Source organism: Aquirufa ecclesiirivi (assembly GCF_011250515.1).
GTDB classification, from domain to species: Bacteria; Bacteroidota; Bacteroidia; order Cytophagales; family Spirosomataceae; genus Aquirufa; species Aquirufa ecclesiirivi.
On sequence record NZ_JAANOP010000002.1, the window covers coordinates 346,029 to 403,699 of the forward strand.

51 protein-coding genes, 1 tRNA gene and 1 other RNA gene (2 of these 53 cut by a window edge) are annotated in these 57,671 nt (G+C 37.1%); 30 read left to right on the forward strand and 23 right to left on the reverse strand.

All coding sequences use genetic code 11. The features are described 5' to 3' along the window. Window positions 1-339, reverse strand: partial view of a ParA family protein gene (locus G9H65_RS04835; protein ID WP_166374204.1) — the 5' end (the start) only. It extends 441 nt beyond the left edge of the window; only the first 339 of its 780 coding nucleotides appear in the window; its start codon is at window positions 337-339; its stop codon lies off the left edge, out of view. A 164-nt stretch (window positions 340-503) separates the two neighbouring features. On the opposite strand from G9H65_RS04835, the gene G9H65_RS04840 reads away from it, so the two are divergent. Then, window positions 504-2,093, forward strand: a complete 1,590-nt coding sequence (locus tag G9H65_RS04840) for a peptide MFS transporter (RefSeq protein WP_166374205.1) — start codon at window positions 504-506, stop codon at window positions 2,091-2,093. A gap of 4 nt (window positions 2,094-2,097) precedes the next feature. Next, window positions 2,098-2,799, forward strand: a complete 702-nt coding sequence (locus tag G9H65_RS04845) for a VIT1/CCC1 transporter family protein (protein ID WP_166374206.1) — start codon at window positions 2,098-2,100, stop codon at window positions 2,797-2,799. Here G9H65_RS04845 and ggt read toward each other — a convergent pair. Then, complete coding sequence (ggt, locus tag G9H65_RS04850; protein WP_166374207.1) at window positions 2,788-4,479, reverse strand: gamma-glutamyltransferase; 1,692 nt, start codon at window positions 4,477-4,479, stop codon at window positions 2,788-2,790. The genes G9H65_RS04845 and ggt overlap by 12 nt on opposite strands. A 122-nt stretch (window positions 4,480-4,601) precedes the next feature. On the opposite strand from ggt, the gene G9H65_RS04855 reads away from it, so the two are divergent. Together G9H65_RS04855 and G9H65_RS04860 are read left to right on the forward strand one after the other, a co-directional pair. Beyond that, complete coding sequence (locus tag G9H65_RS04855) at window positions 4,602-5,855, forward strand: aminotransferase class I/II-fold pyridoxal phosphate-dependent enzyme (protein WP_166374208.1); 1,254 nt, start codon at window positions 4,602-4,604, stop codon at window positions 5,853-5,855. Between the two features lie 156 nt (window positions 5,856-6,011). Then, window positions 6,012-6,191 (forward strand): histone H1, encoded by a 180-nt coding sequence (locus tag G9H65_RS04860; protein ID WP_109322819.1) that lies wholly within the window; start codon window positions 6,012-6,014, stop codon window positions 6,189-6,191. 56 nt (window positions 6,192-6,247) lie between these two features. Here G9H65_RS04860 and G9H65_RS04865 read toward each other — a convergent pair whose 3' ends face one another. Beyond that, entirely contained in the window at window positions 6,248-6,652 is a 405-nt protein-coding gene (locus G9H65_RS04865) for a MaoC family dehydratase (RefSeq protein WP_166374209.1), read from the reverse strand. A 63-nt stretch (window positions 6,653-6,715) separates the two neighbouring features. Between G9H65_RS04865 and G9H65_RS04870 the strand changes: the two genes are divergently transcribed. Further along, entirely contained in the window at window positions 6,716-7,567 is an 852-nt protein-coding gene (locus G9H65_RS04870) for a diacylglycerol/lipid kinase family protein (protein ID WP_166374210.1), read from the forward strand. A gap of 430 nt (window positions 7,568-7,997) precedes the next feature. Beyond that, window positions 7,998-9,416: a chromosomal replication initiator protein DnaA gene (gene dnaA / locus G9H65_RS04875; protein WP_166374211.1), complete on the forward strand. Its 1,419-nt coding sequence runs from the start codon at window positions 7,998-8,000 to the stop codon at window positions 9,414-9,416. Window positions 9,417-9,467: 51 nt separating this feature from the next. On the opposite strand, the gene recA is transcribed toward dnaA, so the two are convergent. Further along, window positions 9,468-10,529, reverse strand: coding sequence for a recombinase RecA (gene recA / locus G9H65_RS04880; RefSeq protein ID WP_166374212.1), 1,062 nt, complete (start codon window positions 10,527-10,529; stop codon window positions 9,468-9,470). A gap of 162 nt (window positions 10,530-10,691) precedes the next feature. Here recA and G9H65_RS04885 point away from each other — a divergent pair, with 162 nt between their 5' ends. Next, window positions 10,692-11,480: a DUF3108 domain-containing protein gene (locus G9H65_RS04885; protein WP_166374213.1), complete on the forward strand. Its 789-nt coding sequence runs from the start codon at window positions 10,692-10,694 to the stop codon at window positions 11,478-11,480. Here the strand turns inward: G9H65_RS04885 and G9H65_RS04890 are convergent. After that, window positions 11,472-12,767 carry a cryptochrome/photolyase family protein gene (locus tag G9H65_RS04890; RefSeq protein WP_166374214.1) on the reverse strand — a complete coding sequence of 432 codons (1,296 nt, stop codon included), beginning with the start codon at window positions 12,765-12,767 and terminating at the stop codon, window positions 11,472-11,474. The two genes, G9H65_RS04885 and G9H65_RS04890, sit on opposite strands and share 9 nt — an antisense overlap. A 182-nt stretch (window positions 12,768-12,949) precedes the next feature. On the opposite strand from G9H65_RS04890, the gene queA reads away from it, so the two are divergent. The 6 genes from queA to G9H65_RS04920 all read left to right on the forward strand — a co-directional run bounded on the left by queA (window position 12,950) and on the right by G9H65_RS04920 (window position 21,692). After that, on the forward strand, window positions 12,950-14,002 hold the full coding sequence (gene queA, locus G9H65_RS04895) for a tRNA preQ1(34) S-adenosylmethionine ribosyltransferase-isomerase QueA (RefSeq protein WP_166374215.1): 1,053 nt from the start codon (window positions 12,950-12,952) through the stop codon (window positions 14,000-14,002). A gap of 18 nt (window positions 14,003-14,020) precedes the next feature. Continuing rightward, window positions 14,021-14,716, forward strand: a complete 696-nt coding sequence (locus G9H65_RS04900; protein WP_205753245.1) for a 2-C-methyl-D-erythritol 4-phosphate cytidylyltransferase — start codon at window positions 14,021-14,023, stop codon at window positions 14,714-14,716. After that, window positions 14,713-17,085 (forward strand): efflux RND transporter permease subunit, encoded by a 2,373-nt coding sequence (locus G9H65_RS04905; protein ID WP_166374216.1) that lies wholly within the window; start codon window positions 14,713-14,715, stop codon window positions 17,083-17,085. Before G9H65_RS04900 ends, G9H65_RS04905 begins: the two co-directional genes overlap by 4 nt. A 1-nt stretch (window position 17,086) precedes the next feature. Further along, window positions 17,087-18,271, forward strand: a complete 1,185-nt coding sequence (locus tag G9H65_RS04910) for an MFS transporter (protein ID WP_166374217.1) — start codon at window positions 17,087-17,089, stop codon at window positions 18,269-18,271. A 298-nt stretch (window positions 18,272-18,569) separates the two neighbouring features. Beyond that, window positions 18,570-20,192, forward strand: a complete 1,623-nt coding sequence (locus G9H65_RS04915; protein WP_166374218.1) for an NADP-dependent glyceraldehyde-3-phosphate dehydrogenase — start codon at window positions 18,570-18,572, stop codon at window positions 20,190-20,192. 108 nt (window positions 20,193-20,300) lie between these two features. Then, complete coding sequence (locus tag G9H65_RS04920; RefSeq protein ID WP_166374219.1) at window positions 20,301-21,692, forward strand: Gfo/Idh/MocA family protein; 1,392 nt, start codon at window positions 20,301-20,303, stop codon at window positions 21,690-21,692. A gap of 123 nt (window positions 21,693-21,815) precedes the next feature. Here G9H65_RS04920 and G9H65_RS04925 read toward each other — a convergent pair whose 3' ends face one another. Beyond that, entirely contained in the window at window positions 21,816-23,429 is a 1,614-nt protein-coding gene (locus tag G9H65_RS04925; RefSeq protein WP_166374316.1) for an ABC-F family ATP-binding cassette domain-containing protein, read from the reverse strand. 118 nt (window positions 23,430-23,547) lie between these two features. Between G9H65_RS04925 and G9H65_RS04930 the strand changes: the two genes are divergently transcribed. Next, complete coding sequence (locus G9H65_RS04930; RefSeq protein ID WP_166374220.1) at window positions 23,548-24,258, forward strand: DUF3822 family protein; 711 nt, start codon at window positions 23,548-23,550, stop codon at window positions 24,256-24,258. Continuing rightward, on the forward strand, window positions 24,248-24,718 hold the full coding sequence (coaD, locus tag G9H65_RS04935) for a pantetheine-phosphate adenylyltransferase (RefSeq protein WP_166374221.1): 471 nt from the start codon (window positions 24,248-24,250) through the stop codon (window positions 24,716-24,718). Before G9H65_RS04930 ends, coaD begins: the two co-directional genes overlap by 11 nt. On the opposite strand, the gene G9H65_RS04940 is transcribed toward coaD, so the two are convergent. After that, complete coding sequence (locus G9H65_RS04940) at window positions 24,688-25,383, reverse strand: NUDIX hydrolase (protein ID WP_166374222.1); 696 nt, start codon at window positions 25,381-25,383, stop codon at window positions 24,688-24,690. The genes coaD and G9H65_RS04940 overlap by 31 nt on opposite strands. A 100-nt stretch (window positions 25,384-25,483) precedes the next feature. On the opposite strand from G9H65_RS04940, the gene pyrE reads away from it, so the two are divergent. After that, window positions 25,484-26,122 carry an orotate phosphoribosyltransferase gene (gene pyrE, locus G9H65_RS04945; protein WP_166374317.1) on the forward strand — a complete coding sequence of 213 codons (639 nt, stop codon included), beginning with the start codon at window positions 25,484-25,486 and terminating at the stop codon, window positions 26,120-26,122. Between the two features lies 1 nt (window position 26,123). Here pyrE and dprA read toward each other — a convergent pair whose 3' ends face one another. Then, on the reverse strand, window positions 26,124-27,224 hold the full coding sequence (gene dprA / locus G9H65_RS04950; protein ID WP_166374223.1) for a DNA-processing protein DprA: 1,101 nt from the start codon (window positions 27,222-27,224) through the stop codon (window positions 26,124-26,126). A 36-nt stretch (window positions 27,225-27,260) separates the two neighbouring features. After that, a complete protein-coding gene (locus G9H65_RS04955) occupies window positions 27,261-27,590 on the reverse strand; it encodes a MerR family transcriptional regulator (protein WP_166374224.1) in 330 nt (109 codons plus the stop codon). 125 nt (window positions 27,591-27,715) lie between these two features. Between G9H65_RS04955 and alaS the strand changes: the two genes are divergently transcribed. From alaS to G9H65_RS04975, 4 genes are read left to right on the forward strand one after another with little or no spacing between them, the layout of a single operon-like run. Next, window positions 27,716-30,352 (forward strand): alanine--tRNA ligase, encoded by a 2,637-nt coding sequence (alaS, locus tag G9H65_RS04960; protein WP_166374225.1) that lies wholly within the window; start codon window positions 27,716-27,718, stop codon window positions 30,350-30,352. A 7-nt stretch (window positions 30,353-30,359) separates the two neighbouring features. Then, window positions 30,360-31,334 carry an aminodeoxychorismate synthase component I gene (locus tag G9H65_RS04965; RefSeq protein ID WP_166374226.1) on the forward strand — a complete coding sequence of 325 codons (975 nt, stop codon included), beginning with the start codon at window positions 30,360-30,362 and terminating at the stop codon, window positions 31,332-31,334. Between the two features lie 3 nt (window positions 31,335-31,337). Further along, window positions 31,338-31,937: an aminotransferase class IV gene (locus tag G9H65_RS04970; RefSeq protein WP_166374227.1), complete on the forward strand. Its 600-nt coding sequence runs from the start codon at window positions 31,338-31,340 to the stop codon at window positions 31,935-31,937. A 19-nt stretch (window positions 31,938-31,956) separates the two neighbouring features. Continuing rightward, on the forward strand, window positions 31,957-33,390 hold the full coding sequence (locus G9H65_RS04975) for an ATP-dependent DNA helicase (RefSeq protein WP_166374228.1): 1,434 nt from the start codon (window positions 31,957-31,959) through the stop codon (window positions 33,388-33,390). A 1-nt stretch (window position 33,391) separates the two neighbouring features. Here the strand turns inward: G9H65_RS04975 and G9H65_RS04980 are convergent, their stop codons facing one another. Further along, window positions 33,392-33,892 carry a MarR family winged helix-turn-helix transcriptional regulator gene (locus G9H65_RS04980; protein ID WP_166374229.1) on the reverse strand — a complete coding sequence of 167 codons (501 nt, stop codon included), beginning with the start codon at window positions 33,890-33,892 and terminating at the stop codon, window positions 33,392-33,394. Between the two features lie 104 nt (window positions 33,893-33,996). On the opposite strand from G9H65_RS04980, the gene G9H65_RS04985 reads away from it, so the two are divergent. From G9H65_RS04985 to G9H65_RS04995, 3 genes are read left to right on the forward strand one after another with little or no spacing between them, the layout of a single operon-like run. After that, entirely contained in the window at window positions 33,997-35,034 is a 1,038-nt protein-coding gene (locus tag G9H65_RS04985) for an HlyD family secretion protein (protein WP_166374230.1), read from the forward strand. 4 nt (window positions 35,035-35,038) lie between these two features. Beyond that, window positions 35,039-36,622 (forward strand): DHA2 family efflux MFS transporter permease subunit, encoded by a 1,584-nt coding sequence (locus tag G9H65_RS04990; protein WP_166374231.1) that lies wholly within the window; start codon window positions 35,039-35,041, stop codon window positions 36,620-36,622. A 4-nt stretch (window positions 36,623-36,626) separates the two neighbouring features. Beyond that, complete coding sequence (locus G9H65_RS04995; RefSeq protein WP_166374232.1) at window positions 36,627-37,928, forward strand: TolC family protein; 1,302 nt, start codon at window positions 36,627-36,629, stop codon at window positions 37,926-37,928. Here the strand turns inward: G9H65_RS04995 and ald are convergent, their stop codons facing one another. Beyond that, a complete protein-coding gene (ald, locus tag G9H65_RS05000) occupies window positions 37,929-39,014 on the reverse strand; it encodes an alanine dehydrogenase (protein ID WP_166374233.1) in 1,086 nt (361 codons plus the stop codon). It lies immediately after the preceding gene. Between the two features lie 215 nt (window positions 39,015-39,229). Here ald and G9H65_RS05005 point away from each other — a divergent pair, with 215 nt between their 5' ends. The 4 genes from G9H65_RS05005 to G9H65_RS05020 all read left to right on the forward strand — a co-directional run bounded on the left by G9H65_RS05005 (window position 39,230) and on the right by G9H65_RS05020 (window position 43,192). Then, window positions 39,230-39,703 (forward strand): Lrp/AsnC family transcriptional regulator, encoded by a 474-nt coding sequence (locus tag G9H65_RS05005; protein WP_166374234.1) that lies wholly within the window; start codon window positions 39,230-39,232, stop codon window positions 39,701-39,703. A gap of 40 nt (window positions 39,704-39,743) precedes the next feature. Next, window positions 39,744-40,115, forward strand: a transfer-messenger RNA (tmRNA) gene (gene ssrA / locus G9H65_RS05010). Window positions 40,116-40,472: 357 nt separating this feature from the next. Next, window positions 40,473-42,008, forward strand: a complete 1,536-nt coding sequence (locus G9H65_RS05015; protein ID WP_166374235.1) for a S10 family peptidase — start codon at window positions 40,473-40,475, stop codon at window positions 42,006-42,008. 230 nt (window positions 42,009-42,238) lie between these two features. Continuing rightward, entirely contained in the window at window positions 42,239-43,192 is a 954-nt protein-coding gene (locus tag G9H65_RS05020; RefSeq protein WP_166374236.1) for a 3-keto-disaccharide hydrolase, read from the forward strand. A 72-nt stretch (window positions 43,193-43,264) separates the two neighbouring features. Here G9H65_RS05020 and G9H65_RS05025 read toward each other — a convergent pair whose 3' ends face one another. The 9 genes from G9H65_RS05025 to G9H65_RS05065 form a co-directional block, all read right to left on the reverse strand. After that, a complete protein-coding gene (locus tag G9H65_RS05025; RefSeq protein ID WP_166374237.1) occupies window positions 43,265-43,816 on the reverse strand; it encodes a hypothetical protein in 552 nt (183 codons plus the stop codon). Window positions 43,817-43,870: 54 nt separating this feature from the next. After that, on the reverse strand, window positions 43,871-44,995 hold the full coding sequence (locus tag G9H65_RS05030) for a glycoside hydrolase family 88/105 protein (RefSeq protein ID WP_166374238.1): 1,125 nt from the start codon (window positions 44,993-44,995) through the stop codon (window positions 43,871-43,873). A gap of 10 nt (window positions 44,996-45,005) precedes the next feature. Continuing rightward, entirely contained in the window at window positions 45,006-45,320 is a 315-nt protein-coding gene (gene rhaM / locus G9H65_RS05035; RefSeq protein ID WP_166374239.1) for an L-rhamnose mutarotase, read from the reverse strand. An 86-nt stretch (window positions 45,321-45,406) separates the two neighbouring features. Further along, window positions 45,407-46,423 carry a threonine aldolase family protein gene (locus G9H65_RS05040; protein ID WP_166374240.1) on the reverse strand — a complete coding sequence of 339 codons (1,017 nt, stop codon included), beginning with the start codon at window positions 46,421-46,423 and terminating at the stop codon, window positions 45,407-45,409. A 5-nt stretch (window positions 46,424-46,428) separates the two neighbouring features. Beyond that, entirely contained in the window at window positions 46,429-47,577 is a 1,149-nt protein-coding gene (locus G9H65_RS05045; RefSeq protein ID WP_166374241.1) for an Lnb N-terminal periplasmic domain-containing protein, read from the reverse strand. A 6-nt stretch (window positions 47,578-47,583) separates the two neighbouring features. Beyond that, window positions 47,584-48,255: a 16S rRNA (cytidine(1402)-2'-O)-methyltransferase gene (gene rsmI / locus G9H65_RS05050; protein ID WP_166374242.1), complete on the reverse strand. Its 672-nt coding sequence runs from the start codon at window positions 48,253-48,255 to the stop codon at window positions 47,584-47,586. 176 nt (window positions 48,256-48,431) lie between these two features. Continuing rightward, a tRNA-Ser gene (locus G9H65_RS05055) sits at window positions 48,432-48,519 on the reverse strand. Between the two features lie 21 nt (window positions 48,520-48,540). Further along, window positions 48,541-49,347: a tRNA (adenosine(37)-N6)-dimethylallyltransferase gene (locus G9H65_RS05060; RefSeq protein WP_166374243.1), complete on the reverse strand. Its 807-nt coding sequence runs from the start codon at window positions 49,345-49,347 to the stop codon at window positions 48,541-48,543. Between the two features lie 50 nt (window positions 49,348-49,397). Further along, window positions 49,398-50,309 (reverse strand): hypothetical protein, encoded by a 912-nt coding sequence (locus tag G9H65_RS05065; RefSeq protein WP_166374244.1) that lies wholly within the window; start codon window positions 50,307-50,309, stop codon window positions 49,398-49,400. Window positions 50,310-50,335: 26 nt separating this feature from the next. Here G9H65_RS05065 and kduI point away from each other — a divergent pair, with 26 nt between their 5' ends. Then, window positions 50,336-51,166, forward strand: a complete 831-nt coding sequence (gene kduI / locus G9H65_RS05070) for a 5-dehydro-4-deoxy-D-glucuronate isomerase (protein ID WP_166374245.1) — start codon at window positions 50,336-50,338, stop codon at window positions 51,164-51,166. A gap of 2 nt (window positions 51,167-51,168) precedes the next feature. Next, entirely contained in the window at window positions 51,169-53,064 is a 1,896-nt protein-coding gene (locus tag G9H65_RS05075) for a glycoside hydrolase family 88 protein (protein WP_235927466.1), read from the forward strand. On the opposite strand, the gene G9H65_RS05080 is transcribed toward G9H65_RS05075, so the two are convergent. From G9H65_RS05080 to G9H65_RS05090, 3 genes are read right to left on the reverse strand one after another with little or no spacing between them, the layout of a single operon-like run. Next, window positions 53,061-53,714 carry a DNA/RNA non-specific endonuclease gene (locus G9H65_RS05080; RefSeq protein WP_166374246.1) on the reverse strand — a complete coding sequence of 218 codons (654 nt, stop codon included), beginning with the start codon at window positions 53,712-53,714 and terminating at the stop codon, window positions 53,061-53,063. The two genes, G9H65_RS05075 and G9H65_RS05080, sit on opposite strands and share 4 nt — an antisense overlap. 10 nt (window positions 53,715-53,724) lie before the next feature. Further along, entirely contained in the window at window positions 53,725-54,501 is a 777-nt protein-coding gene (locus G9H65_RS05085) for a carboxylesterase family protein (protein WP_166374247.1), read from the reverse strand. Window positions 54,502-54,505: 4 nt separating this feature from the next. After that, complete coding sequence (locus tag G9H65_RS05090; protein ID WP_235927467.1) at window positions 54,506-56,374, reverse strand: beta-N-acetylhexosaminidase; 1,869 nt, start codon at window positions 56,372-56,374, stop codon at window positions 54,506-54,508. 176 nt (window positions 56,375-56,550) lie between these two features. Here G9H65_RS05090 and G9H65_RS05095 point away from each other — a divergent pair, with 176 nt between their 5' ends. Then, window positions 56,551-57,671, forward strand: partial view of an ammonium transporter gene (locus G9H65_RS05095; RefSeq protein ID WP_166374249.1) — the 5' portion only. The gene runs 121 nt beyond the window's last position; only the first 1,121 of its 1,242 coding nucleotides appear in the window; it begins with the start codon at window positions 56,551-56,553; the stop codon falls past the right edge of the window.

The following is a 57,671-nucleotide window of genomic DNA, read 5'->3' on the forward strand; positions in this document are numbered from 1 at the left end:
TGCTAACGCGTCTCGCATTCTCGCTTCTCGATTATTCAAATTGATCATCTCAATTTCTGCTCCTACTAAATCAATATGAGAAGGAATAATGTCTAAAAAATCAAGTTCCGTAGATACAATGCTTTCTTTTACTTTAGCCAAACCCACCATGCACTCATAAATACTTTGCGTGATGTCTTTTGGGTTTAAACCTAACCCAGAAGTTGAATTTGCCTGGGGATCAGCATCTATGATCAATGTCTTAAATTCTAAAGCTGCTAAGGAGGCAGCTAAATTAATAGCTGTGGTCGTTTTACCAACTCCACCTTTTTGATTAGCGATAGCAATGATCTTACCCATGATTAAAAATCTGAAGAATTATACGGACAAATGAAGGACAATATTACAAAATATGTTTCACATCTGAGTTCATTTTTTTATGTGCGGTTTCAAGATTAAATCAATTATGGAGTATCAATTTTTGCAACATTCTTGTAACTTGGTATTTGTATTCATCAACCAATATGTCCGAAAACACAAGCAGTCATCCGAAAGGCCTTTATGTTTTGTATTCCACTGAAATGTGGGAACGATTCAATTTTTATGGGATGAGAGCCTTGCTCTCTCTATTCTTAGTAAACGCCCTAGCTTTCAAACAAACTGACGCATCCATCCTTTACGGTGGATTTTTAGGTTTAAGCTATTTGACTACCATGGCAGGTGGATATATATCAGACCGTTACCTAGGGAATCGAAATTGTATCCTTATAGGTGGATTTATCATGGCCATTGGTCAAATATTCATGTTCTCATCAGCCAGTACGTTTGAAATGGATATTAGTCTAGCTCAAAATTTAATGTGGGGAGGATTGTTCTTTTTAATCATTGGAAATGGTTTTTTCAAACCTAATATATCTTCCATGGTAGGGCAATTGTACCGCAAAGGGGATAATCGACTAGATGCAGCTTTTACCATATTTTACATGGGTATTAATACGGGGGCATTATTAGGCATGCTTATTTGTCCTTTTTTAGGTGATGTCAAAGTGGATGGAATTCGTGTATTGGATGCTTTTAAATGGGGTTTCTTGGCAGCAGGAACAGCTATGTTAATTGGGACTGTTTCCTTTTATTTTCTCAAAAACAAATTTATTGTTGATCCCGATGGCCTTCCAGTAGGAGAAAAACCATTTTCGAATCAAAAGGCTATTTCGATCGATGGGGAAACAGAAAAAGCAGAGTTTAGCTCTAAATCCATTTTTACTGCTGTTATTTTATTTATCATTCTGATTTTTACTTTCCATTATTTATTCATCACAGAAGAACCTAATATCATCAAAGATTGGATTTATCCAGTCATTTATTCATCAGGACTAAGTTTGGCATTTTTGATAATTACCGATAAAACCATAACTAATATTGAAAGAAACAGGATCTTAGTCATGTACATCATTTCCTTTTTTGTCATCTTCTTTTGGGCTTCTTTCGAACAAGCTGGTTCTTCACTAACCTTCATTGCAGATCAACAAACTGATTTACATTTCCTAGGGATTGAACTTCCTCCTAGTTCGGTTCAAAATGCCAATTCATTTTTCATTATATTACTTGCCTTCCCTTTTTCATGGCTTTGGATTTGGCTCAATAAACGAGGATTAGAACCCAATTCCCCTGCGAAACAAGCCATTGGATTATTATTGCTTTCCATGGGATACTTCATTATAGCTTCACAAATCAAAGATTTAGGAAATAACAAATTAGGGGTCATTTGGCTGATTGTCATGTACTTATTTCATACCATGGGTGAATTATGCTTATCTCCTATCGGCTTATCACTTGTTTCTAAATTAGCTCCAAAGCGCTTTTCTTCTTTGCTAATGGGAGTTTGGTTTTTAGCTAATGCAGCAGGATATGCGCTGGCAGGAACTTTAGGGGCCTTATTGCCTCCAGCCGAAGCAGTTGTTGGACAAATGAACTTTCCTAGTTTTTTAGGATTTGAAATTCATAACTTATACGAATTCTTTATGCTATTTGTCACCTTAACGGGCATAGCAGCTATTATACTTTATATGTTAGCCATTGGACCTTTAAAACGTATGATGCACGGCATCCGATAATTCTATGCATGGACCAGATCACCACCTTCACGAAAAACATTTAAAAAGTTCCGATTTTCTGACCGATGTAGTCATTGGCATGTCGGACGGCTTAACGGTACCCTTTGCTCTAGCAGCTGGACTTTCTGGCGCTGTTTCCAGCAATGATATTGTTACTACAGCTGGTGTAGCTGAAATTGTAGCTGGGTCTATCGCTATGGGATTAGGAGGCTATTTAGCTGGGATGACTGAAAAAGAACATTATGAAGCCGAATTAGCTCGAGAATATGACGAGGTAGAAAGAGTGCCAGATCGAGAAAAAGAAGAAATTAGGGAAGTCTTTGAGGATTATGGTTTAAGCCCTGAGGCTCAGGAAATGGTGGTTAATTGCATTGCTAGCGACAAAGACAAATGGGTGGACTTTATGATGCGATTTGAATTGGGCTTAGAAAAACCCAATCCCAATCGTGCCAGAAATTCAGCATTAACCATTGGCATTTCCTATGCCATTGGTGGTTTAATTCCATTGATCCCCTATTTTTATTTAGAAAAACCTGAAGATGGATTAATCTATTCGGCCATTATCACCTTGTTCGCCTTATTTGTCTTTGGTTTTTTCAAAAGCAAAATGACAGGCCAACAACCTTTCATAGGAGCTCTCAAAGTGATGTCCATTGGGGCAGCCGCAGCCGGAGCAGCCTTTATGGTAGCTAAATTAATAGGCTGATACCGTATCATCTCCTCTGGAATCTGCTCCTCCTTGCAGTTTTCCAGAGGGTAATACTAAAATACCTTCTACTAATCCCAATCCATTGAATGGCATCATTTTGTATTTCTTTTCGTTCAAACGATTCAATTGCTCAGAACCAAAACGATTTTTTTCAAACAATACTTGATCGGGTAACCATTGATGGTGAAAACGAGGATACTCAACAGCTTGTTGCATATTCATTCCCATTTCTAGCGTATTCAAAATCACTTGAAAAACCGAAGTAATAATGGTCGAACCACCTGGCGTTCCAACCACCATTTTCAATTTCCCATTTTCTTCAACGATTGTTGGTGTCATACTAGAGAGCATCCGTTTCCCCGGTTGAATCTCATTAGCTTTTGACCCAATTAAACCAAACATATTGGGTGAACCAGCTTTTGCAGAAAAATCATCCATTTCATCATTTAAAAGAAATCCAGCTCCCCCTACAAATACCTTACTTCCATAACTATTATTCAACGTAGTCGTAATAGATACGGCATTCCCTTCTTCGTCTACAATGGAATAATGGGTGGTTTCTGTACTTTCATATCCTGGAAATTGACCTGCTGAAATGGACGTACTTAAGGATGCTTGACCAAAACTAAAATCCTTCATTCGCTGTTGAATGTAAGATGGATTCACTAATTCAGTCTGCGGAACTTTCACAAAATCAGGATCTCCTAACCATTTAGATCGATCTGCATAAACCCGTCTTTCCGCCTCTACCATCACTTGAATCGTAGAATCAGACTGTGGGCCCCATTGGGAAATCGGGAATGGTTCTACCATTTTCATCAGTTGGTTCAATGCGATGCCACCACTTGAAGGAGGAGGCATACTGATGATTTTCTTTCCTTTGTAGTCAAAATTAACCGTATTTCTCCAAGCCGCTTGATACGATTTCAAATCTTTCTTTGTCATGATTCCTCCTTGACGCTTCATTTCCTTAACTAAAAGTCTGGCCGTTTTACCCCGATAAAAACCTTTTGATTTTCTTTTAGCAATACGTTCCAATGATTGTGCCAAATCTTCTTGAACCAGTAAATCTCCTTTTTCCCATTTTTGATCTTGGGATTTAATCATATAATTTTTACCCACATTAAATTTCTGAAAATCAAGCTTTTGACTATTCAATCCTCTAGCTTCTTTTTCCGTCAAGATAACACCATTTCTGGCTAAATCGATAGCCGGTTTGACAAGCTCATACCACGGTAATTTTCCGAATTTCTGATGCATCGCTTCCATGCCAGCAACTGCACCTGGTACTCCAACTGAAAATATACCAGCCAGACTTTTACCCGGAATAATAGCCCCATTTTCATCTAAATACATATCTCTAAATGCTTTCAAAGGAGCTTTTTCTCTAAAATCCAATGCATAGGATTGAGCTTGTTTATCTCGATAGACCAAAAATCCTCCTCCACCAATATTTCCGGCTGCAGGGTGACAAACAGCTAAGGCAAAATTGACAGCCACAGCTGCATCAATGGCATTACCTCCTTTTTTCAGAATGGCTAAACCTATTTCACTGGAAGCAGGATGCGTAGATACCACCATTCCTTTGGAAGATTCCACTAAAGGTTTACTAGTTTGTGCAAAAGTAGCATTGCCCATAAATAAGGCAATAAGAAGAATAAGCTTAGGTTGTTGCATGATGTTGAATTAAAATTGAAAACATTCAAGTAGTAAAAGCTCTTGCGGAGCGTTGTCATAACAAAAATATAATTTAACTTTGTGAATATTTTAAGTTTTTTTAATTAAAACAGATACTTACAGTGGATATTTTCGAGAAAGTTGTTAAAAACATGGGGCCAATCGGTGCTCATGCGCATTACTCCCACCATTATTTTTCATTTCCAAAGTTAACTGGAGAACTTGGCCCAAGAATGACTTTCATGGGAAAAGAGATGCTCAACTGGTCATTAAATAATTATTTAGGTCTAGCTAACCATCCTGAAGTAAGAAAAGCAGATGCTGATGCTGCAGCTAAATATGGTTTAGCCTACCCGATGGGTGCTCGAATGATGTCTGGTAATACGGACGAACATGAAGAATTTGAAAGACAATTAGCAGAATTCGTCGGAAAAGAAGATTGCTTCCTTCTAAACTATGGATACCAAGGTGTTATGTCCATCATTGAATGTATGGTAGATCACCGTGATATCATTGTATATGATGCTGAGTCACATGCTTGTTTGATTGATGGTATCCGTCTACATAAAGCTAAAATGGGCGATTATTATAAGTTCAACCACAATGACATGGATTCATTGCGTAAGAATTTAGAACGTGCTACGAAAAAGACTCAAGAAACTGGAGGTGGAATTTTAGTGATTACGGAAGGAGTTTTTGGTATGTCAGGAAAAGTGGGATCATTGGATAAAATTGTGGAGATGAAGAAAGACTTTAATTTCCGTTTATTAGTGGATGATGCACATGGATTTGGAACAATGGGTGCTCATGGTAAAGGAGTAGGTGAATTTTTAAATTGTACGGACGGTATTGATTTATATTTTTCAACATTTGCAAAATCCATGGCTGCCATTGGAGCATTTGTAGCTGCACCTAAGGACATCATCATGTACTTAAAATACAACATGCGTTCTCAAACCTATGCCAAGGCTTTACCTATGCCATTTGTGATTGGAGGGATGAAGCGCTTAGAATTAATTAAAAAACACCCTGAATTAAGAGAACGTTTATGGGAAAACGTACGCTCCTTACAAAAAGGATTAAAGGAAAAAGGATTTGATATCGGTGAAACCCAATCACCTGTTACACCTGTATTCTTACATGGTGAATATGATATTGCAGCCGTTACTTCTTTGGTTAGAGATTTACGTGAAAACATGGGTATTTTCTGCAGTATTGTGGTATACCCTGTTGTTCCTAAGGGACAGATTATGTTGAGAATTATCCCAACATCTTCACATACACAAGCCGATATTGAATATACGACGGATTGTTTTGCTGAAGTTCAAAAAAGATTAAAAGACGGTTATTATAAGGTTTTAAATGCTGCAAAATAAGATTTATGAACCATTTTTAACTTTTTTAACTTTTTTTTGGGTTTTTTCGTAGAAATAGTTTGTATGGATTAAGTTTTTTGTTAAATTTCGCCTTATAAGCGCTTCAAACAGCGAAATAAGACAATCTATTTTTACAACCTACAAAATCAAATTATTATGAGCAGATTTGCACAAGTGAAAGACCTCGTTTTGTCATTAGAATCAGATTTCGAAAAATTCTACGATAAAGGAAACCAAGCAGCAGGAACACGCGTTAGAGGTGGCTTACAGCAACTAAAAACTTTAGCTCAAGAAATTCGTACTGAAGTTCAGAATCAAAAGAACTCAGGAAAATAATTAGTTTAATTTCTTGATTAAAAAAAGCCCGTTACTAAGTATCGGGCTTTTTTATGTTAAAACTTTTCAGCGTTCATCGCTTTAGCTATGCCATCAACCATTAATTTGCCTCTTTCTTTGTCGAACACTTGGGTTTGAATTTCAGCTGTGTGCTTTACAGGATCAATGCTGATTACCGTAAACTTCGCTTGATACACTAGATCAACAAAAAGTGGACGTTTAAATTCCGACAATTGGCTTAAATATACACTTCCTTGACCAGGGAAATCCATACCCATGACACGAGAAAAAACACTAGCAATGAGTGCGCCGTGAATAATAGGCTTTTTAAATACTGTTTGCGCCGCAAATGACTCATCCCAATGCAAGGGATTAAAATCTCCCGATATTTTACAGAAGTCATTTACTTGCTCCTGATTAAAACTAAATTCAATTTCGTGACTATCTCCAACTGAATACATATTGTAGGTATATTAATTGTTAATAAAAAATAGAGGCTAACTTTGCAATTGAAATTAAAAGGCATGATCCACTTTATTTACAATCCCAATTCTGGAAGCAAAAGTAATGCAAGTAAAAAGCAAATGCTTCAAAAATTAGAAAAGATTGAAAATAGTCAACTTCATTTGACAGAATATGCGGGTCATGCGCACCAATTAGCCAAACAAGCTATACAGCAAGGTGCTCAAAAAGTAATTGCCATTGGTGGAGATGGCACGATTCATGAGATCGCCAGTGCATTAGTAGGAACTAAAACGGCATTAGGAATTATTCCCATTGGATCAGGAAATGGATTAGCAAGGCATTTAGGCATACAATTGACATTTTCCAAGGCATTGCAACAGGCCATTTATGGCCACGAAATCTCCATAGATGTAGCTTATTGGAATCAAGATGCTTTTTTCTGCACCGCAGGAATTGGCTTTGACGCCTATGTTGCTCATCAATTTGCCCAAGGTAAAAAAAGAGGTTTGGTCAATTACGTCAAAGCCTCATTTAATTCCATACTGAAATACGATGCTATTGCAGTTCAACATAGGGATTCAATTCATGAGTCCATTTTTTCCATGACTTTTGCCAATGCGAATCAATTTGGCAATAATGCCTTCATTTCTCCATTTTCTAATTTACAAGATGGGAACTTTGAAGTAGTGAAGGTAAAACCGCTAACTATTTGGGAATCAGCCCAACTTGGAATTAGCCTATTTTTTAAAAATATTACCCAGCATAAAAAAGTAACGATACAATCTTATCAAAGATATGAATTCAGCGTTCCTATAGGTACTTTATACCATATGGATGGAGAAAATTTACAAACAAAAGAATTACAACATACCATTAAAATAATTCCAAATTATTTGCACGTTATTGTGTAGAACAAAAAACACGAACAAGGGCCCTCTTTCTAAATTAAATCTTATAAGTGATTGATTTACAATAAATTATATTAAATTTTTGCAATTCAAATTTAGACCCTGTGTAAATAACTACGTTTTTGATTCAAAATATTTTTATTTTTTTTTCTTATATTTTTTCAAGGCAAACCACACCTGAAGTACATAAAAATTGAACAATTTTTAGTTCCAAATTTTAATGCACTTTTTTTGCAAAAAATAAGTTGAAAATATTTTTTTTTAGATTTGGAACGACCTTGAATTTTACTATTTTTGTCTCCCCGCTTTAGTGAGGCTTTATCGTTTCGCTAGGTACCCAAACCATTATTTGAAATTTTAAACATTTGAAGTATGTCTTCTATGGCTAATACTTCAACGAGGAATTTTTGACCCTAAAAAAAAGGATATTTATATGCAAATGGAAGTAACTGAATTGTGGAATAAATGCTTGAATATCATCCGTGATGATATTTCTGAGCAAAGTTTCACGACTTGGTTCAGCCCAATAGTCCCATTAAAATTTCAAAACAATACACTTACAATTCAGGTCCCTTCTCAGTTTTTCTATGAATGGTTAGAAGAAAACTTTGTTTCTTCATTAAGAAAGGCAATAGATCATACCATTGGTCGACAAGGCATGTTGGAGTATTCCATCATTGTAGACAAAGGGGATCGCAAAAACCCTCCTTTATCATTTAACCTTCCGACAACTAACCAACAGCATACAAGTAAAGATTTCAATCAGAATCAAGCTGCAAAAAGTCCTTTTCAGTTTAAAAATCTAGATTCATTAGAGTTAGATTCCTACTTAATTCCCAAATATACCTTTGATAAATTCATAGAAGGAGATTGCAATCGCTTAGGACGTGCAGCAGGAATGGCCGTGGCTAACAAACCTGGTTTGACCTCATTCAACCCTTTAATGATTTACGGAGGCGTAGGATTAGGTAAGACTCACTTGATTCAAGCCATTGGAAATGAAATCAAACAACAGTTTCCAGAGAAATTTGTTCTTTACGTTTCTACTGAGAAATTTACCAATCAATTTGTCAATGCCATTCGGAATAATTCCATCGAAGCATTTACCAATTTCTATTTGCAAGTGGATGTCCTAATTATAGATGACGTTCAGTTCTTATCGGGAAAAGAGAAGACACAAGAAACATTCTTTAATATCTTTAATCACCTGCATCAATCCGGTAAACAAATCATTTTGTCTTCTGACCGCGCTCCACGTGATTTAGCTGGTATGGAAGATCGTTTATTAAGTCGATTCAAATGGGGCTTAACAGCAGATCTTCAACAGCCTGATTTTGAAACACGTATTGCCATTATTCAAAAGAAATTGCAAGATGATGGTATCCAAATCGATTTCGAAGTATTAGAATACCTAGCACATTCCATTCAGACGAACGTAAGAGAACTAGAAGGAGTGATTATTTCATTGATGGCTCAAGCATCATTAACTAGAAAAGAAATTGATTTAGATTTGGCAAAAGCTACCTTAAAAAGCATTGTCAACGAACAAGAAAAAGAATTAAGCGTTGAAAATATTCTAGAAGCAGTAACTCACCATTTTTCAGTTGAATTGAGCACGTTACAAGGAAAATGTCGCAAAAAAGAAAATGTATTTCCACGACAGGTTGCCATGTACATGTTAAAGGAATTAACCAACCTTCCTTTGAAGTCGATTGGCTATCATTTTGGCGGGAGAGATCACAGTACTGTTATTCATGCCGTTCAATCCATTTCAGAAGCTATGGAAACAGATAAAACCGTTGAAAAAACAGTTAAAAAATTATTCAATCGGTTTAATCTTAATGCTAACTAAAAAAGTCTCTCGATTACCGAGAGACTTTTTTTATGATTAAAACCTTATTTCCTACTCCTCTTTAGCTCCTTCTTTATCTAATAAGACGGAGTCATCCCCTTTTACTTTCTCTTTAATTTTAGCTTCCAGTTCATCCATCAACTCTGGATTATCCTTGATTAGGTCTTTCACAGCATCGCGTCCTTGACCTAAACGGTTTCCGTTATAAGAAAACCAAGAACCTGATTTATCAATCACACCCAAATCAACACCCAAATCCAAAATCTCACCAGCTTTTGAAATACCTTCACCATACATAATATCAAACTCGACTACTTTAAATGGAGGGGCCAATTTGTTTTTAACCACTTTTACACGAGTACGGTTACCTGTGATAGAGTCGGCACTTTCTTTGATTTGACCTGCCCTACGAATATCTAAACGAACCGAAGCATAAAACTTCAAAGCGTTACCACCTGTAGTTGTTTCAGGGCTTCCAAACATCACACCAATTTTATCACGCAATTGGTTAATGAAAATACAGCAACATCCTGTTTTATTGATGGTTCCAGTTAATTTACGTAATGCCTGAGACATCAAACGAGCCTGTAGACCCATTTTTGAATCACCCATCTCTCCTTCTATCTCCGCTTTAGGAACCAATGCGGCTACCGAGTCAATAACGATGATATCAATCGCGCCAGAACTAATTAAGTGTTCAGCAATTTCCAAGGCTTGTTCCCCATTATCAGGTTGAGATATTAATAAATTTTGCGTATCAATACCCAATTTCTCGGCATAAGAACGATCAAATGCGTGTTCAGCATCTACAAATGCAGCAATACCTCCAGCTTTTTGCGCTTCAGCAATGCAATGCAAGGTTAAGGTTGTTTTACCGGAAGACTCTGGTCCATAAATCTCAACCACCCTTCCTCTTGGTACACCACCAATTCCTAATGCTAAATCTAAACCTAAAGATCCTGTTGAAATAACAGGTACATCCATGACTTTACTATCTGAAAGGCGCATGACCGTCCCCTTTCCATAAGCTTTATCTAATTTTTCTAAAGTGGTTTGTAAGGCTTTTAATTTTTCAGATGTTATGCCTTGAGCTTCGCTCGCTTGTTTTGCCATGGTATGTCGATTGATAAAATTTTATTTGTAGCTTCTAAAATTTGTTTTGTATTTAGCTAAACAAAAATAGGAAATAGCCACTAATATTTAATCAAATTACTTGATATTCTGTACTCTTATTTCTTTAATACTTATCTTGCCAATAATTGAGCCTTCTACCCTTTGAAAACAAACATTTTTGCCTATTTCTTTTTACTATTTTGCCTATCCATTACGTTAAAAGCACAAGATAAGGACGTACTTTTAGGTGGTGAACAGTTAAAATACCGAATTCACTTAGGTTTTATTAATGCGGCCGAGGCCAATATAAAAAGTAGTCCCAATTTGGGGTCAATTCGACAGATTCCAACTAGAAAAATCGAGATTGAAGGGAAAACCGTAGGTATATTCAATGTATTCAGTCCGCTATTAGACATATGGGTTTCCTACATGGATCCTACTACTCTCTTGCCCATCAAAGCCGAAATGAATAAGCGTGAAGGTCGTTACAAAAAACAAGAAGTAATTGATTTTTACCATGACAAAGGAATAGCGCAAATTTCCTCTCCTCAAAATACACCCAAAGACAAAAGCCTAAGTATTTCAAATTCCATGTTGGATTTAATATCTGGTTATTATTTTCTACGTAAAAAGAATTTACAGGAATTAGAAATTGGTCAAAAAATGAGTGCTAAAATACTCGTGGATGGTCAAGTTTATGAAGTCTGGTGTATTGTAAAAGGCTTTGAGAAAGTGGATAGCAAATTTGGTAGTAAGAACTGTATTCGTACTTCCTTGGTTTTGCCAAAAAATAATTTGTTTCAAGATAAAGACGCAATCCGATTGTGGATTAGTCAAGATAACTACCAAATTCCATTCAAAATGGAAGTAAACTTAAAAATTGGTTTCTTGAGTATCGATTTGGAAGATTACAAAATAGCGGGTAAAACCATTTACACCGCTTTACCCTAAAGCCTCTTTATAAGCAGCTAATACTCGTTTTCTAGCAAATTCATGATCTACTATGGGTTTAGGATAATGTAATTCTTGAAACTCAGGAACCCATTTCCGAATATAAATTAGGTCTTTATCAAACTTCTGAGTTTGTAAATAGGGATTAAAAACTCGAAAATAGGGAGCTGCATCGCAACCTGAACCTGCTGCCCATTGCCAACCACCATTGTTGGCCGAAAAATCAAAATCCAATAATTTTTCAGCAAAATATGCTTCTCCCCATCGCCAATCAATTAAAAGATGCTTTACTAAAAAACTCGCTACAATCATTCGAACGCGGTTGTGCATGAATCCAGTTTGATTCAACTCGCGCATGCCAGCATCTACGATTGGATAGCCAGTTTGTCCGTTTTTCCAAGCCTCAAATTCAAGTTCTTGATTGCGCCAATTTATTCGATCATACTCTTTCCTGAAGGCAATTCCTTGACTAATATGGGGGAAATGATACGTGATATTAAAGTAGAAATCCCTCCAAATTAGTTCATTTAACCAAGTTTCGGATTTACCTAGCGCCCTTTTTACTAGATTTCGAATTGAAATGGTTCCAAAACGTAAATGAACAGAAACATGGGAAGTGGCATCAAGTCCAGGAAAATCACGTTTGAAAGAATATTGTTGAATTAAGTCATCCGAAAACATCAATGAAGGAAATTTTATCCCTGTTGATTGAAAACCCAATTCACTTAAAGTAGGCATTTTAAATGAGCCTTGGACATAATTCACTAAATTCTCTGATTCAAATTGCCTCCATTCGGTATTGGCTAATTTTTCTTTCCACTTTCTTGAGTAAGGAGTAAAAACTGTGTAAGGTGTATTTTGACCCGATAATACCTCATGCTTCTCAAAAATGACTTGATCTTTAAAACTTTGAAATACTATTCCTAGATCTTTTGCCCATAAACTAATGGTTGAATCCCTTTGAATGGCATAATTTTGATAGTCATGGTTAGTGATTATTTGCTTAATCTGGTATTGTTGAGCCAATGATTTAAATGCGTCCAAAGGATTAGCATGTAATATCAACAGGTCCCCACCACGTTTTTGGATTTCACTTTTTAAATGCGCGAGTGCTTCATGAATAAATTCAACTCGGGCATCTTTTTTATTTTCTAAATTATCTAAAATTAAAGGATCAAAAATAAATATTGGTAAAACTGGAAACGGACCACTTAAAGCAGCAAAAAGTCCAGCATTATCCTCTAAACGCAAATCGCGACGAAACCAAAAGACAGAAATTTCATTCATAATTTTCAATATACTCATTTAAACCACCTTTGCTTTTGATTGTTTCGAAAAATTACCTTGACAAGCCCCCCTTGAAAAGTGTATATTTGCAAATTGTTTATTAAGTCCAAAAATAAATGAACGATTGAATTAATTATTTACCCTAACTAATTCAACGTTTTTCATTTTCAAACCCCATACGAATGAAATTATCTGAATTCAGATTCGATTTACCTCAAAGTTTAATTGCCTTACATCCAACTGATAACCGCGAAGACGCTCGCATGATGGTTGTAAATAGAAAAAACAAAACCATTGAACACAAAAAATTCACTGATATCGTTGATTACTTCGGAGAAGGAGATGTGCTAGTAACCAATAACACTAAAGTTTTTCCTGCTAGATTGTATGGAAATAAGGAAAAAACGGGTGCTCAAATTGAAGTATTTTTACTTAGAGAACTAAACCGTGAACATCGTCTATGGGATGTTTTGGTAGATCCTGCTCGAAAAATCCGTGTAGGGAATAAATTATATTTTGGAGATTCAGACTTGGTTGCGGAGGTTATTGACAACACGACATCACGTGGAAGAACGATTCGTTTCTTATATGATGGTGACCATGATGCTCTAATGGCAGCAATTCACGAATTAGGTGAAACTCCACTTCCAGAAGAAATTCGTTCGAAAAGAGAGGCTACACCTGACGATGCTGAGCGTTTTCAAACCATTTATGCAGAGCATGTAGGTGCAGTGGCTGCTCCAACGGCAGGTTTGCACTTCTCTAAGATCATCATGAAAAGAATGGAGCTCAATGGCTCGCAGTTTACTCCTATTACTTTGCACGTTGGTTTAGGTACATTCCGTCAGGTTGATGTAGAAGATTTAACCAAACATAAAACAGATTCGGAGCACTTTATCATCAATCAAGATACATGTGATTATGTGAATCAAGCGATTGATAATAAAAAACATGTTTTATCGGTAGGTACAACAGTTATGAAAGCTTTAGAGTCATCTGTTTCAGCTAGTGGCCATTTAAAGCCGATCAATAGCTGGACAGATAAATTCATATTCCCTCCTTACGAATTTAAAATTCCTACTGCTTTATTGACTAATTTTCATTTACCCGAATCTATCTTATTGATGATGACCTCAGCGTTTGGTGGATATGAATTAATTCATGAAGCATATCAACAAGCCATTAAAGAGAAATACCGTTTCTTTAGTTATGGTGACGTAATGTTAATCATTTAATTAAAAATTGGGTTTGTTTTGAAGAAATATGCCATTATTGTAGCGGGAGGTACTGGACAGCGAATGAAAAGTGCCGTTCCTAAACAATTTTTGCTCCTTCAAGGCAAACCCATTTTATTCCATACACTTTTACAATTCAAAAAAGCATTTGCTGAGATTGAATTGATATTAGTTTTGCCACGTGATCAATTCTCTACTTGGCAATTACTTTGTCAAGAATATCCAGAAATAATTCAAGCGTGTCCACATCACTTAGTAGAAGGTGGTGCTACACGGTTTCATTCGAGTCAACAAGGTATTCTGGCTATTCCAGTAGAAATACAAGCTCTTGTGGCCATACATGATGGTGTTAGGCCATTGGTTTCTGTGGATTGCATACGGCATGCATATCAGTCTGCCGAGGAATATGGAAATGCCGTATTGGCTGTTTCTAGTAAGGATTCGATCCGTCAATGGGATACGAATGAAAATGTTTATCTTCCACTAGATCGAACTCACATTAAGATAATTCAAACACCTCAGATTTTTGAAATATCCATTCTAAAAAGAGCATTCCAACAAGAATATCAAGACTTTTTTACGGATGATGCTAGTGTCGTAGAAGTATTAGGTATCGATATTCACTTGGTGGAAGGAAACTATTCCAACATTAAAATTACAACTCCTGAGGATATGCTGATCGCCGAAGCATTGACTCAAAATGCATCAACATGAGAAACGCTTGGGATTGGATTGGATCCAATATTTTAAAACATAAAATCGCTATTCTTTTTGTTTTGGCCCTTCTGACTGGAGGACTCATTTACAAGGCATCTCAAATTCAATTAAGTTATGAATTAGCCAAAATTTTACCCAAAACTGATGAGCGCTTTCAACTTTATGAAAGCTTCAAAAAGAAATACGGGGAAGATGGAAACGTGATGGTGATAGGTTTAGAAAACCCACAGCTTTTCACACCTTCGGAATTTGATGCTTGGAAAAATCTAAGTACAGATATCAAACAATTAGCTGGGATTAAAAACATTTTATCCTTATCGAATCTTCCAGAAGTCTACATTGACAGTTTGGACAAAAAGTTCAAAACTAGAATCATTTGGGATGCTAGTTTACCGACAACACAGGAACGATTAAACACCCTTAAAAGTAAAATTAGTCGATTGCCTATTTTTACTAATTTCATCTATACAGAAGACCTCAAGGTTCATTTACTGCTAATTACGCTTGATCAAAAGACCATTAATGATAAAGGCCGGATCACTTTGGTCAAAAAAATCAAGCAATTAGGAGAAGCGTATCAGGTAAAAACAAAGCGAGATATTCATTATTCAGGTATGCCGTTTATTCGTACGGAATACACTTCACAAGTAACCAAGGAACTGATTATTTTTCTTGGTTTGGCTATACTGGTGACTTCACTCATCTTGTTGTTCTTTTTCAGATCCATACAAGTGGTATTTTTTGCATTAATTGTGATATTGATAGGTATACTTGCGTCCTTGGCTACCATTGTCATTTTTGGATTTAAAATAACCCTACTTTCTGGGTTAATTCCTCCGCTGATTGTGGTGATAGGTATACCGAATGTCATTTTCTTATTGAACAAGTACCATGAGACATACATCGAAACACAAGACAAGCTCTTTTCTTTAAGAGAAAGTGCCTCTAAAGTGGGAAGAACCTTGTTTTTAGCCAATTTAACGACTTCCATTGGCTTTGGTGTATTTAGTTTCACGGGTTCAGGACTATTGGTTGAATTTGGAATTGTGGCATCTATCAATGTCATGATTACCTTTTTATTGTCCTTACTTTTAATCCCGATTTTCTTCAGCTACTTGGCTCCTCCCCGTCCAAAAGACTTAGCTCATTTTGAATCAAAAAGAGTCAATTTATTCTTAATTCGAATTGAAAATTGGGTATTAAATCATAGAAAATCCATTTATGGAACAGTGCTTGTGTTGCTGATGATCTCTGTTTATGGCCTATTACAAATTAAAGCCATTGGATTCATTGTTGATGATTTACCTAGAGAAAATGCCATATATTCCGATTTAAAATTCATAGAAAAACATTTTCATGGGATCATACCTTTTGAAATTTCGGTAGATGCAAAAAGTCCAGGAAAGGCTTTAAGTCCAGAAATTTTATCCAAAATGAAAAGAACAGAAAAGCTCATGGCTAAATACCCTGAATTTACTGCTGGTCTTTCTATTTTAACGGCTACCAAATATTTGTACCAAGTATATCGAGGTGGAGACCCTAAATATTTCACCCTTCCTGGAATTGATGAATTGAATAAATTGAAAGACTTTCAATCGAGTTTATCCGGAAAGAGTAACTTATTTGCAGGTTTCATCGATAAAGAAAAGCAGTATACCCGAATATCTTACCAAATGGCGGATGCGGGAACTGTTAGAACAAAAGAATTATACCAGATTTTGCAGCCAAAAATTGATAGTATTTTTAGAACAGATCCTGATACTGGGGAAATACTGGCAAAAGATAATCCCAATGCTTATCAAGCAGATGTCACAGGAAATGCGGTTATCAACACATTTAACACAGAATATTTACAGAAAAACTTAATAGAAAGTACCATAACGGCCATTGTATTAATTTGTCTATTGATGGCATTTTTATTTAGGTCTTGGAAAATGGTATTGATTTCGACCTTACCTAGTTTAATTCCATTGATCATTACAGCAGGCTTGATGGGCTATTTTAACATTGCATTAAAACCAAGTACTATCCTTATTTTCTCGATTGCCTTTGGTATTTCCAGTGATGGAACCATTTATTTCTTAACTAGGTACAAGGAAGAGTGGTTTAAGAATCAAATGAATGTAAAAAGAGCGGTTCAGATAACCATTCAGAAAACGGGGGTTTCAATGTTTTATACTGCCATGATCTTGTTTTTTGGATTCTTCATATTTACAGCTTCCACCTTTAAAGGCACTCAAGCTCTGGGTATTTTGGTATCTATCACCTTATTGATGGCCATGATTTGTAATCTGATTTTATTGCCAGCCTTCTTGATGGGATTAAATAAAAAAGAAGTTGATACCTTAATAGAAGAGGAGATTTAGCATGGAAATTCAAGAGGAAAAAATCTACACCATTCCCTTCTGGTTATTATGCACGAGCAACTTTTTATTTGCAGCAAGTTTTTCCATGATTATCCCAGAATTGCCAGATTATTTGGCTTCTATGGGAGGAAGTGAATACATTGGATACATTATAGCGCTGTTTACTTTAACTGCAGGGCTTAGTAGACCATTTTCAGGTAAACTTACCGACCACATCGGACGTGTGCCGGTTATGGCATTTGGTTCAATTGTGTGTTTCATTTGTGGTGGAATATATCCCATGGTACATACTGTTCAAGGATTTTTATTTTTACGATTTATCCATGGCATGTCAACAGGTACCAAACCAACTGCAACGGCAGCCTATGTGGCTGATATCATACCGGAACATCGACGTGGAGAAGCACAAGGGACTTTGGGAATATTTACAGCCACAGGTATGTCGATTGGCCCTAGTATAGGTTCTGGATTGGCTAATTCCATTGGCTTACAGCCTATGTTTTATGTTTCATCACTTTTTGCATTAGCCTCCATTGTCATTTTAATGAAATTGGAAGAAACATTACCCAAAAGCATGAAAAGTAAATTTTCCTTGAAATTATTCAAAATCAATTGGAAAGATGTATTTGAACCCAAAGTGATACAAGTATTTTGGATAATGGTATTGATATCATTTTCTTATGGCGTGGTATTAACGTTAATACCAGATACGACCAAATTGGTAGGTTGGTATAACAAAGGACTATATTTTACTATTTACACCGTCGCTTCTATATTTGTTCGTTTTTTCTTTTCAAAAAGCTCTGATGAACATGGTAGAATTCCAATTTTAATCATTTCTTGTTTCTTTTTATTAGTTTCGATGTTCATATTGGTATTCCCAATTAATGAAATTAATATGGTTATTTCAGCCATATTATTTGGAATTTCAGCAGGGTTTTCAACTCCAACGCTTGCGGCTTGGACTTCAGATTTGGCTGATAAGAATCATATGGGAAGAGCCATGGCCACCATGTATATTGCCTTAGAAATTGGTATAGGAATTGGAGCTCTTTTTTCAGGCTATATATATAAAGGATTAAGCCAAATGATACCACTCCCCTTTTTCATTGCTGGATTATTTTCTACTATTGCATTCGTCGTATTGTTGAGCTTTAGAAAAAACTGGACTAGAAATGGAATTTGAAACCTATTTATTAAGTAAAAAAATAGATGCGCTGACTTTTAAAGTCAATGACATCGAACTCTTTTCTACCTGGCTTTACGAATTTAGTCAATTACACGAAGCCAGTTTTACAGATCAAAAGCGATTTCAAATTAATCGAATCAGGAGAAAATATCCCTTGAATTCGGAAATTAACCAATAGCTATTTTGCTATTTTTATAATAATTTTTAAAAATAGTATTACTATTCAAATATTACATGCCATGAATTCTTTGAATAGTTCAAATAGCTGAAATTTGCGACCATAAAAATATAACCTATGCAATCGAGTGAATTAGAAAAACTGTTTCCCAAAGAAGGAGAAATTCCAAAAGAATATGATTTGGTCAAACCGATCGAACAAAAAGAATATTTAGTGAATGGAGAGATGCGCCAATGGAAAGGCAAAACTCAAGATGTTTGGTCTCCGATTTATATCAAATCAGATAAAGGATTTGAACCGAAGCGAATTGGTTCATACCCTATTACGGATGCTACTGATGCCATGGAGGTGCTTTATGCAGGTGTCAAAGCCTACTCAAATGGCCGAGGAGAATGGCCATCTATGTCAGTTGATAAGCGTATAGAATGTGTGGAGAAATTCACACAAAAGATGATATTGAAGCGTGATGAAGTCGTTAAATTATTGATGTGGGAAATCGGTAAATCATTGACTGACTCTCAAAAAGAATTTGACAGAACAGTTCAATACATTTACGATACCATAGGAGCTTTAAAAGATATTGATAGAAATTCTTCCACATTTTTAATTGAAGAAGGTATTATCGGTCAGGTTCGCCGTTCCCCTTTAGGTGTGGTATTGTGTATGGGACCTTTTAATTACCCATTGAATGAAACTTTTACCACCTTGATCCCAGCATTAATCATGGGTAATACGGTTTTATTCAAACCACCGAAACACGGTACTTTATTACACTACCCATTATTAGAAGCATTTAGAGAATCATTCCCTGCAGGTGTAATTAATACCTTATACGGTCGTGGAAATTCCATCATTCCACAATTGATGGAGTCGGGTAAAATTGATGTTTTAACGTTAATTGGATCATCTAAAGTAGCAGATAAATTAAAGAAAATGCACCCTAAGGTGAATCGTTTACGTGCCATTTTAGGTTTAGATGCTAAAAATGCGGCCATTGTGACAGAAAGTGCACAATTGGATAATGCGATAAATGAATGTTTATTAGGTTCATTATCTTTCAATGGTCAACGTTGTACAGCTATTAAAATCATCTTTGTTCATAGCAGCTTGGCAGATGCATTTAATAAAGGATTAGCGGAAAAAATCGAAGCTATCAAAGTAGGAATGGTCTGGGAACCAGGTGTTCAAATCACCCCTCTTCCTGAGCCGAATAAGCCTGCCTATTTGAAGGAATTGATTGAGGACGCTAAATTACATGGAGCTAAAGTATTGAATAAACATGGTGGAGAAAATGCTAAATCATTATTCTTCCCGGCTTTATTGTATCCAGTAAATAAGAAAATGAAAGTATGGTCTGAAGAGCAATTTGGACCTGTGGTTCCCGTAGTACCATTTGATGATATCAATGTACCTATAGACTACATACATGAATCTTCACATGGACAGCAAGTAGCTATATTTGGAACAGATCCTAATCAGATTTCTGCTTTGATTGATGAAACCGTAAATCAAGTATCTCGTGTTAATATCAATGCTCAATGTCAGCGTGGACCGGATTCTTTCCCATTCACAGGTCGTAAAGATTCTGCTGAAGGTACATTATCCGTTACAGCGGCATTACGTTCCTTCTCCATTCGTACAGTAGTAGCGACTAAAGCGACTCAGGCGAATAAGGACATTGTGAATCAAATTGTTGAAAACCAACAATCTAACTTCTTGTCTACTCGATTTATTCTATAAATAGTTTTCGAATGTTTTCCTAAACCCTAATTTTTCCTTAGCAGGTTAGATTAGGGTTTTTTATTTCCAGATAATTTGTAATTTGGAAAACACAAAAGCTTCAAACACATGGAAAAAAGTAGACGACAATTTATTCAATCGCTCAGTGCTGGTACTTCACTCCTATTGGGAGGGATTCCATTGCTTGGAGCTGATGAAAGACCTTTAGCTCAGATATTAGAAAAGATCAAAGTTAGTCCAAATGATACAATTCGTATAGGATTGATTGGATCGGGTATTATTGGACATTACGATACGACTACTGCACTTAAAGTCCCTGGGGTAGAACTTGTAGCTGTTGCTGATTTATACCAAGGAAGATTAGATAGAGCTCAGGAAAAATGGGGTAAAGATATTTTTGTCACTAGAAATTACAAAGAAATTTTAGCCCGAAAAGATATCGATGCTGTGTTAGTTTGTACCAGTGACCATTGGCATGATCATATCACCATAGACGCACTTAAAGCAGGCAAACATGTGTATTGTGAAAAACCCATGGTACACCATGTAGAGGAGGGCTTAGCTGTAGTGGCTGCACAAAAAGCCAGTGGTAAAGTTTTGCAAGTTGGATCTCAGCGAGCAAGCTCTGTTGTATTTCAAGAGGCTCGAAAGCATTATCAACAAGGAACCATAGGTGAGATTACTTATGTAGAAGCATATACAGATCGAAATTCAGCCAATGGTGCATGGCAATATTCCATTCCTACGGATGCTAGTTTAAATACAGTATCCTGGGATATGTTTTTAGGAGATGCTCCAAAAGTAGCATTTGATCCTGTCCGATTTTTCCGTTGGAGAAATTACAAAGCATATGGTACAGGGGTAGCTGGTGATTTATTTGTTCATAATGTGACGGGTTTACATACGGTAACTAATTCATTAGGGCCTGAACGAATTTATGCTCAAGGAGCTCTTAATTATTGGAAAGATGGACGTGATGCTTATGATTTACTAACTGGTTTTATGACCTACGGTAAAACAGAAAATCATAATGCATTTCAATTCATGACCCGCGTTAATTTAGCCGATGGTGCAGGAGGAGGAGAAGGAACTCGATTAATTGGTACCGAGGGAGTAATTGAAGTAAAAAATAGAGGTATTAAAATCAAGCATTTTAAAAGAGCAAAAGTAGCAAGTATGGGAGGATACGATTCCTTAGAAAGTTTCCCAAAAGCCATGCAAGATGCCATGTTGGCTGATTATAATGCCAAGTATAGTCCAGATGATAGAAGAATGAAAGTACTTGACGAAATAGAATTCAATGCACCTCAAGGTTACGATGACCGTTTAGACCACTTTATTAATTTCTTTGATTCGATTAGAACAGGAAAACCTGTATTTGAAGATGCTTCTTTTGGATTGAGAGCGGCAGGGCCTTCGGTATTATGTAACACTTCTGTAGAAATTGGTAAGCCAATTGAATGGGATGCTTTGAATATGAAAGTGAAGAAATCCAAGTAATCGATACTGATTATCAATATGTTACAATAAAATTATCGAGGATATTGATAACTTTGTGAACTTTCAACTTAGAGATTTGTCAACTTTTTAAAAGTTGACAAATCTAAGTTGACAATACTAAGTTTACAAATTAACTCGTTGTAATTTTACTGTATTATCACTAATGAATTCATCATAGGTCATTAATTTATCCAAACAAGATTTTGCACCTAGTTCAATGACACGATTGGCCACTGTATTCGTTAATTGGTGGTCATGACAAGTGAATAAAATAGTACCTTGAAACTCCATCATTCCGTTGTTCAAAGCCGTAATTGATTCCAAATCCAAGTGATTGGTTGGCTCATCAAACAATAAGACGTTCGCGCCTGATAACATCATTCGAGAGAACATACAACGTTGCTTTTCTCCTCCAGAAATTACCGTACATTTTTTCAAGGCTTCATCTCCCGAAAACAACATTCTTCCAAGGAAACCACGGATAAAACTTTCATCTTTTTCACTTGAATATTGGCGTAACCAATCCACTAAATTCAAAGAATCATCTTTAAAATAGGACGCATTATCGTTGGGTAAATAGGTTTGTGTTGTTGTTACTCCCCATTTAAAATCTCCTGCACTGGCTTTTCTTTCTCCCATCAAAATATCAAATAAAGCAGTAATAGCTAAGGAATCTTTCGCTAAAAAGGCCACTTTATCTCCTTTATTAATGGTAAAAGATAAATTAGAGAACAAAGTAATTCCTTCCTCTGTTTTATATGACAAATTTTCTACACTCAATAACTGATCACCAGCTTCACGCTCTGGCTTAAAATTGATGAAGGGATATTTTCGGGAAGAAGGTTTAATATCCTCCACTTGTAGTTTATCCAACATTTTCTGGCGTGCCGTAGCCTGTTTGGATTTAGCCACGTTTGCAGAGAATCGGCGAATGAATTCTTCCAATTCTTTACGTTTCTCGTCCGTTTTCTTATTTTGATCAGTACGCTGTCTTGCAGCTAATTGAGATGATTCATACCAAAATGTATAGGTTCCACCATACAACTGAATCTTTCCAAAATCTAGGTCAGCAATGTGCGTACATACATTATCTAAAAAGTGTCTGTCGTGCGAAACAACAATCACCGTATTTTTAAAATTCTGCAAATACCCTTCCAACCACATGATGGAATCAATATCCAAGTTGTTGGTAGGCTCATCTAACAATAATATATCCGGGTTACCGAATAAAGCTTGAGCTAATAGCACCTTCACCTTCTCCGATCCATTGATATCCTTTAATAAAGAATAATGAATATCCTCTTTGATCCCTAAACCACTCAATAAAGTAGCCGCCTCTGATTCTGCTTCCCATCCGTTTAACTCAGCAAATTCGGCTTCTAAATCAGCCGCTTTATTTCCATCAGCTTCTGTAAAGTCCTCCTTCATATAGATGGCGTCCTTTTCCAACATGATATCATACAAACGCTTATTTCCCATAATCACCGTTTGTAATACAGGGAAATCTTCGAATTCAAAGTGATTCTGTTTAAGAATCGACATACGCTCACCAGGATTCATGCTAATACTTCCTGTTTGAGAATCTATTTCACCAGAAAGTATCTTTAAAAACGTCGATTTACCTGCTCCATTGGCGCCGATTAATCCATAACAGTTCCCTTCCGTAAATTTGATATTTACCTCTTCAAATAACACTCTTTTCCCAAATCTTAGGGAAACATTAGACACCTGCAACATAGCGTAATTAATTAAATAAGGCGCAAAATTACTCATTTTGAGCCTAGAAAAAAATGAATATTTTTATTCCTATCCCATATTTTTTTTGCAATTTCAACCTCTATACCAATCAAATGCCTTGGAAAATTTGAATAATGCTACTTCTGCTAACAACATCCATACGCTTCATGTCTATTTACATAAGGATGGGTTGGCGTTTAATGATGGCTTAGGCGTCCTTCAAGGGCATATTGAGTGGAATAAATCGACCAAAATTCAAAAAGATTTTTGGGAGAAAAAAGGTATTTCACCTTCCCAATTAAATTTTGTCCGAGTTCATATTTGTCATCAACATTTTTTACTTATTCCTCAAAAATACGATAGCCCCATCTATCGAATCGGTTTTTTGGAAAAAGCTTTAGGAGAAGAAACCTTAGTGGGTCAAGAAATTCAAGTTCAAAATATCGCTTCTGAAGCTGCCAATTTGCTTTTTTTAGTTCCCAGTGAATGGAAGGATTTACTGAGTTACTGGTTTCCATTATCCCAAATTACTTATCAGCATCCATTAGAAGATTTAATTAATAATTCTCAAGAAAACGGATTAAGTATATATATACATCAGCAACAAGCATACATTGTTCTTCGGAAATCTGGAAAATTGACTTTAGCCAATATTTTCACCTTTTCTAAGGCAACTGAACTCGCTTTTTACATCCATTCGATACGAGATAGTTATTTGATAAAATGGAATTCATCCAGCATACAATGGTTGGGTGAAGTTGATGCAACTTTGGCTGAGGAATTAATTCCACTCAGGATTTACACCCCAACTTATTCACATGAAGCATAGAACAGCTTTTTTTCCAGGTTCTTTTGATCCTTTCACCAAAGGCCATGAAGATATCGTTTTAAGGGCATTAGCTCTGTTTGATGAAATTGTCATTGGAATAGGTCATAATTCCAGTAAGGCCCGCTATTTTTCATTGGAAAAAATGAAAGAAGCAATCGAAAAGTCATTTGAAGGAAAACCCATTCGGGTGGTTACCTATCAAAATTTAACAGCTACCGTGGCTAAAGAGGTAGGAGCAAGATTCATTATCAGAGGGTTAAGAAATACCACTGATTTTGAATATGAAAACTCCATTTCGCAAGTAAATAGGCATATCAATGAAGAATTAGAGACCGTATTTTTAATTACTTCTCCACACTTGGCACCTATTAGCTCTACCATCATTCGAGATTTACATCGATATGGGAGCTCCATCAATCAATATTTACCTTATAATTTGGAAGAAGAACAAAGCAATTGAAATCGATGAATAACATAACGTATTGAGCTATATGTATTCGTCATGGCTTTATTCATAGCTGCTGTTCCCAACCACTCTACTTTTTCAATATTTTCCTCCTTTTGTGGAATCAGTTTCGTATTCCCAATGGAACTCATTAAATACCATTTCGTTCTCTTTAAAATACGCTGGTTTTTATGGGTATAGGTATGATAAGTTGTACAAAGTTTTTGTTCTAACACAGCCTTTACATTACATTCCTCCTCCACTTCCCTAACTGCTGCTTTTTTAAATTTCTCTCCTTTTTCTAATTTCCCTTTGGGTAAATCCCATTTACCTAAGCGCAACATCCACAGAACTTTATCTTCTGAATTGAGTACCACACCTCCTGCAGCTTCCAGTAATTGATACATACCAAAAATACGCTGCTTAAATGGCTTAATATCTTGAACGAGGATATAAACTGAATCAAAAGAAGCACCTGATTTTTGATGCAATCCATGTATCAACTTTTCCATCTGATCTAAGGTCAAATTTAAAATACAAGTATGACCTTTAAAATCTGCCAATCGTACTGGCTGAAGGCGCGCATCAATCACCAATTCAAATTCATCACCCATCGGAATGGCATGTTTTTTAGATTCCTTGTAAATGCGAATCGGACGGTCGTCAATAAACAGTATCATGTATGGATTTCAGAATTTAAGTTGGCAAAAATAGAATTAAATAATGAAAGATAACTTGAATAAACTATTTTTGTACATATAATCTTTGAAACAAATTCATATGCCTGATTTTACCATTTCACAAGAAGTAGCCCAACATTTATTAAGCGTAAAAGCGATTCAATTAAGACCTGATCAACCATTTAAATGGGCTTCTGGATGGAATTCACCGATTTATTGTGACAATCGCATTTCTCTATCCTATCCAACAGTTAGAACTTACATCAAAAATTGTTTATCAGCTGCTGTAAAGGCCTATTTTTCGGACGTAGAAATTATTGCTGGTGTAGCTACCGCAGGTATTGCTCAAGGAGCATTGGTTGCCGATTATTTAGATCTTCCATTTTGTTATGTTCGACCTGAGCCTAAAAAACATGGCATGGGTAATCAGATTGAAGGTCATATTGAAAAGGGTCAAAAAGTAGTTTTAATCGAAGACTTAATTTCTACAGGAGGTAGTTCCTTAAAAGCGGCGGCAGCCTTACAAGAAGCAGGCGCTGAAGTTTTGGGAATGGTAGCCATCTTTACCTATGGTTTCCAAATTGCAGAAGAAAATTTCAAAAACCACGGGATACCTTGTATCACACTAAGTAACTATGATGTATTAATTGATGAGGCCGTTAAATTAAATCACGTCACTGAAACTCAATTAATGACATTACAAGATTGGCGAATTAACCCTAGCGAGTGGCGCAAATAAATCATTTTAGTCCATATCGATGCCCTGGCAATGTTTTTATAAAACCTTGAAACTCCAAGTTTAATAAAAGCATTGCCAGTTGATTGACTCCTTTCTGCAACTTCCAAGCTATTTCATCCAAAGCCAATACCTTCTCTTGATGAAGTAAAGACAAAATTTGACTTTCATCATCCGTCAATCTACTCCATAACAAGCTTTTATTTTTAACTATTTTATCTGGATTGGATTGCCAGTTAAGCTGCTCCTTACAAGTCTCCCAATCTGTATAAATGGTTGCCTGATTTTTTAGAATCAACCGATTGCAGCCTTCTGAAAATACTTTTTGTAAATTCCCAGGAACAGCAAACACATCACGATGGTAATTATTAGCATATTCTGCAGTGATCAAAGCTCCTCCTTTTTCCGCTGCTTCGACCACAATGGTGGCATCTGACATACCCGCAATAATTCGATTTCGCAAAGGAAAAAATCTTGGGTCGGGCTTTTGATGAAATGGATGTTCTGACAAAATACCTCCCATTTCCATCATTTGATGGGCATATTTAATATGTAAAGAGGGATAAATGCGTTGAAAGCCTCCTGCCAAAACCGCAATGGTAGGGACTTTTAATTCAATGCAAGCTTGATGTAAAGCGATATCGATTCCATAAGCTAAGCCACTCACAAAAATTACCTCATCATCGACAGAATCCTTCACAATTTGATAGGTCATTTCACGACCATATTCGGTGGCTTTCCTTGTTCCCACCAAAGCCATCACTTTATCATGCTGAAAATTCACATTCCCTTTAAAATACAGCAATAAGGGAGCGTCGTATAATTGCTTTAATCGATTTGGATATCCTTCATCCAAATAAAAAAATAGCCTTATTTGCTCCTTTTGACAATCCGAATATATCTTTTCTGCCTCGCTCAAGACCTGATTGAACTTGATTTCATGAGCAATCATGGGTCCGATATGCGGAACTTTCTGCAAAGTGGAAGTAGTTGAAAGGAAAACTTGTTTGGCAGAACCTATGTAGGAGATTAATCGTCGAGCATGTACGATTCCAATCTGAGGAACTAAACTAAGGGCAATTTGGAATACTTTTTCTTCTTCCATCGGGCTTTAAATGAAACATTTCCCGAAAGAAAAAAATCATTCACCCAAATCCTCGCGTAGCCCTTGTAAAAACTGTCGAATTTCAGTTAACTGATTAATTAAAGGCGTATTGATGTTTTTTGCTTCTCCTCGATGGTTGATAGCTTGCTTGGCCCCTTCGATGGTTAAGCCCTTTTCATCGATCAACTGTATGAGCACTTTGATCTTCTCTATATCCTCTGGCGTGTATTTTCTAATACCACTGGATCTGCGTTTCGGCATCAAATGGGGAAATTGCGTTTCCCAATACCTCAATTTGGAAGTTTTCACCTTGAAAATCTCGGCTACCTCAGATATTGAATAATATTGCTTATTAAACTGTTCCATCGAATAAATTAACACCTTGTTCTATTGCAAAATCTAGAATTCGAATAAAATCATGTAATTTTGCACTTCCTTTGATTAGAAAAATCAGGAAAAATAAAATTACCCATAATTTCGATATTAAACCAATGACTTCAACGGAGATCCGCCAGCAATTTTTAGCTTTTTTTCAATCGAAAGGACATTTAATTGTACCATCTGCTCCATTAGTAGCCAAGAATGACCCTACCCTATTATTTAATAACTCAGGTATGGCCCAATTCAAGGATTTTTTCTTGGGAAATGGCACTCCTCCTTCGAAAAGAATTGCTGATACACAAAAATGTTTGCGTGTTTCTGGAAAGCATAATGACCTAGAGGATGTCGGTTTTGATACCTACCACCATACCATGTTTGAAATGTTGGGCAATTGGTCTTTTGGAGATTATTTTAAAAAAGAAGCTTTGGCATGGTCTTGGGAATTATTAACCGAAGTTTATAAGCTACCCAAAGAGCGTATATATGTATCCGTATTTGAAGGAGATGCCAAAGATGGGGTTCCTTTTGATCAAGAGGCTTTTGATATTTGGAAAGCCATTGTTGGAGAAGAACGAATTATCCTAGGTAATAAAAAAGATAATTTTTGGGAAATGGGCGAAACGGGTCCATGCGGTCCTTGTTCCGAAATACATATAGACCTTAGAAATCAAGATGAAGTTGATCGAATTCCGGGTAAATCATTAGTGAATGCAGATCATCCTCAGGTAGTTGAAATATGGAACAATGTGTTCATGCAGTTCGAGCGTATGGCAGATGGTTCTTTGGTTTCTCTACCTTCTAAACACGTGGATACAGGAATGGGGTTTGAACGTCTATGCATGGCGATTCAAGGGAAACAATCCAATTATGATACGGATGTATTCCAAGGAAGCATTCAGCATCTAGCTAAGAAAAGCGGAATAGCTTATGGACAAGATCAATGGACGGACATCGCTATGCGAGTTATTGCTGACCATATTCGGGCCATCGCCTTTTCTATTTCTGATGGACAATTACCTTCCAATGCCAAAGCTGGCTATGTCATTCGTCGAATTTTACGTCGTGCCGTACGTTATGGCTACACTTATTTAGGCTTCAAAGAGCCTTTTATGCATGAATTAATTCCATTGTTGGCTCAACAGTTTAGCGGTGTATTTGACGAGCTTATTTCGCAAGAAGCCTTTGTAGCAAAAGTAATCTACGAGGAAGAAGTATCATTCCTAAGAACGCTTTCAACAGGATTAGTTCGCTTGGATAAATTAATGGAAGAAACTCAAGCCAAAGGAACCCAAATTTTAACGGGTGAAGATGTCTTCGAACTAAACGATACATATGGATTTCCTGTAGATTTAACTGCCTTAATAGCCCGTGAGAAAGGCATGGATATTGATGAACCAGGATTCCAACAAGCCTTGAATGCTCAAAAAAATCGTTCAAGAAAAGACGCTGGTGCAAGTGCAGAAGATTGGGTAAACTTATTTGATAGTGATGAAATCTCTTTTGTTGGATACGATCATACTACCTGGACCACCCGTGTGGTGAAATACCAAAAAGTACAGAATAAAGCTGGAATACAATATAAAATTGTGTTAGAAAGTACTCCATTCTACGCTGAGTCGGGAGGACAAGTTGGTGATTCTGGATTTATGTATTTCAATAAATCAGGAAAACGTATTGCCATCTCAGATACTAAAAAGGAAAATGATTTAATTGTTCATTGGACTACTGATTCGAGCATTGAAGAACTAGCTCAGGAGGAGGAAGTTGTGGCGCAAATCGATGAAAGCCGTAGAAATGCCATTACGAGTCATCATAGCTCCACGCACTTAATGCAGGCTGCATTACAACAAATTCTTGGTAAGCACGTAGCACAAAAAGGTAGCTTAGTCAATGAGCAATTATTGCGTTTCGATTTCTCTCATTTTCAAAAAGTTACAGATGAAGAATTGAAGCAGATTGAAGATATGGTGAATACCAAAATTGCTGCCAATATTCCCCTAGTGGAAGAAAGAAATGTACCGATTTCACAGGCAAAAGATAAAGGTGCCATGGCATTATTTGGCGAAAAATACGGTGATTTTGTTCGTGTGATTACATTTGACCCTACTTATTCCGTTGAACTTTGTGGAGGAACACATGTGAAATCCACCGGTGAGATTGCCTTATTTAAGATATTATCAGAAAGTTCAGTCGCTACGGGTGTTAGACGAATTGAAGCAGTAACGTCTCAAAAAGCCTTTGATTTATTAAATCAACAAGCGAATCAATTAGATCAAATAATTGAGCTTTTAAAAGCCCCAAAAGATATTGTCAAAGCTGTGGCTAGTTTGATCGAACAAAATTCTAGCTTACAAAAAACCATTGCTCAATACCAAGCGAATGAGATCAAGTTATTGAAAGCTGAATTGACTCAACAGATTTTAGGCAAAGGTGAATTGCTCTACTTGATTCAACAAGTGGCGGTACCTCAGGCAGATGCCTTGAAAAATTTGGCTTTTGATTTGAGCAATGAACATCAAAATTTATTCTGTCTATTGGTAGCGGAAATAGATGGGAAAGCTAGTTTAGCTCTAGCTATTTCCAAAGAATTAGTCGCAAACAAATCATTGGATGCTGGTAAAATCATACGTGATTTAGCAAAAGAGGTACAAGGTGGAGGTGGTGGACAAGCATTTTTGGCTACAGCCGGTGGACAAAACCCTCAAGGAATACCCCAAGTAATAAAACTGGCTCAACAATTCATTTAAAATTACCATGAAGGACATCCCTTTTATCTCCTTAGATCAAGCTGTTGAAGGCATGGATCAATGGGGTTTGGAGGGACGTCCATTTGTGTTTATTTGTGATTATAAAGGAGAAAAAGTTTGGTGGGGAAGCGAAGAAGAAGCAAAAACTTGGGGTATTTCATTGGAATTTAACAATAACAAAATCCCTTATTTCCCAGGCCCTATCCATTTTGAAAAATTCCCAATAAGCTATCAAGAATACTTAGTTAAATTTCACCAGGTTCAAGCTGGATTAAAACGGGGTGATTCCTTTTTGGTTAATTTAACTTTTCCTACCCCAATTCAAACCAATCTAAGTTTAGAGGATATTTATCTACATACCAAGGCTAAATATAAATTACTCATTCAAGACCAATTGGTTGTATTCTCGCCAGAACCATTCATTCATATTGAAAATAATAAAATTCAAGCTTTTCCCATGAAAGGGACATTGGCAGCGAATGAAAAAAACCATCCTGAAGACTTACTTATAGATGCTAAAGAACAGGCTGAACATGCGACTATTGTTGATTTGATACGCAATGACATCAGTCGGGTGGCATTTCCTATACAAGTTGAAAAATACCAGTACATTGAACAAGTAAAGACGCATAGTCAAGATTTATGGCAAATGTCTTCCCTGATTTCGGGAGAATTAATGCCCCATTTTCAGCATAAATTTGGAAGTATTTTAAAAGCCCTGTTGCCAGCAGGTTCCATTACAGGTGCTCCCAAACATGCGACTATGGAAATAATAGAAAAAGCGGAAGGTTACAACCGAGGGTTTTATACGGGAATAATGGGAAAATTTGATGGAACTTCCTTATATTCAGGAGTTTTAATTAGATTTATAGAACAAATTAACCAAAAGCTAGTTTTTAAAAGTGGAGGAGGAATTACCGTCTTTTCAGATCCTGAAAAGGAGTATTTGGAATTAATCCAAAAAGTTTATCTAGCTATTTAAATAATGCCCACATTTTTAGAGACTGTTCATGTATTGAATGGCGAAACACTTCATCTAAATTATCATCAAAAAAGAATTAATGATGTCTTTCATTATTACTTTCCCGACACTCCTGTTTTAAATATCCAAGATTATTTTGCTAGTTTAGAATTACCCCAATCGGGTAGCTATCGGGCACGACTAGTCTATCAAACGGAATGGGAATTTCACGAGTTTATTCCCTATAAATCGAAAAATATCAAGCATTTAGCTATCGTCAATACCGATGATTTTGAATATTTTTTTAAATATGCTGATCGATCACATATTCTCAAAAAAGTAGCTGATCATCCAGAAGCAGATGATATCATTTTTTCTAAACATGGTAAATTACAAGATTCCAGTATAGCAAATTTGGCATTTAAAAAAGGGGATACCTGGTATACCCCCAAAGACCCTTTACATTGGGGCACTACTCGAAGAAGATTAATTGATGAACAAGTATTAGTGGAAAAAGACATTTGGATTTCGGAGTTAAGTGAATATAGCCACATCTGCCTCATCAATGTATTTAGGCCACTTTCAGATACTGATGCGCTTTTGCTTCCCAATGCAATTGTGTAAATTGTGTCTTCTTTAAGACATGAATCCTTCCAAAAGTCCTTCTTTTCTGTTGCATCAAAAGTTTCCCTTTGAGCCCACACCTTCTCAAACGGCACTATTTCAGAAATTGAATGATTTTATTGTGAATAAAGATGAATGGGGAGCCCTCACTTTCATCATCAAAGGATATGCTGGAACTGGGAAAACGACGGTTATTTCCACCCTCATTAAAATTTTATCAAGTTTCGGTTATAAAACTCAATTGCTAGCTCCAACCGGTCGGGCAGCAAAGGTCATGGCCAATTATGCCAAGAAAAAGGCCTTTACGATCCACAAGAAAATTTACCGACAAGTCAGCAACCCTAATTCAGGGGCACTCGTATTTCAACGAATGAATAACTATGCGACCAACACCGTTTTCATTGTGGATGAAGCGTCCATGATAACCGATGAATCTGATTTTGGTACCAATAGCTTATTAACGGATTTAATTGAATATGTATTTACTAATCCAGAAAATGGGCATACCGGTAATAAATTGATATTTGTAGGTGATACAGCTCAATTACCCCCCGTAGGAAAGAGCCTTTCTCCTGCCCTATCTAAAGATTATATCAGCAATGAATTCCACATGGAAGTATTGGACCATGAATTAACGGATGTGATGCGTCAAGACATACATTCTGGAATTTTATACAATGCCACCAATCTGCGAGAATTATTGAATCAATCTTCACAACAGATCCAATTTAATACCAAATCATTTAAAGATTTTTTCAAAATGACAGGTGAAAAGGTAGAAGATGGGATGCAGTATGCCTATAGGAAATTTGGAAAAGAAGAAACCATTTTGCTTACAAGATCGAATAAAAGTGCCGTTCAATACAATGAATTTGTACGGAGATGCATTTTATACCAAGAAGATGAAATTAGCAGTGGAGATTTATTGATGATTGTTCGAAATAATTACCATTGGCTAGATGAAGATTCTCCAGCTGGATTCTTAGCCAATGGAGATTTTGTGGAAGTGATGAAAATCAAAAAGCAGGAAGACATGCATGGTTTTCGTTTTCTGAACGTAAGTCTACGTTTGTGTGATTATGAAGATCATCCTGAGGTGGAGGCCAAAATTTTATTAGATACACTTCATTCAGCTGAATCTGCTTTAGGCAAAGAAGCCAATAAAAAATTGTATGATTCGGTTTGTGAAGATTATGCCCATATAACCAAGAAAAAAGAAAGAATGGAAGCCATTCGAAAAGACCCATATTTAAATGCGCTTCAAGTAAAATTTGCTTATGCATTAACCTGCCACAAATCTCAAGGAGGACAATGGAAAGCCGTTTTTGTGGATCAAGGTTATCTTAAAGAAGAACAAATAGATGCAGAATACATCCGCTGGTTATATACAGCTATAACGCGCGCCACTCATGAACTATTTTTGGTCAATTTTCATGAGCGATTTTTCCCCTAACCTAGATTTTTGTTCCAGCTATCTTGTCATTTATCGAATCTATACTCTCTAAATCATCGTAGTGAGAAACAATTTCCGATAATAATTGATTTAACTCCACCAATCGCTCTTGACCTACTATTTCAGCAAATTTTTGTTCAATATGCGCTCTCGATTTCATTAAATCTTCTAAAAATTGATTACCTTTCTCTGTACAAAATAAAAAAGAAGAACGTAAATCATGAGGATTGTTAGTAGAAATGATGTATCCTTCTTGGATTAATTCATTTACCAACTTACTCATAGCTTGCTTACTTATTTTTGCTATTTTGGCCAAATCAGTCGAAGTAACTCCCTGTTCAGCAAGATTCATTAAAACAATGATATGCCCTATTTTGAAGTTTTCATAACCTAAACTTCTTAAAAAAGTACCGTTCATTGATTGTACAATGCGATAAGACTTTACCAAAAGCCTAGATAAAAACATGTGTTTGGAATAATCAGTTGGTGTATTTTGATACATAATAAGATTTTTCAATCACGCTAAAATACTAAAAATTAATAACTAGTCAACCAACTTGACTTTGTTCTATAAGCTTCTTTACTTTGTTACAAAATAATTGTACTATGTCTACTTCTCAAAAACCAAAATCTTATCTCCCAAAAATCATTTTAGCCGTAGTTTTACTCATTGGAGGATATTTCGGTTATAAGAAATACCAATATGCCACTTCTCATGAAGACACGGATAATGCTCAAATTGAAGCCTATTTTATTCCAGTCTTACCTAGAATGGCAGGATTTGTAAAAAAAGTATATGTCAATGATTATGACCAAGTTAAAAAAGGTCAATTGATATTAGAAATTGATTCTGATGAAGCGGCATTGGCATTAGAAGAAATGCAAGTAGAGGTAGAACAAGCGCAAGCTGATATAGAAAGTGCAAAAGCAAATGTAACGAATCTAAAGAAAAGTATAGAAGCCCAACAGAGTCTGGTCAAATCAGCGGAATTGGCGAATAATAAGTATACACGAGATGTCGCTAGAAATGCAGCTTTAGAATCAGCCAAAGCCATAACACGGCAACAATTGATTGATAGTCAAGATTTGGCTGAACAAGGTGCAGTTAAATACCAAGGAGCAAAAGCAGAATTAAGTAGTACTCAATCGAAAATTGGCATCTTACAAGCTACCTTACATAAAGCTGAAATAGCTTTAAAGTTGAAAAAAGTAAAGGTTCAACAACAGAAACTGAAACTAAGCTACAATAAGGTCTATGCTCCTGCTGATGGGAAAATCGGTAAGAAATCCGTAGAACCAGGTCAATTCATTCAAGTCTCTCAGCCATTGATGACCATCATGGATGATAGTCGATATTGGGTTGTTGCAAACTATAAAGAAACCCAAGTTGAATCTTTAAAGGTAGGAATGGCCACTGAAATAAAAATTGATGCGTATCCAGAAATCACCCTAACAGGCCGTATTTTATCAATTTCTGAATCTACTGGGGCAAAAACTACGCTACTTCCTCCTGATAATGCCTCAGGAAACTTTGTTAAAGTGACTCAACGAATCCCAGTGAAAATTGAAATATTGAATGCCGATAAATACAAAGATATTTTACGTGCCGGTTTATCATTGGATGTATCAGTTCCCATAAACTAATACAATGCAAAGACCTCAGGGATTCGCAAAGATCATCATCGTACTCACGACGATTACCGCAGCTGTCATGGAGTTGTTGGATACCACTATTGTAAACGTGGCACTCAACCAAATAGCTGGGAATTTAGGAGCTACTATTGAAGATATTGCCTGGGTGATAACGAGTTATGCGATAGCTAACGTCATCATTATCCCCATGACGGGATTTTTAGGCGAATATTTTGGTAGAAAAAACTACTACTTAGGTTCCATGATTCTCTTTGGAATAGCCTCTTACTTCTGTGGGATGAGTGATAGTCTTTGGGAATTAGTCTTTTGGCGATTTATTCAAGGAATTGGTGGAGGAGCTTTACTTTCTACTTCTCAAGCCATTTTATTTGACGCATTTGAGGTGAAAGACCGACCAACCGCTTCTGGTTTTTTTGGCATGGGAATCATCTTGGGGCCATCCTTAGGACCTGTTTTAGGTGGGTATTTAGTGGATAATTATGAATGGAATGATATTTTCTATGTCAATATCCCTGTTTGTATTTTGGCATCCATCCTGACAATCGTATTCATTGATCGTAAAGAAGGTGAAGGTCAACATCGACAAAGCATGAAAATCGATTACATCGGAATCGCATTGCTAGCCGTAGGGATTGGAAACTTACAATATATCTTAGAAAAAGGAGAATCGGAGAGCTGGTTTGAATCAAAAACCATCAATACCATGGCAGGCTTGTGTGCCATTGGCCTCATTGGTTTTATTTGGCGAGAGTTAACCACGGAACATCCTGTAATCAACTTGAAGATTTTCAAGAATAAGGTATTTGCCATGAGTACCGTCTTTAACCTAGTCAGTGGATTTGGATTATTTACTTCGGTATTCATTTATCCCATCATGGTGCAGCGGATTAATGGATTAAGCTCTACGGAAACAGGTTTATCATTGATGTTTCCAACATTATTGGGAGTATTATTCTTTCCAATGATTGCCAAATATCTATCTCTAGGTGGCAAACCCATTCCCGTAATGGGAGTCGGTATTTGTATTTTCATCATTTTCGGATTCATTGGTGGTTCGGCCACCCCAGAAATGGGTCGCTGGGATTTCTTCCCAATGCACCTCTTGCGTATGATGGGGGTAGCTATGTTACAAATGCCCTTAATTAATCAAGCTGTTGCAGGACTACAACCAGCCGAATATCCGGCAGGAATAGCCTTGAGTAATATGATTCGACAATTAGGAGGTGCTTTTGGAATTGCGGTGGCCAATAATTACGCTACGCATCGTGCGGCCCAACATCGAACCGATTTATTAGCTAATATTCAAGTGGAAAATCCTTTGTTCCAACAGAGAATTCAAGGTTTAACACAGAACATGATGCAAAAAACGGGAGATTTCGTCCGAAGTGGGGAAGCTGCATATCGCCAATTGGATGCCATGGTCAACAAACAAGCCTATTATTTGGCCTACTTAGATACATTCCGATTGGTCTCTATTTTATTCTTGTGCATACTACCTTTCTTGTGGTTATTACGTACCCCAAGGAAAACCAAAGCAGAAATTGAAAAAATCATGAAAGCGAGTGAAGAGGCTCATTAATTATATGAAAAAATACATCCTACTCCTATCCTATTCGTTGTTGAGCAGCACCATGCTAGCCCAAACCAAAGGTCTTCCTGAATTAATCCAAGGCATTTTACAGCATTCGCCTGCTTTAAAAGGACAAAGAAACCTGATTAAAATGGGTCAAGTAAAAACACAAATTCAAGAATCCTACGCAAAACCAATCATTGGCGCCGAAATTGGAATCACTCGAATTGATCCAGTTGCAAAAGCTAGTTTTAACTTTGGAGGAGGAAATTCTACTTTACAATTTCAACCCAACATGAATTACAATTCGCAATTTGTAGCCAATCACGTACTGTATGATTGGGGCAGAAATGCGATGGCGATAGAGAAAACACGATTAGAAACTCAATTAAGTCAAGCTCAGGTTGAGCAACAGGAGTTCCAAATGGGTTTTCAAATCGCCAATCTTTACCAACAAATTATCTTCAATAAAAAAGCGATTCTGGTTCAAAAATCACATTTGAAACGTTTAGAAAATAATTTCCAAGTAATTCAACAACAAATAGCACTAGGTGAGGCTATCGAGTATGATAAAATCAGCCAACAAGTTAAAATAGCGAATCAAGAGAGTAAAATCTTGGAATCGGAAAATCAAGTAGCTCGTATGTTGGACTATTTAAGTACTTTATTGGGGGCAAATGCCGAGGTTTATTTAGTAGAAAATCCACAAATATGGCAAGCTCAAATGGCAAAACCGATTGAATCATTTTCTAATCCCGAGATCTCGCAGATTAAAGCACAAGAAGAAATCATTAATAAGAGTATTGAATTAGCCAAGTCTGAAAATACCCCTACTTTGGCTGGATTGGCAACATTAGGATTAAAAAACGGTTATGTTCCAAGAATTAATGGAGAAACGCCCTCCTTTGGAGATGATTTTAAAGTAAATAGCGTCTTAGGACTAAAGCTCAGTATTCCGATATATGCAGGAAAAAGAGCGAGTTATCAAACCGAATTAGCCACCATTCAAAAAGAGCGTGTTGCTTTTCAATTGGAAGATGCACAAGAAAAATTAGGAACAGAATGGAGGCAAGCACAATTGAATCAACAAAACTATGTAAGGAAAGCTGCAACGCAGAAGGAAGTAGTTGCGCAAGCACAATATGCGTTAGAATTAGCGAATACACGATTTAAGCAAGGATTGATTCGCCGAATTGAATTAGATCAAGCAGAATCCATCTTAGAAGAATCCCAATTGATGCAAGCTCAGTTTGATTATCAAGTGAACCTACAACAATTGGAATTATATAGAATACAGGGAATAAAAATTTGGTAATTATAAATCAAACAAGATCGCCAAAGTAGGATTTTGCAATTTACCCTCATAAATCGTCAAACCATTAGCTAGTGCTGGGTTATTGGTACAAGCTAAATTCCAACCTTCTTTGGCAATCTGTTGTACATAAGGTAATGTCGCTTGAGTCAAGGCCAAAGTAGATGTTTGAGGTACAGCTCCAGGCATATTGGCTACACAATAGTGTACTATTCCATCGATTTCAAACACAGGATTTTCATGGGTCGTTGGCCTACACGTTTCAATACATCCCCCCTGATCTACGGCTACATCAACTAACACTGTTCCTGGGCTCATTCGTTTTAAATCTTCTCTTTTGATTAGATGTGGAGCCTTGGCTCCATGTAAAAGCACGGCACCAACTATTAGGTCGGCCTGAGGCAAACATTCCTGAATGGACAAGGAAGTAGAATATTGAGTGGACACATTGGCAGGCAATATATCTTCCAAATAGCGCAATCTAGCTAGATTTGTATCAAAGATGGTGACATTAGCTCCAAGACCTGCGGCCATTTTGGCAGCCTGCGTTCCTACTACTCCTCCTCCTAAAATGACCACATTTGCTGGCTTAACGCCGGGTACTCCTCCTAACATCTTTCCTTTTCCGCCTTGTGCCTTAGCTAAAAAATAAGCACCCACTTGGATGGACATTCTACCGGCTACTTCCGACATCGGAGTTAATAAAGGAAGACTCCGATCAGGCAATTCCACTGTTTCATAAGCTATACAAATTGCTTTACTGGTTATCATCGCTTGGGTCAGTTCCTTTGAAGCTGCAAAATGAAAATAAGTAAATAAAATTTGACCTGCTTGAATCAAAGGAAATTCTTGTGCTAAGGGTTCTTTCACCTTTACGATCATCTGAGAGGTTGAATAAATAGAAGCTGCATCAGGAAGAATGACAGCTCCAGTTTGCATATACAACTCATCCGAAAAACCAGAACCTACACCTGCCTGACTTTGTACATACACTTGATGACCTTGAGCCACCAACGATTGAACTCCTGCAGGTGTTAAACCTACTCGGAACTCTTGTTTTTTAATTTCCTTAGGGACGCCAATAATCATGATAGTAGATGTTTAGCTTGTTGAAAAAAAAGAACGGCCAACGAAAAATTTCGCTGGCCGTTACCTTTGATGAAGTATAATACACTGCAAATATAAATAAGACAAAAAATATTTATGCATATCACTAATAAATAAGGAATTATTTCTGTTAAAATACATTTTGTAGAAAAATATTCTATAAATTAACTTTCTGTTAATACAAATCCGAAAAAATTATGGCTTCCAAACTTAATTTAGACGCACTTGATTTAAAGATTCTAAAAATTATCCAAGGAAATGGGCAAAAGAAACTCAAAGAAATAGCTTCTCAAGTCAATCTATCCTTATCTCCGACGCATGATCGAATCAGAAAAATGGAAAAAGATGGATATATCATGTCCTATGTGGGGCTGTTGAATCGAAAAATGTTAGACTTAGGTCTTTTGGTGCATTGTCAGGTAACCCTTGAAAAACAAAATCGAAAAAATTTCAAAGAATTTGAGCAAGCCGTCCAAGCTTTTCCTGAGGTTTTATCCTGCCATTTGGTCTCAGGGAACTTTGATTATTACTTAATGGTTGTCAGTGCGGATGTAGAAAGTTACAACCGATTCTACCAAGAGAAGTTGGCCGTACTACCTACAGTAGCCCACATCAACAGTTTATTTGTGATGGATGAAATAAAACAAAGTACAGAATTACCCATTGCTTGACAATGGCTTGTATAATGTTGTACCTTTGTATTCCAATAATGGGGTCGACCGGTTTTGACAGCTTATGTCGGTCGGTGGTAAGCACGTCGGGAGTTGTAGGCATTTCCTGTTAAAAAAACCTTCGAATTATAACTGGCAATACACAGTATGCCATGGCTGCTTAATCTTAGAGATTAATCAATTTGCCATCGTTCAGCCTTCTCTAAACTCTGCCGAGGAGGGCATCTGAGCGTCGACATGCAGAGTCGATAAGTTCGAATTTCTCTACGGGCTTGTTAGTATCCAGAGGATAAGTTGAAAGTTTGGGTCTGATGTGAACCCGCTTTTGAACGAAAATGAATCACCTCTAAACGTGTAGAAAGCTATTGTTCGCTAGGTTTGGACGAGGGTTCGAATCCCTCCGACTCCACCATTTGCCATCAAGGCACAAAAATCAAACTAGGCCCGGTCAATATTCGGGCCTAGTTTTGTTTTTAACGCACCAATTTCTCCATAAATCCTTCACTTCTGAAATATTTAAAAATATATGCAAGAGATTGTTTCTGAAGTCCTTTTGACTTTTTTATTCTATTAAATCAGTCAAAATTTATTTTTTTGACATAACAATTGGGATAACATCATTTCATTTTCATCCATTATTATCTTGGCAGACATATTCCCATGAAAAGACTTCATGCATGGATAAAAAAATAATCATAGGACTAAGGATGATTTTCAATTACCTGTATATTTAGGAAAGTGAATTTTATACAAATAAAATAATACCCACATGCAAAAACTTCTCTACACCTATTTGCTACTGTTTATTAGCTTATTCACTTTAGCACAAAAGTCCTTGGAAGATACGGTTGCCAAAGCCGCTTTGAAGGTAGATATGCATCCTAATTTTAAAAGAGAGCTGTCTTTAGAGGCTAAAACTGAAAATAAAGGAGAAATCAATATCAAAGGACAAAAAGTAAGTTATAAAGTGATAACAGGAACTATGCCTGTTTGGGATGATCAGGGAAAAGCCATTGCTGGATTATTTTATGTGTATTATGAGCGTACAGATGTTAGCAATAAAACAGAACGTCCCTTAGTCATTTCTTTTAACGGAGGTCCAGGAACTGCCAGTGTTTGGATGCATTTAGGTTATACTGGCCCACGGAAATTGAAAATTGACGATGAGGGATATCCGATACAACCTTATGGATTTGATGAAAACCCCCAATCTATCCTAGATGTAGCAGATATTGTGTACATCGATCCTGTGAATACCGGATTTTCACGTATTCTAGATAAATCAGTCCCAACTTCAAAATTCTTCGGAGTCAATGCCGATATAAAATATTTAGCTGAATGGATCAATGCATTTGTGGCGCGTCAAAAAAGATGGGCTTCACCTAAGTTCTTGATAGGTGAAAGTTATGGTACAGCTAGGGTGGCAGGCTTGTCTTTAGAATTACAAAATAAACATTGGATGTATTTAAATGGTGTCATCTTGGTTTCTCCTACCGATTTGGGCATTGAACGTGGTGGAAATATGAGTGCTGCCATGCGTGTGCCTTATATGGCAGCAACTGCTTGGTATCATAAAAAATTACCTGTAGACTTACAATCAAAAGATTTAACAGCATACTTACCAGAAGTAGAGGAATTTACTCTGAGTGAATTATTACCAGCTATTGCCCAAGGTGGCGCATTAAATAAAGAGAAACGCGCCTTGATGGTAAAAAAATTAGCTCGTTATACTGGACTAAGTGAAATAGCTGTCATGAACCAGAATTTGGAAATTCCATTAGACTTTTTCTGGAAAGAATTATTAAGGAACCAAGGTAAAACGGTTGGACGATTAGATTCAAGGTATATTGGTATAGATAAAAAAGATGCTGGGGACAAACCAGATTATAATTCGGAGCTAACTAGTTGGGAGCACTCATTTACACCGGCTATAAACATGTATTTACGAGATGAATTAGGTTACAAAACAGATTTACCCTATTATATTTTTGGACCTACATTCCCTTGGGATAGAACGAATAACCATACAGGTGACGATTTACGTCAAGCGATGATGCAAAATCCATATTTGCATGTGTTGGTACAATCAGGGTATTATGACGGTGCATGTGATTATTTCAACGCGAAATACAATATGTGGCAAATGGATCCCGCTGGAAAAATTCAAGATCGAATGTTCTGGGAAGGATACAGGAGTGGACACATGATGTATTTACGAAAAGAAGATTTAAAAACAAGTAATGATCATTTGAGAACATTTATTAAAAAGAGTATTCCCAAACATGGTACACCTGCAAAATTTTAAACAATCTAACTTAACTTAGAACTTAGCGATTGATTGCATGCTGAGTGCCAAATATGGGACTAGTAGTAACTATTTAATCATGTTACATTCGACTGATTTCATACTTTCATTTTACTAGTAACCTTCTTTCTATCAGGATAGACCCGATGTAGAAGCATATTTTAATGAATTCAGAATGATAACAATGAAAAAATCGTAAATTCATTGTTCAAACAATACTCAACTTTACTATGAAACAAAGATTCATTTCATTCATTAAGACCTCATTCCTGCTCTCCATTGTCTCTTTATCCTTTAGTACCTTGGCTCAGGTTCCAGCTGGGCATTCTGTGATAGAAGGAAGGTGGGACATCACCATTACAAAAAGAAATGTGACCACTCCGGCCTGGCTAGAAGTGACGCATTCTGGTTTAAAAACATTGACTGGTCATTTTGTAGGCGATGGCGGTAGTTCTCGCCCTATTTCCAAAGTAAATTTTGCTAACAATATCATTTCTTTTAGCATTCCTCCCCAATGGGAAAATTCCGAAAAAGATTTAATGCTAGAAGCCGAATTAAAAGATGATAAATTAATGGGCACATTAACGACCCCATTAGGAGAGAAATTCCGTATTCTAGGTGTAAGAGCTCCTAAATTATGGAGAGAAAATACACCTGTTTGGGGAACACAAATTAGTCTTTTCAACGGTAAAAACATGGATGGCTGGCAGACTTTAGGACCCGATAACCAATGGGTAGCTGTGAATGGGATCATGAAAAGTCCTAGAACTGGGGCGAATATTCGTACCGTTCAAACCTTCCAAGATTTCAAATTACACGCAGAATTCCGTGTACCTAAAGAAAGCAATAGTGGATTGTATTTACGCGGTCGATATGAAATCCAAGTGGCCGACAGCAAGGGTTTAGAACCAGCCAAAGATCAGTTAGGTGCCGTTTATGGATTTATAGCTCCGTTGGAAAATGTGGCTAAAGAAGCTGGCGAATGGCAGACTTATGATATTGAATTAGTTGGCCGTAATATCACGGTTACTTTAAATGGCAAAACAGTTATTTATAAAGCAGAAATTCCAGGAATTACGGGAGGTGCTTTAGATAGCAACGAGGGAGAAGCTGGTCCCATTATGATTCAAGGTGATCATGGCCCAGTAGAATACAGAAATTTGGTAATCACCCCAGCGAAATAAATGTAGAATGTAGAATGTAGAATTAATTGACTATTCTACATTCTACATTCTACATTCTACATTTCACATTCATCATTCAACTCTTCTCGGCAAGTACCAACCTAACCACAGGCCACATAAGCCCCAAGAAACGATTAAATCAATGAGTTCTGCCCTCAAATCAAACACAGGGTACCAAATATGTTGGGTATAAGGTGAATTAGTAAATACCAATACGCCTATCACCAAACACATACCTAAAATAGTCTTCATGGTAGGCGTTTTTAATTGCCTGATCAGATAAATGACTAAGAATACCAAGAATATATCCACGATTAATCCTCGAATCATATTATCCTGCATGGAAATATTATAGTTGGAATAATATTGTATTCTAGCCCATGGCTTTCCAGTGACAGATTTAGTAAACTCATCTGCTTTGGCCATGTCTTGCTCATTTTCCATGCGAGGTAAAATATAGCCTCCCTCCTTTTTGAGATGTTTTGCCAGTACGTTCAATACACTATCCTGACTAGCAGTGTACATTTGGGAAGGCTCATGCAAGTTGAATGCCACGTGGGAAGCAGCTTGCCAAAAGAAAATAATTAAGCCACCTACTACAGCTCCAATGATCGTTCTTTTCATGGTTTTAACATTTAGTGTGGGCTAAATGTATGAAAAAAATTAGAAAACATAGAATTAATTTGATTTTAACATTTCTGAGCCTGCCAAAAGGAAACAACCCAATCCAAAATCTTCGAAATTAGGTACCGAAGTAAATGTCACGGGTTGTGAATCTTTCGGTTCTTTACCGGTACCTTGAACAAAGCCTAAAAATCCATTGGGATGAACACAATGGCTCATCGCTTCCCAAGCCCTATTGGCTGCTTTCTGGTATTTTTTATCCTTTAATATCCCATTCCTCAAAGCCCATTTCATGCCATAAACAAATAATGCCGTGCCCGTTAATTCAGGACCGCCAAAATTACTTTCATCTTTTAAACTCACATTCCAAAACCCATCTTTCCTTTGTAAAGGAATCAAGGCTTCCGACATATCTTTAAAATCTTGTATGTATTCCGCACGATGGGGTGCATTGGCAGGCATCACTTCTAATGTTCTAATGAGAGCCGCATAAACCCAGGCATTACCTCGTGACCAAAAGCAGTTTTCCCCATTGGGCTCTTTATAAGGAGGAACGAAATCCTTATCTCGCCACCATAAATGCTCCTGAGTATTATATAAGCCATTTCCGCCGTGTTTGTATTTAGTAAAGGCATATAAATCATACATTTTATCATAATAACGGTTATCATGAAAACGAGTACCTAATCTGGCAAAAACAGGCATACTCATTTGCAAACAATCGATCCAAGACCAATCATCCGCTTTTTCACTGGCTAACATGTAATCAATATTAGCTTTAATGGGTTTTATCCTCGCAGAATCACCCTGTATATCAAATAAATCTAAATAGACTTGTCCACATGCTTGGTTATCCGCATTTCGTGTTTTCAAACCATCTCGTAAACCCCATTGATGAAATGTTCCCCAATCTGTCATATAAGTCAAATCTGCCTCTTGGGGGTCTAGTTTATACAATTCCATCAGTCCTTCATAATAAACGGCCCTTGTCCAAATATTGGATGGACGCGTTCGATCAGGACTTACTATCACCTGTCCTACTTGAGGCCACTTTTGTTTAAAGTAGCTGTTTGCCAGATGCATTTGAGATAAAATCAGCTTTTTATTGGGTTTAGCCCAAACAGAAAAAGCCACAAAAAGTAGGATAAGTAAACTAGGCAAGGAGTATCTAATTCTCATTAGAAAAGGATTAAGCTAAGTAAAATACAGAAGGAATTTCCACAGATTTTGGTGAATGATCTGGATTGCTTTCCATGATATCGGCCATGTAGGCCCACCATTTTTGCATAATTGGCAATTTGGGCAAATGATCTAATTGGCTTAGATCTTCAGCCTCTAAATAGGCAAAAAGCACTAAAGTTTCAGTATCAAGAAATATGGAATAATTTTGGATACCGACCGATTTCAATAATTCAACCAACTCTGGCCAAATTTCATCGTGACGTTTTTTGTATTCAGCCTCTTTCCCAGGAAGAAGAAACATTTTAAGGGCTTTTCTTTGCATATTTTAGCGAATCTAATTGTTGAAATAAGTCAATGAATCAACAATTCTACTCAATCAAAAGGATTCTGCCAAAGAAAAGAATTGAACTAAGCTTTGATGGCTTTTTCAAAACGATTTAAATCATCATCATCAAAGCCTAGGTGAGTAACAAATCGAATGTAATCCACACCAAAAGGGGAACATTTAATACCTTTTTGAGCTAATTCAGCCACTTTATTGGTGGAATTTAACCCATCTTGAATCTTGACAATCACGATATTGGTAACAACAGGTAAAGTCATGACTACCCAATCCAAAGTGGAACAAATTTCTGCAATAGTTCTTGCCCTTTGGTGGTCTTCTTGAAGTCTTTCCACTTGATGGTCTAAGGCATAAATCCCTGCAGCAGCGAGCATTCCCGCTTGTCGCCAACCTCCTCCTAATCGCTTTCTAACCCTTTTTGCTTTTTTAATAAAGGCCGCATTCCCTACCAATACAGATCCGACAGGGGCTCCTAATCCTTTGGACAAACAAATCGAAATGGAATCAAACCAAGTTCCAAATTGAGCGGGACTTTGACCCGTAACGGCCATCGCATTAAATATTCGTGCTCCGTCTAAATGAAGTGGGATAGCTTTAGCTCGACAAAAACTTGAAATTTCCTCTAGATTTTCACTGGTATAAACACTTCCTCCTCCTTTGTTTACCGTGTTTTCTAAACTCACCATGGCACTTTCACAGGCATGAATGTCGTCTGGTGAAATGGCTGCTTCTATTTGAGATTTAGTTAATCGACCTAAATCCCCTTTCAATAATTTCACTGATGCACCCGCATTGGCCATGATTCCTCCGCCCTCGTACAAATATATATGAGATAGCTCATCACAAATCACTTCTTGTCCTTTAGAAACAGTAGCCGAAATAGCCATTTGATTACTCATCGTTCCTGATGGACAAAATAATGCCGCTTCTTTATGAAACATCGTGGCCAATTTATTTTCCAATGCCAAAACACTAGGATCTTCTCCAAATACATCATCCCCCAATGGAGCAGAGAACATGGCATCTCGCATTCCTGGGGTAGGTAATGTAAACGTATCACTTCTTAATTCAATGATTTTCATGGAGACTATTTGGAATAAAAACGAGACAAAAAGAACAAACGAATCAATATTGGCAAGGCGATGATGAATAAGCCATAAAAGAGATAACCTGAAATAATGCTAGCTATTAATCCAACAATAAAGGCAAGTCTTACATATTTGAGCCAAAATCCTCCAGATGGGTTTTTCGCAAACCAAAAGACTAAAGGAAAATGCATAGGCCATAAAATCAAACAACTCACATTATATGACATGACTTCATGGTCAGTAGCGGTGGCTAAAAAGAAAATCAAGATCCCAAATAATCCATATATCAGAAAAAGAGCTATATCTAAGCCATAAAGCAAGCCTTTTTTATGAGAAAAGCGAGAGGATAAAACGAACAAAACCAATGATAATGTCAACAATACGGGTAGCGGGCCAAAAGGATCAAATCCCTCCTCTACAATCGGTTGAGCTTCAAACAAGGTCAGGGATGCTTCTACCAATTTCTGATTATTCAGGCCAGCTTGTGCCGTGGCTATTTCCAAATTATCTGGCAAATAACAAGATTGCGAAGCATCGGTGGTAACATCAGAAGGTAAACCTAAAGCCATGTTCATACCAAAGGTGACCCAAGCGGTAGCAGGCAAGTAACGGTTCATCCAATCACGGTAAGATAAGCCTTCCAAACGAGTCATTTTATCCCAAGGATATGCTCTAGGGGCAGCCTGCTCAAAGATGTCACGTATGCGCGTAGCACAGTTATCGTAGAAAAACTTATATTGATAATAGCGGTTTTCAGGCAAGTAATTCTTTTCTAATGCTTGAAAAATTTGATTCCGTTGAGCATCATTCAAAGCCAACACTTGTTCCCTAAGTGTCCTGTTTTCATATTGTGAATAATAATTCAATACGTCGGACATATTATTGTAGGACAAAGAATAGGGTAAAGTTCCTTTCAAAAATTTCCAATAAAAATTTTCCGTTTGAAAATCGAAAGTACCATAACTATAAGCTCGGTCTAAACCCGTGGCTGGATCATATACCCGAATCAAGGTATGACCAAAATAGGAATACAATTCTGTTCCAGGTGCAATAGTCACTAAGGATACCCGAGATTGTGTACTTAGACTTTTTTGAGCCAAAGCTGAGCTCATCAGAATACTCAGAAACAAGACATATAAATACTTCATAAAAGCTTATTTACCAGCAATAATTAAAACCATTTCGCCTCTTACTTTATCAGGATGTTGATTTAAATATAGCAATACCTCCGCTGTTGTTCCTCTGATCATTTGCTCATGCATTTTGGATAATTCTCTAGCAAGCATCACTTGTCTTGATTCCCCTAAAAACTCCACGGCTTGTTCCATCGTTTTTACAATGCGATGAGGTGATTCATATAATACTACCGTTTTATCTTCTTCTGCTATGAACTTCCAACGAGTCTGTCGGCCTTTTTTATGGGGCAAAAATCCTTCAAAAATAAATCGATCACAAGGGAATCCCGAGTTTACTAAAGCGGGTACAAAGGCCGTTGGCCCAGGTAAAGTCTCCACCTCTATTCCTTGTTCTACACAAGCTTTAACCAATAGAAAACCAGGATCTGAAATTCCTGGAGTACCTGCATCAGAAACCAAGGCCATCGATTTTCCAGCCAATATCATTTTGATTACTCCAGCCACACCAGCATGTTCATTATGGGCATGGTGAGCAAATAAGGGTTTATTGATGTTTAAATGTTTCAATAATTGACCCGTATTACGTGTATCTTCTGCCAAAATACCATCCACTTCTCCTAAAATCCGAATGGCTCGTAAAGTGATATCTTCTAGGTTTCCAATAGGTGTAGGAACAATGTATAATTTCATGCCATGAAAATACTACATAAATATGAATTTCTTGGGAGGAAGGTCAATTATGAAGCATAATTTAACTTCGCATAAGATTCAAAAAATAGATCGATTTTATGAAGTGACGAAATGAAATGCTTCACCATGAATATGATGGTTTTAAAACAAAAAAAGCGCAAATTTCTTTGCGCTTCTGGTAGAGGGTGAGGGATTCGAACCCCCGGGCCTGTAACAGCCAACAGTTTTCAAGACTGCCTCGATCGACCACTCTGACAACCCTCTGTCTCAAAATGAGAATGCAAATTAAGGCCTTTTTTCGATTTTAAGCAAGTCCTTTGTTAAAAAATCCTTAAAAATTAATTGAGAAATCATCCAATCGACTGCTTCTGACCGCTTTAAATTCTCAGGAATCCACTGTATATCAATCCCTGAACGTTCCATTTTACGGAAAAATGTCATCTGCCTTTTGGCAAATTGATGAATAGCTACTTCAAGGCCTTTTTCTAATTCATCACGACTAATTTTCCCTTCCACAAAATCCGTTAACCATTTGTATTCCAGCCCTAACCAACGCAAATCTGCTGGCTTGACACCTTCTTTTAATAGATTTTCTACTTCGTCGATCATCCCTTCATCCAATCGCTGAAAGAGTCGTTTCGAGCAATTTTCTCTTCTTCTTTCCCATGTAGGCTGTAATCCAAAAACGATGCTTGAACGATCCAATTCTAAGGGTGAATCTAAAAAAGGAGGTAAACTGGAAAATTGATAACTGGACAATACGGCATCCATGTAAAATCCTGTACCTCCACATAGTATGGGATATTTTTTATGAGCATCAATTTCTTTCAGTGCATCAAAAACATCCTTCTGAAAATGTGCCACCGAATACGTATCGCCCACTTCCAAAATGTCGATTAGATGATAAGGAACTGCATTTTCATGTGATCCGTATTCCAATAAATCTTTGCCCGTTCCAATATCCAACCGTCGATATAATTGCCTAGAATCAGCAGAAATAATCTCCCCTCCTATTCTTCTAGCCAATTCAACTGCCAAAGCTGTCTTCCCACTAGCAGTAGGTCCAAGAATGGTAATAAGTGGAAGTTGCATGTACTTAGATCAAGTTTGGGGTCAAATGGCAAAGCGCTTACAAAATTGCGTCAATTTTCTGAAAAATAGATGCGGAGTTTCTTATTTCCAATAGTACAAACCTTGGCATCTTCCCAAGTTGGGCAAATTACTCGTTCTCCTTGGTCATTGAATGTATATAAAATCGGTTTAGTCAATTGGACTTCTTGAAATCCAATCGATTGATATCCTTGACCCCTATTCCATTCCAAGTCGATGTAGGTCATTATATTATCTACCTTTTCTTCCTGGTGATAATATTGAATCACCTTGCTCAAACCTCCAACAATACGTGTTCCCAAAATAGAACAAAAGCGAATCAGCTCTCCAGAAAGTTGACCTTCAAATCCCACTTCCTTCATGAGCATAGGTTTGGCAAATGCAGCCACGCCCACCAATTTTTGATCTCCGATGTAGTATTCACTGGTAATATTTCGGAATTGACGGTGTTTGGGTACCACTAAACCATAAAAAAATTTAGCTTGTACTTTTCCCAAAAGATGTTCGGCATCTAAAAATGTATTGGCTTGCTGTTTAGCAATAGGTATAACACGTAAATCTCTAGCAAAAATGGACTTAGTACCTAATTTTCGGTATTGAAAATAGGACTTAATCCAATCGGAATGCTTGTACCATATATCTTCCCAAATTCGGATGAATTCAACCGTCCCGCTCACTAAATTTAAATAATCCCTTTGCCAAGTCGCTGGATCTACTTGTTTCTTGGCTAGTTCAAAATCTGACAAGGAATAACATTGAACAAATAAGGAATATTCTGGTAAAAAAAAGGTGTTGGGAGCCTTATCCAATGCAATTTCTACCGTTAACTCGATTTCCTTGAAAAAAGAGGACACATCATCATAGAAATTAATAGGATATACCGTCATGCCGTTTGAAATTGCGTCCAAAGATAGCTGCATTTTGAGTAGAATATCTCCTGTCATCTCTTTCTAAACTAAAAATTAATCACATGAACTATCGATTTGAGGCGAGTAGAAAAGAAGTTTCCACCTTTACTAATCAAGAATTAAGAGACCATTTTTTGGTTGAACTTATATTTGAAGCTAATCAAATTCACTTAACCTATTCCATTTATGATCGCATGATTATCGGTGGAGTTATGCCGGTATTAGGCGAAATTAAACTACCTAACCCTGAAAAATTAAAGGCCAATTATTTTCTGGAGCGGAGAGAATTGGGGATTATCAACGTGGGTGGTCCAGGAATTGTAAAGGCAGATGGACAAAGTTTTGAAATATCTAAATTAAGTGCGGTATATCTTGGAAAAGGGACACAAGACGTACATTTTAGTTCGATTTCCGCCGATGAACCAGCACAGTTTTATTTACTTTCTTCTCCAGCACATGCAAGCTATCCGAATAAAAAATTAGACCGCGAAAATGTAGTGACAGTGAATGTCGGTACACTGGAAAACTCCAATCATAGAACCATTTATAAATACATCCACCACGATGGTATACAATCCTGCCAATTGGTCATGGGCTTAACCATATTGGAACCTGGATCCATCTGGAATACCATGCCAGCTCACGTGCATGACCGCAGAATGGAAGCCTATTTGTATTTTGACGTAAAACCTGGTCAAGCCGTTTTACATTTAATGGGAGAAACCAAAGAAACAAAACATATCTGGGTACAAAATCACCAAGCTGTAATTTCTCCACCTTGGTCCATTCATAGCGGTGCTGGAACACAAAACTATTCCTTTATTTGGGGAATGGCGGGTGAAAATAAAGACTATACTGACATGGATTTTTCTGAAATTACTGAACTACGTTAAATATGAAAAAAGCGCTTTTAGGTATACTTTGCTATTGTTTATTAGCTACAGCATGGGCACAAAACACCCCTTATTCTATACAAATGGCTCAATCTTTGATGCATACCCATCAAGATTCCATTCAAGTTAAAATAGGGAAGTCTGCCACATGGGATTATGAACAAGGCTTGTTTCTAAAAGCGCTAGAACATGTTTACCAAAGAACAGGTGACGCACGCTACTTCCAATACATTCAGAAGAACATCAACAGCTTCATCAATGAAAAGGGAGAGATTCGTACTTATAAATTATCCGAATACAATTCAGATAACATTACCACAGGACGACTATTACTATCTCTTTATCAGGAAACGGGCGAAGATAAATATCGAATAGCCGCGGAGCAATTACGCTTACAAATCAACAAACAACCTAGAACAAAAGAAGGCGGATTTTGGCATAAAGATCGTTATCCAGATCAAATGTGGTTAGACGGCTTGTATATGCTAGAGCCTTTTTATGCAGAATACAGCCAAGTCTTTCATCAGAATAATTGGGATGACATTGCTCTACAATTTGAATTGATGTATAAAAATGCCAAAGACCCTAAAACGGGGCTTTTGTATCATGCTTATGACCATGAGCGTAAACAGGCTTGGGCAAGTAAACAAACTGGTTTATCTCCTAATTTTTGGGGAAGAGCCATGGGCTGGTATGCCATGGCCTTAGTGGATGTGTTAGACTATTTTCCTCAGCAGCATCCTAAAAGAAATATGTTAATCAAGCAGTTAAATGAATTGAGCGCAGCGCTTGTTAAGGTGCAAGATCAATCCAGTGGACTTTGGTACCAATTACCTACCTTAGGTACTCAAAAAGGGAATTATTTAGAAGCATCCTGTGCCAATATGTACGTATACGCCTTTGCAAAAGGTGTTCGCAAGGGCTATCTTCCCTCTTCTTACTTGGGAGCATCTCAAAAAGCTTATGCCTCCATCATCGAAAAATTCGTCACCAAAGATGCTCAGGGTTATGTACATCTTGAGAAAACAGTGAGTGTAGGTGGATTAGGCGGCACTCCTTACCGAGATGGCAGTTTTGCTTATTACATGTCGGAACCTTTAAAAACAGATGATTTAAAAGGTGTCGGGCCATTTATTATGGCTTCTTTAGAAATAGAAATTGCCAAAGAATTGGAGATAGGAAAAGGTAAAAAAGTGGTATTAGATTATTATTTCAACCATGAGTTCCGTAAAAATAAACAAGGAAACATGGAGCGTTTCCACTATACATGGGAAGATAGAAAAGACTCAGGATTTCAGTTATTGGGAGTTCAAACAGAACAATTGGGTGCTAAAATTGACAGTTTAGCACAAGCACCAACTTTTAAAAACTTAGCTGGCGCCCAAGTTTACATCATCGTGGATCCAGATAGTCAAAAAGAAACAGCTAAACCTAACTACATGCGTAGCCAAGATGCGGATGAAATAGAAAAATGGGTCAAAGCAGGTGGAACGTTAATTTTATTAGCCAATGATACCACCAATTGCGAAATACCTAAGTTTAATACTTTAGCTAAAAGGTTTGGTATGGAGTTTGTTGGACCTAATTTAAATATGGTACAAGGTAAAAATTGGCATCAAGGAACATTGAATATATCAGCCAATAATCCCGTATTCAAAGGTTTGAAAAAAATCTACATCAAAGAGATTTCAACCATTAAACTTGCTGGACCTGCCAAATCCTTAGAAGATCTAAACGGCTATAGTGTCATGGCCATGGCCCAAGTCGGAAAAGGACGGGTATTCGCTTTAGGTGATCCTTGGATTTACAACGAATACACCAACAACCGCCGCATTCCTTTGGAATACGAGAACTTTCCTGCTGCCAAAAAATTGATGGAATGGGCTTTAAAACCTTAAGGAAAACGCAAACCTGTCATTTTTTCTAAGGCAGATTTAGAAACGGCAAAAGTTTGCCAGTTGGGATGTAAATCATGTGAATTGGGAAATAAAAGGTACCATGATTTTTCAGGACTTATGACTACTTTCCAGCAATATTTGGGGATGACCACTTCGTTTCCAATTTTGTCAACCACACCAATTCCACCAGCATAAATAGTCAATTTTTGACCTCTTTTGGCCAATTTCCTACAATAAGCTTCCAACCGCTCCCAGGGTCCTCGATTTAATTCAGGAGTCTGTGGTATCATGTTGGACATGAGGAATGTCTCCGCATTTAGAAAAGTACTTGAGGAGCGATCTTCTGAATTACACAAATGCCCACGGTCATATCCACTATATTTATAATCATCAGCATCGATACGCTTAAATTGCCTAGGCAAGTCATCGTCTTGTCTAAATCGATTGGATCTTGGTACATCTCCAATATCTGACGAACTTAGAGTCCATGCTACCCAATTGGCCTTCCCTTGTAGTCCATCATAAGACATCACATAACCCTTCTTTACCAATAAATAGTTGGTAGTAGAAGCCGTAGATGCCCCTGATACATTAAAAATACCTCCAGGTAATAAAGCGACCTGGAGGTATAATAAGATGCCTAAAAGCATAATTTAGCTATTATTTTTTGTGCGAAAACATCCAAGAAAACAAGTTGGGCTCTTTGAATACATTATCCCAAGAATTATGATTGACACCAGGATATTCGGTATAAGTAGGATTAGCACCAGCTTCCTTTAAAGCAGCTATGGCCTCTCTGGAATGTCTGACAGGCACCACGGCATCAGCGTCACCATGGAATACCCATAAAGGCAATTTTTTAGCATATTTTTTTACAAAATGTAAATCAGCACCACCACAGATAGGAGCCGCTGCGGCAAACAATTTGGGATTTCTTGAAATAGCTTCAAATGTACCCATTCCACCCATGGACAATCCCATGATGTATAAGCGCTTTTTATCAGCAACTTTTTCTTTCACTAAAGACTTTACAATACTAACAGCAGCTGCCAAAGGCCAATTCGGATCTTTCGGATACTCGAAAACAAAAGTAGTAGGTTTCGTTGTACGATCAATTTTAACCGTAGACCAATAGGAATTAGCAGGACATTGAGGCATAATTACAATGGCAGGGTACTTAACTTGATTACTAGGATCCAAAAACAATTTGGCTCCATGCGTCAACTGTTTTTCATTATCGCTTCCACGTTCACCAGCCCCATGCAAAAACAAAATAACGGGGTATTTCTTTCCTTTTTCCATATTGGAAGGATAAAGAATCTGGTAAGGCAAAGTTTGGTCTGTACCAAAAACCAATTCTCTTTTTTCAAATTTTGCTTGTGAAAATGCACCAAGGCTAATGAATAAGCCACATAAAAGGAAAAGTATTTTCTTCATGGTTTTATTTCTTTATACGTTTTTTCAAATCTTCAATAGAAACAGTCATCATACGACCAATTTTTTCTTTACCTCGGTAAGAAATCATCCGCATCACCAAAGCATCCTTTGGAATGATTACTTTGCCGGATGCAGCAGGATAAAAATTATCTGGATACGAGTAATCAAAACTGTAATGAATAGATAATGGATTGACTTCAGTGCTTAATTCTACCCACATTTGGCCTTGCTCATTTTTCCCAACCTTGATAATGGCATCATACATACTTGGAGCATATTTCTTTTCTGCTTGATCAAAACGAGCAAAATGGTGTTCTACACGACCTACAAAATTATCCCAATTTCTATTTTCTTGTGGAGACCAAAGAGCTTCGGATACAGCCCAAGCACGAGGAAACAACATGTATTGTAAATGACGGTAGGTAAATAATTGCTCCGACCACAAATTGGCTTGACCACCCTTAACCAATTTAGCATCTACCCCTTCTGGAACCGGATTGAAAGCATAAGAATCACGCAAACGTACTGTTTCATATACAGGTGGTTCGATAGCGGCATCACCTTGCATCAAATCCACATACACATGATTATTAGGAGTCATCACCACTTCATGGCCATCTTTGGCTGCTTGAACCCCACCAGCAATACCTCTCCAAGACATCACAGCCGTATTTTTAGGCAATCCCCCTCCTTCTAAAATCTCATCCCAACCCATCATTTTCTTACCTTTGGAAGTAATGATTTTTTCCAATCGACGGGTAAAAAATGCTTGAACTTCTTGAGGCGTTTTTAAATTCTCCTTTTGCATCATTGCTAAAATTTGAGGATTCTTTTCCCAATAATTTTTAGGGCATTCGTCTCCTCCCATATGTATGTATTCAAACGGAAACATTTCAGCCACTTCCGTAAACACTTTATCTAAGAAAGTATATACTTTTTCATTGGCAGGACATAAGGTATTGTCTTGCAAGGCTACGGCATGTCCTTGTGACCAATCGATGAAAGGTTCACCCGAAATCACTTGATAATTAACCGCTTCTGGAGTACAAGAAAGTTCAGGATAAGAAGCAATAGCTGCCATGGAATGTCCAGGCACGTCGATTTCCGGCATCACATTGACAAAACGATCTTTGGCATAAGCGACAATATCTTGGATATCTTCCTTCGTAAAGAAACCACCTTGGGTACGCGGTTCATTGGCTTCTGGCTTAGAAAATTCCGTAAAACGACCTACCTTAGGTACATTCCAAGCACCCTTTTTTGTCAAATTGGGGAAGGATTTAATTTCCACTCTCCAACCTTCATCGTCGGTTAAGTGAAAGTGTAAGATGTTGTATTTGTAAGCGACCATCTCATCGATGAACTGCTTCACTTGATCTTTATTAAAAAAGTGTCTTGCCACATCGAGCATTAAACCTCTCCATGCAAAACGGGGATAATCTGTTATTTGAGCAAAAGGAACTTTCCAAGCTGATTTAATGACAGTTTGCTTGGACTCAATTTCTTTTGGCATTAATTGTAACAAACTCTGAATACCATAAAATAGTCCAGCAGGTTTATTAGCTGTAATGACTATCCCCTTGGCATTAACAAGCAAAGTATAGCCTTCATTTCCTAGATTAGGGATGGACTGTTTAGCTAATACCAAACGAATCTGTGCCAAATCAGCCTGCGAATTCGCATCCCAAAGCATCTGAACCTTGCGCATGGCTGTATTTTCTAAACGATTAGTCAGATTTTTAACTGCGACTAATAAGGCCTCCTGTTTAGGTGCGGCTATAATAACTCGACTAGGTAAACTATAAAATCCTTGGGGATATTCCGCTTTTACGGGTATGGGAATTAAAGGTGCTTGTTGGGCCGTAATTGACAAGCTTAAACCTTGCAGAAGGAAAACTGCAATTGCAACAAATTTGAATTTCAACATAATTTTTAAATAGATTTTAGGTAAAAAATGTAATTTTTTGATTTTAAAGGTTGAAAAATAAAGCCATTTTCGAAAATTTAATATAATTTCGTAGCAATAAGGTTAAAAACAGAAACAAAACCATGAATAATACCATTTCCCTTGCGGCACAGCAAGTCGAACTCACGCATGCTATTGATACTGTCTGGGTGGCTCTTTGTGGAGCGCTCATTTTTCAAATGGAAGGAGGCTTTGCTTTATTAGAAGCAGGCTTTGTCCGTTCAAAAAACGCAGTTAGTATCATTGCCAAAGTCATGATTGACATCATGTTTGGCGGAATAGCCTTTTATGTAGTAGGATTTGGTATTGCCTACGGAACAGGTTTATTCGATTTCGGAATCAATTTAGGAGATTTAGGATTAGGACTCACCATATCCAATAAATTATTTTGGTTTATTCAAATGGGATTTGCCATTGCAGCTATTTCCATTGTATCGGGTGGTGTGGCTGAAAGAATGAAAATGTGGGCTTACGCTATTTATGTTACCCTATTTTGTGCGTTTTTATATCCTGTCGTGGCACATTGGGTTTGGAACCCACAAGGGTGGTTTGCTGTCAAAGGATTTAATGATTTTGCAGGTTCGGCAGCTGTACATGCCATGGGTGGATTTGCCGCTTTGGCTGGAGCCATTGTTTTGGGACCTAGAATTGGAAAATACAATGAGGATGGTAGCATCAATGCCATTCCTGGTCATAATTTAACGCTTTCTGCCGTAGGAGCCTTTTTGCTTTGGTTTGGATGGTTTGGATTTAACCCAGGATCTACCCTAGCAGCAGTAGGTAAATGGGATCTCATTGGTTCTGTGGCGACCAATACCTTTCTAGCTTCGGCCATGGGGGGTATTTCGACTATGCTATATACCTTTTTACGCTATAAAAAAGTAGATATCACCATGGTTATCAATGGGGTTTTGGCTGGATTAGTAGCTGTAACAGCTGGTTGTAATGTGGTTAGTCCAGAAAGTGCATTACTTATCGGTTTCATAGCAGGTATTTTGGTGGATGTGGCCGTTGTATTAATCGATAAAATGCAAATTGATGATCCGGTAGGTGCTATTGCAGTACATGGAATCAATGGTTTTTTTGGTACAGTAGCTGTCGGCCTTTTTTCAGAAAAGAATGGTTTATTTACCACAGGTCAAAGTGAACAATTGCTGATTCAATTGATGGGAGTAGGAATTATCAGTTTGTTTTCATTTGGCGC

Bases quoted from the DNA above. Each gene is read 5' to 3' on its own strand.
- G9H65_RS04840 (WP_166374205.1), top strand. From the start codon at position 504: ATGTCCGAAAACACAAGCAGTCATCCGAAAGGCCTTTATGTTTTGTAT.
- G9H65_RS04845 (WP_166374206.1), top strand. From the start codon at position 2,098: ATGCATGGACCAGATCACCACCTTCACGAAAAACATTTAAAAAGTTCC.
- ggt (WP_166374207.1), bottom strand. From the start codon at position 4,479: ATGCAACAACCTAAGCTTATTCTTCTTATTGCCTTATTTATGGGCAAT.
- G9H65_RS04860 (WP_109322819.1), top strand. From the start codon at position 6,012: ATGAGCAGATTTGCACAAGTGAAAGACCTCGTTTTGTCATTAGAATCA.
- G9H65_RS04865 (WP_166374209.1), bottom strand. From the start codon at position 6,652: ATGTATTCAGTTGGAGATAGTCACGAAATTGAATTTAGTTTTAATCAG.
- G9H65_RS04870 (WP_166374210.1), top strand. From the start codon at position 6,716: ATGATCCACTTTATTTACAATCCCAATTCTGGAAGCAAAAGTAATGCA.
- dnaA (WP_166374211.1), top strand. From the start codon at position 7,998: ATGCAAATGGAAGTAACTGAATTGTGGAATAAATGCTTGAATATCATC.
- recA (WP_166374212.1), bottom strand. From the start codon at position 10,529: ATGGCAAAACAAGCGAGCGAAGCTCAAGGCATAACATCTGAAAAATTA.
- G9H65_RS04890 (WP_166374214.1), bottom strand. From the start codon at position 12,767: ATGAATGAAATTTCTGTCTTTTGGTTTCGTCGCGATTTGCGTTTAGAG.
- queA (WP_166374215.1), top strand. From the start codon at position 12,950: ATGAAATTATCTGAATTCAGATTCGATTTACCTCAAAGTTTAATTGCC.
- G9H65_RS04905 (WP_166374216.1), top strand. From the start codon at position 14,713: ATGAGAAACGCTTGGGATTGGATTGGATCCAATATTTTAAAACATAAA.
- G9H65_RS04910 (WP_166374217.1), top strand. From the start codon at position 17,087: ATGGAAATTCAAGAGGAAAAAATCTACACCATTCCCTTCTGGTTATTA.
- G9H65_RS04915 (WP_166374218.1), top strand. From the start codon at position 18,570: ATGCAATCGAGTGAATTAGAAAAACTGTTTCCCAAAGAAGGAGAAATT.
- G9H65_RS04920 (WP_166374219.1), top strand. From the start codon at position 20,301: ATGGAAAAAAGTAGACGACAATTTATTCAATCGCTCAGTGCTGGTACT.
- G9H65_RS04925 (WP_166374316.1), bottom strand. From the start codon at position 23,429: ATGTTGCAGGTGTCTAATGTTTCCCTAAGATTTGGGAAAAGAGTGTTA.
- coaD (WP_166374221.1), top strand. From the start codon at position 24,248: ATGAAGCATAGAACAGCTTTTTTTCCAGGTTCTTTTGATCCTTTCACC.
- G9H65_RS04940 (WP_166374222.1), bottom strand. From the start codon at position 25,383: ATGATACTGTTTATTGACGACCGTCCGATTCGCATTTACAAGGAATCT.
- pyrE (WP_166374317.1), top strand. From the start codon at position 25,484: ATGCCTGATTTTACCATTTCACAAGAAGTAGCCCAACATTTATTAAGC.
- dprA (WP_166374223.1), bottom strand. From the start codon at position 27,224: ATGGAAGAAGAAAAAGTATTCCAAATTGCCCTTAGTTTAGTTCCTCAG.
- G9H65_RS04955 (WP_166374224.1), bottom strand. From the start codon at position 27,590: ATGGAACAGTTTAATAAGCAATATTATTCAATATCTGAGGTAGCCGAG.
- alaS (WP_166374225.1), top strand. From the start codon at position 27,716: ATGACTTCAACGGAGATCCGCCAGCAATTTTTAGCTTTTTTTCAATCG.
- G9H65_RS04965 (WP_166374226.1), top strand. From the start codon at position 30,360: ATGAAGGACATCCCTTTTATCTCCTTAGATCAAGCTGTTGAAGGCATG.
- G9H65_RS04970 (WP_166374227.1), top strand. From the start codon at position 31,338: ATGCCCACATTTTTAGAGACTGTTCATGTATTGAATGGCGAAACACTT.
- G9H65_RS04975 (WP_166374228.1), top strand. From the start codon at position 31,957: ATGAATCCTTCCAAAAGTCCTTCTTTTCTGTTGCATCAAAAGTTTCCC.
- G9H65_RS04980 (WP_166374229.1), bottom strand. From the start codon at position 33,892: ATGTATCAAAATACACCAACTGATTATTCCAAACACATGTTTTTATCT.
- G9H65_RS04985 (WP_166374230.1), top strand. From the start codon at position 33,997: ATGTCTACTTCTCAAAAACCAAAATCTTATCTCCCAAAAATCATTTTA.
- G9H65_RS04990 (WP_166374231.1), top strand. From the start codon at position 35,039: ATGCAAAGACCTCAGGGATTCGCAAAGATCATCATCGTACTCACGACG.
- G9H65_RS04995 (WP_166374232.1), top strand. From the start codon at position 36,627: ATGAAAAAATACATCCTACTCCTATCCTATTCGTTGTTGAGCAGCACC.
- ald (WP_166374233.1), bottom strand. From the start codon at position 39,014: ATGATTATTGGCGTCCCTAAGGAAATTAAAAAACAAGAGTTCCGAGTA.
- G9H65_RS05005 (WP_166374234.1), top strand. From the start codon at position 39,230: ATGGCTTCCAAACTTAATTTAGACGCACTTGATTTAAAGATTCTAAAA.
- G9H65_RS05015 (WP_166374235.1), top strand. From the start codon at position 40,473: ATGCAAAAACTTCTCTACACCTATTTGCTACTGTTTATTAGCTTATTC.
- G9H65_RS05020 (WP_166374236.1), top strand. From the start codon at position 42,239: ATGAAACAAAGATTCATTTCATTCATTAAGACCTCATTCCTGCTCTCC.
- G9H65_RS05025 (WP_166374237.1), bottom strand. From the start codon at position 43,816: ATGAAAAGAACGATCATTGGAGCTGTAGTAGGTGGCTTAATTATTTTC.
- G9H65_RS05030 (WP_166374238.1), bottom strand. From the start codon at position 44,995: ATGAGAATTAGATACTCCTTGCCTAGTTTACTTATCCTACTTTTTGTG.
- rhaM (WP_166374239.1), bottom strand. From the start codon at position 45,320: ATGCAAAGAAAAGCCCTTAAAATGTTTCTTCTTCCTGGGAAAGAGGCT.
- G9H65_RS05040 (WP_166374240.1), bottom strand. From the start codon at position 46,423: ATGAAAATCATTGAATTAAGAAGTGATACGTTTACATTACCTACCCCA.
- G9H65_RS05045 (WP_166374241.1), bottom strand. From the start codon at position 47,577: ATGAAGTATTTATATGTCTTGTTTCTGAGTATTCTGATGAGCTCAGCT.
- rsmI (WP_166374242.1), bottom strand. From the start codon at position 48,255: ATGAAATTATACATTGTTCCTACACCTATTGGAAACCTAGAAGATATC.
- G9H65_RS05060 (WP_166374243.1), bottom strand. From the start codon at position 49,347: ATGCAACTTCCACTTATTACCATTCTTGGACCTACTGCTAGTGGGAAG.
- G9H65_RS05065 (WP_166374244.1), bottom strand. From the start codon at position 50,309: ATGACAGGAGATATTCTACTCAAAATGCAGCTATCTTTGGACGCAATT.
- kduI (WP_166374245.1), top strand. From the start codon at position 50,336: ATGAACTATCGATTTGAGGCGAGTAGAAAAGAAGTTTCCACCTTTACT.
- G9H65_RS05075 (WP_235927466.1), top strand. From the start codon at position 51,169: ATGAAAAAAGCGCTTTTAGGTATACTTTGCTATTGTTTATTAGCTACA.
- G9H65_RS05080 (WP_166374246.1), bottom strand. From the start codon at position 53,714: ATGCTTTTAGGCATCTTATTATACCTCCAGGTCGCTTTATTACCTGGA.
- G9H65_RS05085 (WP_166374247.1), bottom strand. From the start codon at position 54,501: ATGAAGAAAATACTTTTCCTTTTATGTGGCTTATTCATTAGCCTTGGT.